The organism is Buttiauxella noackiae ATCC 51607 (genome assembly GCF_001654865.1).
Taxonomy (GTDB): Bacteria; Pseudomonadota; Gammaproteobacteria; order Enterobacterales; family Enterobacteriaceae; genus Buttiauxella; species Buttiauxella noackiae.
This window is the reverse complement of record NZ_LXEO01000002.1, coordinates 1-57,671: the sequence shown is the minus strand read 5'-3', so window position 1 is coordinate 57,671 and position 57,671 is coordinate 1. Positions and strand designations below refer to the sequence as shown.

The window sequence follows — 57,671 nt, the reverse complement described above, 5'->3', positions numbered from 1 at the left end:
CAAGCGTATCAGTTTGCAGCACAGGCAGTGATGGGGTCAGCCAAAATGGTACTGGAAACTGGCCAGCATCCAGGCGAGTTGAAAGATATGGTGTGTTCACCAGGCGGTACAACGATTGAAGCGGTAAAAGTTCTGGAAGAAAAAGGGTTCAGAGCCGCAGTGATGGAAGCTGTAGTGAAATGTATGGCCAAATCCGAGCACTTAGGTAAATCATAATTTTTCTGCCCTCTCCTGTGAATGGGAGAGGGTTTTAAGCCGCAATATCGGCAACCTCTGTGCGGCTACGCCCCAGATTTTTGGCTTTATATAACGCCACATCGGCCGCTTTTAACCATTCGCGATAATTAACCATACTGTTATCAAACTCCGCCACTCCTACACTTATGCATAGCGAAATACGCGGTGCATGAGGTATGCGAAACTCTTCAAGATATTCACGTACTCGCGCCATCGCCTGTATTGCGCTCTCTTGAGATGTGCCCGACATAATTACGCCAAACTCATCCCCCCCGAAGCGCCCGATAACATCGGTAATACGCAAAGTCAGTTGCAAGTGCTCGGTCAGCACCAGAATCGCCTCATCACCCACATCATGCCCGTATGAGTCATTAATTGATTTAAAGTGGTCAATATCAATGAGTAACAAAGTGGCACTACGCTGGTAACGCTGGCAGTTATCATATTCACCATGCAGCAGGTGTTCCCAGTGACGGCGGTTATACACTCCTGTCATACCATCGCGAGTGCTCATATGCATTAAACGCCGCTTGTGTTCGGAGAGTTTTAGAGCCGTTCGATAACTGACCAGACCAAAGTAAGTTGGGTATATAAGCAGGAACGGCAGGCAAATCCATACCTGTGATGGCATGGTTTGTAGATTGAGCGGCATGTGAAACAAACCTAATGTCAGCAGGCAACTCAGAACAATTACCCCCAAACCACCAAGGAACAGTTTCAACCCACCACAGCCGACATTATTCATACACAACATCGCGAGAATTAGCGCTGATGGCAAAGCATTCAATCCCATCACCGCAATCCAAACACCGCCCATCAAAGAATCGACCATTAAGTTACGGATTTCAGCCCGGGCGGGATCGGATGCACGATCGGCAGTTTGCCATGCGAAGTGTGGCCAGATAAAACCATAGGCGACCAGAAGCAGCCACCACCATCCTGACACCGGTTGCATAACCAAAACCGAGGAGATACAGAAAAAACCTGTCGCTAATCCTATGATTCGAGGGATGTAAAGTCGTCGGGCAAATCGTCGCGCCGAGCGATGCCGATCTTCATCAAGATACGTTGAGCTATCCATAAATCCCCCAGGAAGCCATCTTCCAGAACGGTGTTCATCTTTCATGATAATTAGGAATATTCTGAAATATTTTCCGTAATTATAGAAAGTTTAATTCGGGGGGAAGTATGATTTTATGAGTGAGTCAGCGAACCGACTCACCCATTTAGGTTATCAGGATTGTTTTTTCAGGCAATTACTCATGAAAGTTTTTCGCGCATCGCCGGATAATGTTTTTTTGCCAGCTTCAGCATTACAGTCTTTCATTTTCTGCTGTTGCGGCGTCAGACTTTTATCTGCTGGCGCTGACTGACTATTTTTCAAGCAATTGCTCATATATGTTTTACGGGCATCTCCTTTCAGAGTTTGTGAGGTCGCTTGTTGGTTACACGACGTCATACGTTGCTGCTGCGGCGTCATCGCTTTATCTGCTGCCGCCGCCGACCCAATAACACCCGCCAGTAACACCATCATTAATACACTTTTCATAGCACCATCCTTTTTATTGTGGTGCATTAATTTTGGCCTGTAGTTGGGAAAATGGCGAACTGGCAGACCCAATATTGCTCGGCCTATTGCTTAAGCGTAGCGGTAAAGCGCCGCAATCGGCACCAGGTTTCAGGGGGGATTAAAATGTTAAGGGAGAGATAATATAGCTGGATGCTAATTCACTTTAATTATTCTAATTAATAATAAGAAAATAATGTGAAATGCCCGCAAGACAAATCAAGTAGTTGGAGGAGTCAATAAGCGCGATAAATATTTCTTAAGCAGAGTGGTATCATCTGCAGTCACTGAATCATCAGGCTGAGTTTCATTTAAAGCATCTTCAATATTTGTGATTATTGCTAATCTTTCGCTGCGCTCCATTCTTTCGAGCATGGCGAAAATCACTATTTCCAGGGCTTCTATCTGTGCAACAAACTCTTTTGACTCTTCTTCTTTTTCAGCGAGTTTAGCCAGTAATTCAGAAATAAGGTTTTTCATAGTTCTAACCACCAGAGATTTGAAACATGACGTTAACATTATGATTTCAGATTGCCTAGAGGGTGAGGTGACTATTTTTATATGACTTGTTAAATATGTGTCGAAGCCCAAAAAATATCATCAGGTAACAATTCCGACATTTAAATTAATGACAGCTACTACGGCAACCTCTTGGTGAACACTTTTTAATCACTCAATAAAAAAATAGCTTCAAAATAAACGGGATATATTATGGCCCAATTTGTTTTCTCTGGGCATCTTGTTGCTTTTTACGCCGTAACATAACCGCCAATTGCCAAACATTCAGCAATACAACCAACGCGGTAGCAAGAAATACCCAACGATATCCCGCCATTGCGGAAACGCCTGCCCCCATGAGCGGCCCAACAACGTTTCCAAGATACATAAACGACTGGTTATAGCCAAAGATCCTTCCTGTAACCTGGTCGCTGGAATACTTAACGAGCAAAGTTTGAACCGCTGGTAACATCGCGCCATCTGCAAAGCCAAGTAAAAAGCGCAATACGGCCAATTGCAGCGGTGATGTTACCCACGACATAGCAAAAAATAATATCACTGCAAAGATTAGCGTTGCCATTAATACTCTGGCGGTACCGATTCTATCGCCCAACTTACCTAATCTGGGGGCGGAAATAAGAGCGGATATCCCAGGGACTGCCGCAATAAAACCACTAATGAATGCAATATTATTACTTTCAGGAGAAAGGTGTTTGATGAAAAGGGCAAGTATTGGCCCGACGGAACCATTACAAAGTTGAATGACCATCGTGGTGACGAACAGACTTATCATTAATTTAGGATAAGGTAATGACGCAAACACAGCTTTGCCCGATAAACGATCGGCCTTGCTAATATTAGGGCGTGCGCCTTCTTTTATCAGAAATAACGTCACTAAAAAACTGACCATCAGCAATGCAGCCGTGACGTAGAAGACCATCCGCAGCCCAAGAGTATCGGCCATATATCCGCCCAGTAGCGGACCAACAATAACACCACTGATTTGTGCGGTGGAAAGTGTACTTAACGCCCAGCCACTGCGCTCTCTTGGAACTTGAGAAGCCACTAGCGCCATCGCGTTGGGAATATAACCGGAGGTTAACCCCATCACAGCGCGCAAAATAAAGAGTTGCCAAACATTAGTGGCAAATGCCTGTAGCAAAATAGCGACCGCCATACCCAAAGAAGCACGCAGCAGCATTAATTTTCGGCCTTTGCGGTCAGCAAGGCTTCCCCACATCGGAGAAACAATGGCAGACACCAGAAACGTCACACTAAAGGTCAGACCCGACCACATTGATAATGCTTCGTGAGAAGTCACACCAAGTTGTTCAACATATAGCGGTAAAAACGGCAGTATTTGGCTAATGGCAAGTCCGGTAAAAAAACAGCCGAACCATACCGAGATAATGTTGACCTTCCAGGATTCCATACCGTGTACGCTTTAATAGTGGGATAAAAAGATCGGTAGAATAATGTGAAGTTTATCATACAAATTAATTTTATCGACAAAGCCCGTAGCCACGCATCCCCATATGAAAATGATTGGCATGAGCAGCGTTATATTCAGGCCCCAACGCATTACCATAAAATGAACAACCGTTTTCGAATACCCGATGAAGATATTCACTTCCCTTCCCTGTACTGCGCCAGTCTTTCAGGACACTGATTTGTTGCTGATTGGCAAAGCTAAAACCACTAATATCCAGCGCATCTGCTGTAGCATGCTCACTGCGTCTGGCCCCTTCGCGATTGTAGATATTTCGACACGCAAAACTCCCCAGATGGTTAATCCGCGTAAGCTTGCTGCCCATTTCAGATTGCGCTAGTGGAACCGCGCGTTGGTGAATAAACATCGTGCTACTTAGGGCAAGTGAGCAACTTGCCAGAAAGCTGCTGCTTAGCGCTACGCTACCAAAATCCAGCACCCGTACTGCGCCAGTTAATGGGCAATTACCCTGGGTATCAGCAGACTTGCGGAAGTTTATTTGTCCACGCGCCCGTGCCTGCTGCAGCAACGCAAAACAAGCTTGCGGGTCGTTTACCATCTGGCGCAATTTGTAGCGCGTAATCGGCGTTGGTGGATCATCAATCGATAGTGGCGCAAACGGATTGTACTGCGCAGGCAGGCGCTGATAGAGCCAGAACCCCACTACGGCCATAATGGCTATGACCATCACAATTTTCACTCCTTTCACCATCCCTTCACCTGATTTTGTTTACGGAATAATCATTATAGAAGTCGGTCGGTTTTAAGCGGCAGGAAGCGCATGAATCCTTGTAATGAGCGTGGTATGTTGTCCGCCTTTGTACCGTTTAAGGATGGATTTTGGCATGGCAAAATTGCGGGTTGGTATCGTGTTTGGGGGCAAGTCAGCTGAGCACGAAGTATCATTACAGTCGGCGAAAAATATTGTCGACGCCATTGATAAATCAAAGTTTGAAGTCGTATTACTGGGCATTGATAAACAAGGGCAGTGGCATATCAATGATGCGTCCAACTACCTGTTAAATGCAGAAAACCCGGCATTAATCGCGCTGAATCGTTCAGGGACAAATGTAGCCGTGGTGCCAGGTCAAACAGAAAACCAACTGATTGAATCTTCCTCCGCCGCATTTTTAGCGCCCGTAGATGTCATTTTCCCGATTGTTCATGGCACGTTGGGCGAAGATGGCTCTTTGCAAGGGATGCTGCGCATGGCTAATTTACCATTCGTTGGTTCAGGTGTGCTGGGTTCAGCCGTAAGCATGGACAAAGATGTAACTAAGCGCCTGTTACGTGATGTGGGGCTAAATGTTGCTCCATTTATTACCCTCACCCGTTCAAACCGAAACAAAATCAGCTTTGCCGAAATCGAAGCAAAACTTGGCCTGCCATTGTTCATTAAACCTGCCAACCAGGGTTCTTCCGTGGGTGTCAGCAAAGTAAATACCGCCGAACAATATGAAACAGCAGTCACCTTAGCCTTCGAGTTTGACCATAAAGTTGTGGTGGAAACCGGCATTAAAGGCCGTGAGATTGAATGTGCTGTGTTGGGTAACGATGAGCCACAAGCGAGTACCTGTGGTGAAGTGGTGGTAAGCAGTGATTTCTACTCTTACGACACTAAGTACATTGATGATAAAGGCGCGCAAGTTGTTGTTCCTGCTTCAATCCCGGCAGAAATTAACGACAAAATCCGTGAGATTGCAGTGCGTGCTTATCAGACCCTGGAATGCAGCGGAATGGCGCGAGTTGACGTATTCCTGACAGCTGATAATGAAGTCATTATCAATGAGATCAACACACTGCCAGGTTTTACCAATATCAGCATGTATCCAAAACTCTGGCAGGCAAGCGGTTTAGATTATCAGACACTGATTACCCGTTTAATTGAACTGGCTCTTGAGCGCCACCAGCAAGATTGCGCTCTGAAGAGTTCGATTACCGCCTAAGCCTTACTCTTTCGCCGTCTCCGTATCCTCAAGTTCTGGACGACGGCGAATAATAAACCCGGCCAGCCAGAAACATATTACCCAGGTCACAAGCCCAACAGCATAGTTTTGCCAGCCTTCGGTTTTAAACCCCAGCAAGCCAATCACACCATTCAAAATAAAGATCAAACCAATCGCTACAGCGTAATAGTGCCAGTCACGGCGCATTTTCAAAGAGAGTGTTTTCGCAGACATGATGCAATCCGTCAGGGCAAAAAGAGAACTTATTGTGGCATAGCTAACAGCTATATACCCAAAATAATTCGAGTTGCGGGAAGGCGGCAACGCAGGGAATCCCCTGGATCTTACTTCAGTAAGTGACAGGGGTGAGCGAGGAAAGCCAACGCACATGCAACTTGAAGTATGAAGGGTATAAACCGCACGTTAATGCGGGCTAAACAGAGGATTGTTACGTAAATTTCACCTAAGTTACAAATATGTGATCTCAAACATACATTCACAAACCAGGAGCATTCCGCCCGTTAAATTACCAACAATCTGATATTGACAACCCATATGACCTGCCAAACTCAACGCAATTGAAGTCTCAGGCCACAGCCTGAATCGTTTTACTGTTGCATGGGAGGTCGTGATGGCTGATATGAGTTTGTCGAAACAGGTTGTTCCTGTAATAACCACGATTTCAACAACGAAAACAGAGGGATCTACCCAGAGTAATTTGGCTTACGCTGTGTTCGTTTTATTCTGCTTTTGGGTCGGTACGCAGATACTGAGTTTGATGGTTCACTCTCCAGGAGTGCTTGAACATCTCGCTCAGGGTAATGATGCGTCGCGTCCGCACATTGAAATGGGATTCGCAGTAAGCACCGTATTTGGTCTGGTTCCATTCCTCGCGGGATGTGCGGTAATCGGTTTGATTAGCCTTGCGCTAAAATTCTACCAGCGCCACCATTTTTAATGGTGTCTTATTCAATGCGCAGTTGAAAACTTAGTTTGTTGGGCGGGTGAGCAAAGTATCACCCGCGTAGACAGTCTGACTTACAATTTCATACACGCAGCACGCCGCTCATCAACCCGCTTTGCAAACCATGCTGTCGTCAAATTACGAGTAATCTTTGGACTCTCAAGTGTAATACCCGGCAACATTTCACGCGGCAATTTCTTGCCCGCTTTTTTCTCTGCTATTGTATACACCTGCTGATACAAGTCCGTTTTCTCAAAATCGATACTGTCACCTTTCTCCAGCGCACGATGAATCTGGCTTTCACTCATATCGAGTTTGCCCGCCAGTTTCCTTACTGCCAACTCAGTGCTACCCGCTTTATCGGTGTTGTAGAGAATTAAATCGCCATCCAGCGCCAGTTTCATACCGGTAGCCTTACTGACTGCACTCTGAAATGCCGCATTGCGACTGGCGTACCATCCCGCGTTGAAGTCGGCAAAACGGTATAGAGGTTGAGTATAATTCGCCGGGTAATTCAGCAAATGATAGGTACCGAACCATAATCCACCACGCCGAGTGAACACTTCCTGACGCACTGTACCTTCCATATTCCACGGGTAACCTGAAGTGTGCTGCTCAGCAAAAGCGATGCTGACTTGCATTGGCCCGCCAGTATGTACCGGATTCAGATTACCGAAAAGCTTCTGCCCCATAGGTACCATGTCGATAAAATCATCAAATATCGCACTTAATTGCCCTTCGGTTTTCACATTATCCAGGCGCTCGCTGTAGCTTTTCCCATTAGGCGATTTAATTAATAATGCGGTGTGGACCAGAAAAACGGGGATATGCATTTTTTCAGCGCGGCGGTCGATCTCCTTCCAGGCGATTTTGCTCAGATTCGGCACCGCAGGGTCAGCAACCAAATTGGACTCCTGCTGTGCCACTGCCAGTACCGAGCAAATATTATTTTCGTCAGGTGCAATATTCTGACTCTTGAATGTGACCGCTAAATCTTTCGCCCAACTGTTGCGGTCTTTCACGCTGGCAGGGATTTTTTGCTTCACTACACTTTCAACATCAACAGGTTTTTGGGTTTCCGAAACAGAGGGCGTGCTTTTAGTCGCACACCCTGCCAGGACAAAAATAGCACCGAGGCTGAGTGCAAAAAGCCCATGCTGTCTGCTTAAAGTGACTATGGTCATAACGTTCCGTTGTAATTGTTATCTAAGGCAGGATGAAACAATAGCAGTTCTGCAATCTGCCGTTTATCAGAGATTGACTGATAAATGCCGGGACCATCGGCTCGCTGACATAAAGTGCGATCTTCTTGACATAAACTTGACACTTGGCTGCCTGGTCAGTAATTTCAGATGTAATTACTGACCAGGCAAATATCATGAAGAACAATCCGGGTATTATCGACAACAAATTCCATCTCGGTTTGCTTATCCACCTTGCGAACCAGTTCAAAGACCAGCTTATCAGCCAATATTTCTCTGGTATGGATATTACCGCTGCACAATTTAAGGTGCTGATTAATATTTATAAAGGTGTCACAAGCCCGGTCGAAATCAGCAAAAATCTGGTGATGGATGCTGGCGCAATGAGCCGTATGGTTGAACGTATGGTCAAACGCGAACTGATCATTCGCTCCCCAAATCCACACGATAAGCGCCAGGTCATTCTGGCTCTTACAGATAAAGGCCAGATGATTTGCGACCGTTTTCAAAACGAAGCACTCGCCTCAATCATCAGCGACCTTACCGCACGCCTGACGCAGGATGAATCCCAACAGCTGGTGACGTTAATTACCAAGATGCTGCCCGATGACATTACAGCGCCGCACCGATAACACCGAATAAAGGCCAAAAGATGGAAACCACTCCAGAAGAACACGTTCAGCGCTCCAGTAAACGCAAACGTAACTTTATTATTCTTATCCTGATTATCGTCTTGGCAGCCGCGGGCTGTCTGGCATGGTATCTCTTATATGCTCGTTATTACGAGTCTACCGATGACGCCTATGTAAATGGCAACCAGGTGGCGTTAACGCCACAGATTGGTGGCACAGTCACTCAAGTTACTGCTGACGAAGGAGACTTTGTCGAGAAAGGCCAGCCACTCGTGTTGCTTGACCCAAGCGATACTAAAATTGCACTTCAACAAGCAGAAGCAAACCTTGCCAATACCGTGCGCCAGGTTCGCGGTCTGTACAGCACGGCTGATAACTACCGTGCTCAGGTCGCAGCAAAACAGGTTGCCCTGCAAACTGCACAAAATGACTATGCGCGCCGCCAGAAAATTTTCTCAACCGGTGCAATTGCGGCTGAAGATCTCTCGCATTATCGCGATGCAGTTTCTAGTGCGCAAAGTGATTTGGCTGCCGCACAACAAGCATTACGCACCAACCTTGCGATGGTTGACGACACTGTGATTGATAGCCATCCAGAAATCAAAACCGCAGTGGCGACACTACGCCAGCGCTATCTTGATAATGCACGTACCACCATTGTTGCCCCTGTCAGTGGCTATGTTGCTAAACGCGCGGTGCAGTTAGGGATGAGAGTGACATCCGGTACTACATTACTTGCTATCGTGCCACTGAATGAAGTTTGGGTTGATGCCAACTTTAAAGAAAGCCAGATGAGCACAATGCGTCTTGGGCAAAAAGTGACGCTTAACGCCGACCTCTACGGCGATGATGTTGAGTACCACGGCACTATTGAAAGTCTGGGAATCGGCACCGGCAGCGCGTTCTCGCTATTGCCTGCCCAGAACGCCAGCGGTAACTGGATCAAAATCGTTCAGCGTTTACCAGTGCGCATCACACTTGACCCACACGATATGCAGAAGCACCCGTTACGCGTTGGCTTATCAATGAATGCCCGTGTAGATATTCGCAACAATGAAGATGGCCATCTGCTGCCACAACAAACCGTTAGCACGCCTCGCTTTACCACCGATGTCTATAAAGACTCGCTGGAGGCAGCAGATAAACTTGTGGCAAAAATCCTTCATGACAACAGCAATGCGGTAGCCGCAAGCGCCCGTTAAGAGAGACGTTATGCAAGATAAAGCCGCATTTACGCCTCCCAACATGTGGCTGGCGGTGCTCGCACTATCGCTGGCAACCTTTATGCAAGTGCTGGACTCCACCATTGCAAACGTTGCGCTGCCGACCATTGCAGGGAACCTTGGTGTAAGTGCCGATCAGGGGACCTGGGTTATCACCTCGTTTGCGGTGTGTAACGCCATTGCCCTGCCCCTGACTGGCTGGTTCACCCGGCGTTTCGGACAGTTAAAGCTATTTATCGGTTCAGTGGTGATGTTTACCCTCACCTCTTTTCTGTGCGGCTTTGCCCACAGCATGACTGAGTTGATCATCTTCCGCGCCCTGCAAGGTTTTTTCGCAGGCCCAATGTTCCCGATGTGTCAGACACTACTTTTGGTTATCTTCCCTTCGAGCAAACGCAGCATGGCGCTTGCTCTGTTGTCGATGGTAACGGTGGTTGCGCCAATCGTCGGCCCGATTACCGGCGGCTGGATAACCGATAATTACTCGTGGCCGTGGATTTTCTATATCAATGTGCCAATCGGGATTTTTGCTTCCATTGTTGTCTGGACACAACTGCGAAGTCGTGAAGAAACCACGACCCATTCGCCTATCGACTATATCGGTATCGCTCTGCTCGTCCTCGGTGTTGGGCTATTGCAGGTCGTTCTGGATAAGGGAAACGATCTCGACTGGTTCGCCTCACCGCACATTATTATTATGTCAACGATCTCAGCTATCTCGTTGGTGTCGTTTGTTATTTGGGAATTGGGCGAGCGCCATCCTATTGTTAACCTGCGCTTGTTCAAGGATCGTAACTTTGCCATTGGCACGGTTTCGCTGACGCTCGGTTATGCCGCGTTCTTCGCCATCAACATCATTTTGCCCCAGTGGCTGCAAACGCAGATGGGTTATACGGCAATCTGGGCGGGTCTTGCTGCAGCGCCAATGGGTGTGTTACCGCTAATGATGACGCCGATTATCGGGCGCTACGCCAGTAAGTTTGATTTGCGTATCCTGGCCTCGCTGTCATTCCTGACCATGGGGGCTTCGTGCCTTATCCGTGCGCAATTCAATACCGATGTAGATTTCCGTACCATCGCCGAAGTGCAGCTGTTTATGGGGATCGGTGTGGCATTCTTCTTTATGCCAATAACAACCATAGTGCTATCAAACCTTAACGGTGCAGAGGTGGCCGAAGGTTCCGGTCTGGCTACGTTCTTCCGTGTGCTGGGTGGTTCTTTTGCGTCATCACTCACTACGTGGATTTGGTCACGCCGTGAAGTGTTCCATCACGCAAATCTGACCGAGAGCGTGTCGATTTATAATCCTTCAGCGGTTGATTATCTGGATAAGATGGGGGGCGCAACGCAGCAGCATCTGGCGTTTGTAGATAAGACTATCGAGCAGCAGGCCTACATGATGTCGACCATCGACTACTTCTGGATTTTAGGTTGGGGTTTTATGGCACTGATTGTGGTTATTTGGTTTGCACGTCCACCGTTTGTACGCTCGGGCGCACCCGGTGCTCCATCAGCTGGGCATTAAATCAATCTGGCGGGAATACCCGCCAGATCTCTCTTTCTAGACCGATTCACCTGCCGCTTCTACCGGAATATCCTGTAACGTGCGCTCAAAGCTGCGCAGACGTTTATAGATAGACATCAGTTCAACAAGTGTGGTCCACGAGCTAATCAAATACTGGAATGACCCACGAACCTGACCAAACACGTTGGTGATTTGCGTCATCAGTCCAAGCGTAATAGTCCCAGCTACAATCGATGGGAACAGCAAGAACAGACCAAACACATTATCAACCTGCAAGTAGAGAATACGGGCAATGTTGAAGTACATGTAGTGGAAATAGAGGCGGAAATAGTTTCTGCGTACGCCATCAAACAGCTCTTTTACTGTTGGTGGAGAAGCACGAGATGGATCGTCCTCGCCATAGACCAGCTCTTTACGATAAGCCGCTTCAACACGCTGATTTTTGAACTCAAGCCCTGGCAATTTAATACCGACCACAGCCAGCAACCCTGTTCCCAGAAGCGACCAGATAATGGCAGCAATGACCAGGCCGTAAGGAATATGCCCAACAATCGGTAAATCTGGAACGTGAGCTGAAAGAGTGACCAACACGGGCAAGAAGGCAATTAACGTCATAATTGCGTTAATAAAGCTGACGCCCATATCTTCGAGAGTGGAGGCAAAGCGCATGGTATCTTCCTGCACACGCTGTGCGGCACCTTCGATATGGCGCAGCATCTGCCAGTTATCCATGTAGTATTCATTCATCGCGGTACGCCAGCGGAAGACATAGTGGCTGACGAAAAAGTTATTCATCACGCCAACAATCACCGCAATCAGTGCAATACCGAGAAATACGCCAACCTCATGGTAGAACTGCTCAATGGTCACTTTATGGGGGGCACTAAGCGCAGTCTGGATTAAATCGTAGAATGGGGCATACCACGCATTCACCGCTACCCCCACTTCCACCAGGAACCAGGTAACGAAAATAATCAGCGAGGAGCCGAGAATAGACCAATACTGCCAACGGTGCGGGCTGTAGATAAACCAGAATAGTGCAAACATACCCACGCAAAGAGCGTAATAGGCGTAAAACACCAGATAGCCCATCGACCAGAAACGAGCCGCACTGATTGGCACTTCGCCACTTGCGCCGGTGATATGCTCAAGCCAGTTGCCTCCACCAGCCTGCCAGAAAACAACTGCGATCATTGCCCAGATAAAAGCCGACAGGAAAAAAGCTGTCGGGCGTGGGAAAAACGATTTAAACATTACAACACTCCTGAAAACACACTCTTATTGTTGTATACCCAAGCGACGTCAAAATGGAGGTGGGCGGCAATCGAGTGAGTCCCGATGAGCTTACTCAAGTAAGTGATTATTCGGGGATCGAGAACAGCCAACGACCCTGCATATTGAAGGATGACAGGTATAACTTCCCCGGAAAAATAAGGCTCACTAAATGTTGTATCAAGAGATGTAAGGCTGAGTGCCGCTTTACCATTGCTCAAGGATTTCTGCGGTAGATTTTACCCGCAGGGTATTTCCAGGAATCGTAAAGTTACGCCAGACATCGTTGTAATGCTCGATCAACACTTCAGCAAGCGCCGCCGGACGATTTGCTGTGGTATGGGCATCAAGGGCAACAGTCATGGCATAGCCGCGACTGGCTCCATTTTTAATAGTAGCGTCCACGCAATAATCCGTGGCACAACCGCACACCACAAATTCGTTTATCTTGTGGCGTTGAAGCAGCTCATCAAGTTCCGTGCGATAAAAAGCGTCACAGGCTGTTTTGGTCACATACAGCGCATTAGTTGGCTGTATTAGCTCAGGTAACAAACCAAACGCCGCGCTCCCCTGTTCAAAACCAGGTTCTGTATGCTGGATGAAAATAACTATTTCTGCGGCATCGATCAGTTGGTTAATACGAGTCGCGCAAGTTTCACGGTTAAAACGTGGGGTTTCAAATACCCCATTTTGCATATCGATCACCATCAGCACACGTTGGGCAGGCATAATTAAGCTCTCAATGAACAAGGAAGTCATGAGCGTAGCATAAGCCTTGTTTTGCTTTAAACCGTGTAAAGTTTGGGCTCGCCGTCAGGCCGGGTTTTGAACCGGCGATGCAGCCACAGATACTGCTCCGGAGCACGCATAATTTCATGCTCAATCTTACGGTTCATATACGCCGCGGCTGCTTGTTCATCATCGAGCGGGTAATCAATCATTTCAGGCCCAATAACCAGTTGATAACCGGAGCCATCAGATTTGCGGTACAGAACAATCGTAAGAAGCACGGGTTTCGCCAGACGGGCAATAGTGTAAGTCCCGTTAGTCGTTGCGGCCTGCGGCACGGCAAAGAATGGCGCAAATGAACTGCCTTTAGGACCGTAATCCTGGTCAGGTGCAAACCACACGGCTTCACCGGCTTTAAGTGCTTTCACCATACCTTTTAAGTTGCGCCTATCGAGCATCGCTTTATTAGAACGGGAGCGACCACGGGTCTGTACATACTCCATCGCTTTATTATTATGTGGCCGATACATCGCCATCATTGGTCGGCAGAGCCCCATTACACGGCCACCTAATTCCAGCGACATGAAATGCACGCCAATGGCCAGAACGCCTTTTCCTTTTCCGCAAGCTGCGGTGATGTGCTCAAGGCCGCTGACATCAAACCATTTGCGAACCCGCTCATCAGACCAAAACCAGGCCATTCCCGTTTCAATCAACCCCATCCCCAACGAAGAGAAATTCTGCTTAACGAGTTCTTCGATTTGCGCGTCGCTATAATGTGGGAAACAAAGTTTGAGATTCTGGCGAGCAATAGAAACCCGGCGTTTAAGAAAACGCATTGATGTCCGACCGATTAAGTCGCCCATTTTAAGCAGTACGGAATATGGCAATTGCACCCAAAGCCACAAAATAGCCAGACCAAACCAGGTCAGCCAATAGCGAGGGTGAAGGAGATCTTTTCGGAATGACGGTTTACTAGACATTTTCTGCTTCTTTATGCGTAATTGGTGTGTATCGCATAAGGAGTTAAATCATTAGCGGTACAGCGAGGTGCCATAACTAAGACGCCATCGGGCAGTAATAGTTGCAGCACAGTATTCAATGTTCCGCTGATGATACGCATTTTCTGATCAAGCTATGTATAGGAGTTGTCAGTTTTTTTGCGTATTTCCTACAATTACATCAGCATCAAGCGTTATACGCACTTTTCAGTTCAAAAAACAGTCAATAAAAGTCTGATTTCGTTTTTTTACTACCAGTAATCTCCCTATCACTTAGCCACTTCTGCTGAATAAATTTTCATCTTTTCACCTGTCATATAGTGACATTTGTACCAATACTTATTGGGATTTCCCTACATATCTCAGGAACCAAACCATATGAAAAAACTTACATTAAGCTTAATGTCCGGCATGTTTCTGTTCGTTAGCGCGGGGGCATTTGCCGAAAACCCAGCAACCAGTACCTCAGGTATGCAAGCTGAGAAAGAACAACTCAATAATCCTGGTCATATTATTGATGACTGCCGTGCGCCAGGTAATGTAGATAAAAAAGGCTGCGAACCCGGACATGAAATGCGTAAAGAACATAAAGGAAATGAGAAAATGCTGGAGAAAGGCGGCACAACCGACGATGTAATGCAAAAAGACGTGCAAAAAACTAACTAGTTTCAGATGCACCACAGCGACAAGCAGTGGTGCATTACTGAGCGAAAAACCCATTGAAATGATGCGTTACGCTTTTTCTTATCACATTCCTCATTTTCCGCGTTTGCGCAGCGCCATAGAGTAGTATAAATACGATCAATATCGCTTCTCTTCGTTTATGGGTTACCTGCGTTGAAAATTCGTCTCCCGCGCCTTGCCGCGCTTGTTATTGCTGCGCTGCCAATTTTAAGCTTTGCACAAACATCTCCCGACCCTGTTTTTGCTTCCGAAATTGCAGACCGTTACGCCAACCATATTTATTACGGTAGTGGCGCTACCGGTATGGCAATGGTAGTGATTGATGGTAATCAGCGCGTTTTCAGAAGCTTTGGTGAAACACGGCCCGGAAATAATATCCGTCCGCAGCTTGACTCTGTCATCCGCATAGCCTCGTTGACCAAACTGATGACCAGTGAGATGTTGGTGAAAATGTTGGATCAGGGAAAAGTTCAGCTCAATGATCCGTTAAGTAAATATGCCCCGCCTGGAGCCAGGGTCCCGACCTACAACGGTAACCCTATCACTCTTGTGAATCTGGCTACGCATACCAGTGCTTTACCCCGTGAACAACCTGGTGGTGCAGCTCACCGAACGGTGTTTACCTGGCCTACACGCGATCAGCGCTGGAACTGGCTAGCCACCGCGAGTTTAAAGAGTTCGCCTGGCACTATCGCCGCTTATTCAAACCTTGCTTTTGACTTACTTGCTGATGCGCTTTCTCGTGCAGCAGGCAAACCTTACCCTTCCCTGTTCGAAGAACAAATCACACGACCACTAGGGATGAAGGACACCACGTTCACTCCTTCACCTGACCAGTGCAAACGCCTGATGGTGGCTGAAAAAGGGGCCAGCCCGTGCGATAACACACTCGCGGCAATTGGAAGTGGCGGTGTTTATTCCACACCTGATGACATGATGCGCTGGATGCAGCAATTCCTGAGCTCTGATTTCCATCGCCGTAATACCCAAGCTGACAGAATGCAGACGCTTATTTATCAACGTACTCAGCTCACTAAAGTGATAGGTATGGATGTTCCGGGGAAAGCAGATGCTTTAGGGCTTGGCTGGGTATATATGGCACCTAAAAATGGTAGGCCGGGTATTGTGCAGAAAACCGGTGGCGGCGGTGGTTTTATCACTTATATGGCAATGGTCCCGGAAAGTAATGTGGGCGTTTTTGTCGTTGTTACTCGCTCGCCATTAACTCGTTTCGTGAATATGAGTAATGGTGTGAATGATTTAGTTTCAGAATTAAGTGGGTTTACCCCACAGACCAGCCCTGCCTCTTAGATGGTGAAGCAGGTCGGTGAACCGACCTGCTTTTTTAATAGCTAGTCGGTAAGCGATTGACTGATTTAAGCTTTCCTTTGTCCATCTCAATATAGTTACCTTTGCGTAGAGCAGATAAAATTTCCGCAATAACTGAGCGTGATATTTTAGTTCTTTTTTGTACAAATGTTATGACACCGGTACGCTCACGTAATTCAGGACTCCATGAGTCCATAATGAGCAAGGTTGCTCGAATTTGAGAATACTTTGTTGCGCCAATGAAACGAGCATCGCGGTTCTCAAGGCTATGTAGAAGGAAGGCCGTCCAGTGACAAACCGGTTGCCAGAGTTTATTTTTTTCAATAATTTCAAGAGCAAGGCTTGTAGGAATATTAAATCCCTTACAATCAGTTTGAGTAGTTAATCGATACTTAATCTGAGAGGGTTGCAATATATTAGACAGACCAATACATGTTGGTGCCGATATAACCTCCATCAAAAGGTCATCCACTTCGCGGTGTAGTACAATCGCCCCCTCACTAAAGAACCAAATAAGTTGTTCATTATTTTCATTGAACATATTTAATTCACTGTGTGCTGGCAAATTCAATTTCTTGCCTGCGTCCACCAACCTGCTGCGAATAGCTTCGAGCTGGGTTAATGGTTTCATATACATAATCGATATTCCTTTATCTTAAGAGCCACAAGAAAATGCCTGTCTCTATTCGAGACAGGCATTTATTACTGTTGATTTATTCAGATTAGATATGGTTCATATTATCCCTTGAACCATATCGCTCATTATATTATTACCAGATGTACTTAACACCAACATTTGCTGACCAGTCCTGATCAACATCACCACCACCGAGGTAGTTAGTATCTGCATAAGCTGCGAAGTTTTTGGTGAAGCTGAACTGAGTACCAAGTCCTACACGTACCGCAGAACCTTCCACTCCATTGTCAATATCATCACCATTCACATCAGCACTATTGCCGTTAGAATCATCATAGACATAAGCCAGTTTGAAGTAAGGCGTAAGAGCTTGATCACCGTAGTCGAAGGTGTATCCCGCATCCATACCCAACTCATAACGCATGCTGTCATATGACTGGCTACCCACTTTCATATTATTACTAAGTTGATAGTTGTCGCCATCCTGGAACAAACCAGAAATAGAAGCATAAGGAGTCAGATAGCCTTGCTGATTAATCTGCCAGTCATAGCCGAGTTTCATACCAAAGCCCCAGGCATCAGAAGAAATATCGCCATCAACCGCAGATCCGTTACTCATGCGAGCAGTCAGATCATTGCTGTAATGGCTATAACTCAACGTTGAATCCAGGAAAATATTGTTCTGGAAACGAGCTGAAGAGTAGATGCGAGCAGATTGGCTGTCTTGATCAACATTACCGCTGTTGTCGCTAATGCTACCTTTTGCAAAACCTGCTGCTGCACCGACGGTCCACTTAGCAGAGTTGCCGTCGATCTGCTTATCCAGACCAACCATGATGCCATTTACGTCTTGATCATAGTTCAGGGTACCGTTATCGCCAGAGAAGCCACCGCCGATGTAAGTGACCCATGCACCACCAGTATCACCTTCTGTATGGCGTCCATTTGCCAGGCGAGTTGCCAGAGCGTCTTGTTCCAAATTCCAGATATTGGTGTTTGCAGAAGGAATGCTTAACGCCATATTTGCGTAATCAGTCAAGCGATCCTGCTTCAGAACGACGCTGTCACCTTGCTGTTGAGCTTCGTAGGTATAGGCACCCAGGTCAGCACGGTTTGCAGCAGTAAATCGTGCATTGGTATTTGCATTGTTATCATAAACACGAATGACTTCGTTGTTTTTATAATCTTTAACGGAGCCTTTACCCGTTGCATTATCGATACGAACTTTATAGTTACCCGCTACATCACCGTTAACAGCCAGATGACCATCTGAGTGCAATGCAACGACACCGTAGTCATAATTTGCATGGTTAGCATCGTTAGTAATATAACGAGCATTGTTGAGGTCAGAATTCAGTACATAATTACGGCTGGCAACATTCAGAACACCACCATCTGTCGCTACCATATTATCCGTGTCAACCTGCCCTATACCCAGAGCCAATTCTGCATGGTTATCAATGGTAATTTTGTTAGCGTACAAATTAGCTAACTCTTCAGTTAAAGCGACTTTACTGTAGCTATCAATGTACAGGCTATCTGTCGCAACATTGCCACCATCACCAATGTTCATTGAAGAGCGATTAGTCAGAGTTATGCTATCAGCCAGTAATTTCGAGTCTTCAATATGGACCTGAGATTGATTGTTGACTGTCAACGCATCAATATTGGAGGATTTACGGGTATCCCATTCGGAACCATTATTTAGCGCGACATTGAAAATACCACTTTGATAAACAGCGTTGCCTACAACATGGCCACTTTCGTTATAAGCGCTATCAGCATTTTCAATGCCGTATGTTGAAGCAGGCCAGATACTATTTGCGGTGATATCGTACAATTCGGAAGTCGCTTGTACATTAGAAACCGCTGCGCCAACCCATTTGCTGCCATTAGTCAGGGTCAAATCCAGACGGTCGGTATTATCCCAACCGTTAGAATCAAATGTGCCGTCACCATTTATGTCATAAGCATTAACGTGGGTGATTGTGCCGTTAGCGTTCGTGTTGCTATAGCCACCAAAATTTTCATCGAATGTGCTGTTGAATTTTACGTCGCCAGTGATCGTTGAATGGTCAAAAGTGGCTACCGTTTGCATAGAATTATCAGCCGAGGAACTCGCGGTAACTAGCAATGCTACATCATTTATAGTGGCTGAATTGTCATAATCACTTGCCTTACCCGTGCGACCATAAAAGCCAGTGGTTCCTTGATCGTTCCATGAACCTGAAGTAAGAACTGAGTCTGTCACAGTAATGTTATTATTGAATACTTCAGCACTATTTGAGCCATCAGTATAAGTCACATCAAGATGATCTTCCCACTCATGCCCTTGGATCAGGGTAATACCGGCGACATGAGAGTTATTTTTGATAGCAATATCAGCTTCTTGATTCAAAGTAATTGCTGTTCCCAAGTCAAATGTATTCACACTTGCGGTACTAATCGTGCCATCAGCATTTTGTGTGTAATAGCTGAAATGTTCGAAATTATCATCAATCGTTGAGTTATCAACAGTCAGAGCAAGTCGATCATAAATGTAACCATCAGTAGCGCGGTTGCAATCCTTAGAAAGACATTCTGATGTAACCATGCCATGGATGTTACTATTTTTGATAGTCAGGGAATTCGGATTAGTATTTGTTGTATCGCCGTTATCAAGGTAGTACGTCGAAATAATGCCATTAACTTTGGCATTGTTGATAACAGGATAAACATTGCCGTTGTAGAGGCTATCTGTTCCATAGTTATTCCATCCGGCATATCCCTGATACATCACACCATCATTAGCAGTGTAATAAAAAGTATCGAACTGAGTATTAGAGATATCGGTTGCTACTGCTTGTGTAGCGATAGCCATGGAGCAGGCTAATGCCAGTTGAGAAATTATGAGCTTGTTTTTCGAAGAATGCATTTGCCATCCCTCCTAAGGGATTTAAATTTTCGTTGGTCCATCAATAGTCAATGCAATAAGCGGTAATCACTAAAAGATGTAATGATGTTAGCGGAACGATTATTATGCCCCTGCTGTTAATGGTTCAATTAATTTATTAATTAAGTATGAAAAAGGACAAATATGATAAAAAACGGCGAGCACTTATGATCAATAACTGGTTACATATTAATGACATGCAAAAATAAAAAACAAACCCATATAAAAAATGAATAATTCATGTTTATTAATGCATTATTTAAATGGAGAGGGTTAACATTAGGCTAGCATGATACATAATATAGATAACATGCAAATAGCTGATAGTTAGAATATCCAGAAGTACAGGAGCGAATAGTAGGGATATTGATTAACTTAAGAAAATGATGGGTAACACATATAATCTTATAATTTCCAGATTTATATGCATTACCTTTATATCAATTATTCGCGGATAGTATCGTCGCCGAATCCGATCCATTTATAAGTCGTAAGTGCTTCAAGCCCCATTGGACCACGGGCATGAAGTTTCTGCGTACTTACAGCCACTTCAGCACCTAAGCCAAACTGAGCGCCGTCGGTGAAACGCGTTGAAGCATTCACGTAAACCGCTGAAGAATCGACTTCATTCACAAAGCGATTCGCGTGACTTAATGTGCGCGTCAGAACTGCATCTGAGTGCTGTGTACCATGTTGTCGAATGTGATCGATAGCGTCATCGATATCAGCAACAACTTTCACATTCAGATGCAGTGACAACCATTCATCGTCGTAATCTTCAGCTTTCACTGGCAGCACTTCAGCCGGGCCTTTTTGCAAAAGCAGCAACGATTTTTCATCCGCATGTAACGTAACGCCAGATACTGCCATTTGCTTACTTAAAGCCACCAGGAAAGTTTCGGCAATTTCCTGATGCACCAGCAAAGTTTCCACCGTGTTACAGGTGCTTGGGCGTTGGGTTTTAGCGTTTACGATAATGTTCAGCGCAGGAGTAAATTCAGCACTTGCATCGACAAAAATATGACAAACACCGATACCACCCGTTATCACCGGAATAGTGGATTGCTCGCGGCAAAGTTTGTGCAGGCCAGCACCACCGCGTGGAATTAACATGTCTACATAGCGATCCATACGCAGCAACTCGTTCACCAATTCACGATCCGGGCTTTCAATCGCCTGAACCGCCGCTGCAGGTAAACCGCACTCCATCAGAGCTTGCTGAATAACCTTTACAGTTGCGGCATTGGTACGCCAGGTTTCTTTACCACCGCGTAGAATCGCTGCATTACCTGTTTTTAGGCACAGTGAGGCTACATCAACCGTTACGTTAGGGCGGGCCTCATAAATGACCCCGACTACGCCTAATGGAACGCGGCGACGTTCGAGACGCAGGCCGCTATCGAGTAAGCCTCCATCAATCACCTGTCCAACAGGATCGGCCAGATTACAAACCTGGCGAACATCATCGGCGATGCTTTTCAGGCGCGATGGTGTAAGTTGTAAACGATCGAGCATCGCTTCACTCAAACCATTGGTTTTTGCTTCAGCTAAGTCCTGCTCATTGGCCATTAAAATAGCTTCGGCCTGTGCTTCCAGATAATCTGCAATTCGTTCCAGCGCCCGATTTTTTTCGCGACTGGAGAGGAGAGCCATCTGATAAGAAGCCGCTTTCGCAGCTTTGCCCATTTGTTCCAGCATTGCCAGCTCCTTAATTAACAATCATATCGTCACGATGAACCGCCACTGGGCCATATTCATAGCCGAGGATTTCATCGATCTGTTGAGAGTGATGGCCCGCAATGCGGCGTAATGCATCGCTGTTATAACGGCAAACCCCATGAGCAATGTCACGACCCTCGAGGCTACGAATACGAATAACTTCTCCACGGGAGAAGTTGCCTGCCACATTTTTGATACCCTTCGGCAGTAAAGAGCTACCACGCTCAAGAATCGCGGCCAGTGCCCCATCATCAACCGTGATTTCGCCGGCAGGTGGCGCGCCAAAGATCCAACGCTTACGATTTTCTAATGGTGATTGCTGAGCATGGAAACGCGTGCCAACAGGTGTTCCCGCCATTACATCACCAATAACGCCAGGTTTGCTCCCTGCAGCAATAACAACATCAATACCGGCACGGCAGGCAACATCAGCCGCTTGTAATTTCGTGCCCATACCACCGGTCCCAAGCCCGGAAACACTATCACCGGCGATGGCGCGCAGCGCATCATCAATGCCATGGACCTCTTTAATTAATTCGGCGGCTGGATTATTACGTGGATCAGCAGTAAATAGCCCTTGTTGATCGGTCAGCAGGAGCAACTTATCGGCACCCGCAAGAATAGCGGCCAGCGCAGAAAGGTTATCGTTATCGCCAACTTTAATTTCTGCCGTCGCAACAGCATCATTTTCATTGATTATAGGAACGATATTGTTGTCCAGCAGTGCTCGCAGGGTATCGCGCGCATTCAGGAAACGTTCGCGATCTTCCATATCGGCCCGTGTGAGCAGCATCTGCCCAACATGAATGCCATAAATAGAAAATAGCTGTTCCCAGAGTTGGATCAGCCTGCTTTGCCCTACGGCGGCAAGTAACTGTTTCGACGCAATAGTTGCGGGGAGTTCGGGGTAGCCTAAATGCTCACGTCCTGCGGCTATCGCCCCAGACGTCACAATAACGATACGATGCCCGGAGGCATGAAGTTGTGCGCATTGACGCACTAGCTCAACAATATGAGCCCGGTTCAGGCGGCGTGAGCCACCGGTTAATACGCTCGTGCCTAGTTTTACCACCAGCGTCTGGCTGTCACTCATGATTCTCTGCCGTGTTAGCGAAATTGGAAATTTAAAATGCCAAATGACGTTGTAACAGGAGTCGCGATGAATGCCAACTGCCCCGGCACGGAAAACGGCTAACTTCGCGTAAACGATCGATAACCGTAACGGCAAATTTTGACAATTTTGTGACAAATATAAATTATTACGTTTATTTAAACTTTCTCTCACTACGTCATAAAACTTTCATCTCAAGGCGATAAAACTCTCTGCGTTTTTTAACGGGATATTTTCCGATTAAATTTTAGCGCGTATACATCATTGGGATGAGAAAATGAAGAAAAGCACACTGGCATTAATGGTATTGGGTTTTCTGGCGTCATCAACTTCTTCGCAAGCAGCAGAAATTTATAATAAAGATGGCAATAAACTCGACCTTTACGGAAAAGTAAAAGCAGAACACTATTTAAGTGATAATAACTCTGTAGATGGCGACCAGTCTTATGTCCGTCTGGGGTTTAAAGGCCAGACACAAATTAACGACCAACTGACCGGTTTCGGGCAGTGGGAATATCAAGTTGCCGCTAACAAAGCCGAAGGTGATGTTAATACCACCAAAACTCGTCTGGCATTTGCTGGTTTAAAAGCAGGTGATATTGGTTCATTTGACTATGGTCGTAACTACGGTGTGCTGTACAACATCGCTTCCTATACCGATATGATGCCAGAGTTTGGTGATGATTCTTACACCAAAACCGATAACTTTATGACTGGCCGTGCTAACGGTGTTGCCACCTACCGCAACAACACCTTCTTTGGCTTGGTTGATGGTCTGAAGCTTTCCCTGCAATATCAAGGGAAAAATGAGAATGACGGCCGTGCAACCAGCAAACAAAACGGTGACGGTTTCGGTACTTCACTGTCTTATGACATTGGCGATACTGGCCTGACAGTTGGTGCTGGCTACGCTAACTCCAACCGAACTTTGGCCCAGAAAAATCAGGCTTACGGCAAGGGTGACAATGCCGAAGCCTGGACTACCGGCGTGAAATATGACGCGAATAATGTGTATCTGGCTGCAATGTATGCCGAAACACGTAATATGACGCCAATTTCTGGCACTGCATCAATTAATGGTATAAATAATAGCGTCAGCGGTTTTGCAAATAAAAACCAGGCATTTGAAGTCATTGCACAGTATCAATTTGACTTTGGTCTGCGACCATCTCTGGGTTATGTCCAGTCAAAAGCCAAGGATATTGAAGGGGTCGGCGATGCAGATCTGGTAAAATATATCGATGTTGCGGCCACTTATTACTTTAACAAAAACATGTCTACTTATGTTGATTACAAAATTAACCAACTCAGTGACGACAATACATTAAAACTGAATAGTGATGATGTCGTTGCTGTCGGTATTGTTTATCAATTCTAATTAGCAAAAGAAAACCCCCATCCATGAAGGATGGGGGTTTTTTATTTCAGGCCGAAAGCTTAACGGGTTTTTCCGCAAAGTTTTCTGCGGGTACCAAATCCAGGCTCAGAGTGCTTAATAACTCGCGCAGGCGCTCATGGAAACCACGTAGTGTTTGCTCAAGTCTTTCATCTACTTCTTTGTCTTTTGCCGCTGTTGCAGTCCACTTACCATCTTTGTCGAACAGACCAAAATGGTATGTATAGGTAAATTGCTTTTCCTGCGCTTCCAGCTCCATCCACCAGCCCCAGAATTCACGTTTTTCTGGTGCTGGCTTCACATTAACGCACACAGCCAGGCAATCGAAGAAGAAACGGTTATCTTCACACTGCTCTTCCCGGATATATGGGCCAAGCGAGGCGAATTTTTTAATCAATCTACTTTTCGGGTGTCCACTCGGTAACGTCATTGCGATCTCCTGTTGTGAAGCAACTGTTTTACCAAACCGATGAAATTTAGCAAATCTTTAACGCAATCTCTGCTTGATCCATCCAGTAATTTCTTTCAGCGCTTTGTCAAAGTTGCGATACACCGGGTTAAACGGGATCGCCAGCAACTTACCATCCGCAGATGACGAAGTGATTAAACGGGAGTCTTCTTCCGGGCTGAATGGATCGTTTACCCAGTAACCAGATAGCATTGGCGTTGGGCAGTGACGCCCCAACAGTCCCTGGGTTTTTAGTGAATAGCGATTCAACTCCACACGCAAGGCGCTATCTGATGCATCATTCATCCCAAGACGACTTGCCAGTACATCAATATACATCTCGGGCACCTGTGCCTGCCGTGATGCGTCGCTCAATAAGCTATGAACAACGGGTCCAAGGCATGCCACCGCTTTCAAACGGGGTGCTTCGATATATCCCAACCGTACTGCTACGTTAGCACCAAACCGGAAACCAAACGCTGCTACACGAGTGTGATCGACCCACGGAATATTCGGTAACGCCTTCAGAACATGCTGGTGTAAAAGACTGGAATCCTGAGTCAGTTTCCATTTTGAAGAGAAGCCAATCGATGGCATATCGATGGTCAACATCGCCATACCTTCAGGTGCAAAATACTTATCAAATAAGTTGTAATAATCGCTCTGCAAAGCGTCAAGGCCACCGCAAATCAACACCGTCGGGAATGGCCCCTGCCCTTCTTTTGGAAGGTGTAAGAATCCGGTTATTGTTCCGCCACCAGGGATTGGGAATTCAAGTTCACGCAAGCCGCCGGAAAGACGGGGGGCTGCTTCTTCATACGCGCGATTTGCCAGAACTTGTGCCTGTTCTGCAAGTTGATCACCTTTCAGATGTGGGTAGGCTGCAATGCTATAAAGATTAGCGGCCTGTAACCAATACTTGCCGCTAAGTACCTTGTCTGTTTCCTGGTTAGCTCGCTGTTGCCATTGCATCGCTTGCTTTGACCATTCATAAATCCAGTTCCCACCACGATAGCCAATGACCGTATCAAATAACTCATCATTGGTGCGTTCGGCCTTGCACATGGTAATTCGCGACTGTACTTCGAGGATTTCGAGCGGATCGACACCGCGCCAAACCCAGAGCAGGCGGTTGATCATGCGATACCACTGAGGAGCTGTTGCACCGTCCAGAGCTGACTGGATAACAGGAGCGGCTTGATGCTTAGCACGCCGAACCAGGGTCGAAGTTTCGGGGTGCTTAAATCGTGGTTTAAACAGAGTTTCGCTAAGATTGGCCTGCGACATCGTTTCTGCCTCCATACAAACGTCAGGAATGGGGCTATTGTACTCTGTCAGCATCCAAATAACACAAACGCCCGGCTATGCCGGGCGTAAATCAATGCAAATCTGTAATGATATTTTCCGAAGAGGAAAAATTAACGACCAGCTAATGGTGGAACGAAAACAACGCCCATATCCCACGGCTGTTCAATCCAGGTATCTTGCGGGATATCGATGACATAATCATCAACTAAAGGCTGACCAGCAGGCTTGGCGAAGATAGTGACGAAATGCGCTTTTGGATACATTTCACGGATAGCAACCGCGGTACCGCCAGTATCTACCAGGTCATCGATAACGATGAAACCTTCACCATCACCTTCAGCACGTTTCAGTACGGTCAGCTCACGCTGATTATCGTGGTCATAGCTGGAGATGCATACGGTATCAACATGACGAATCCCCAGTTCACGCGCCAACAGTGCGCCAGGAACCAGGCCGCCACGGCTAACAGCAATAATGCCTTTCCACTGTTCAGCAGGAAGCAGACGGCTTGCCAACTTACGCGCGTGAATCTGCAACATGTCCCAGGTGACGATGTATTTTTCGCTCATGTGAAATTATCCCAGCCAGTTATTAACGGCTTAAAAATGTTCAAAGGGGTTTTGGTTGCGCGAGATTATAGAGATCTGACGCACTAAAAACCAGTACTGTAGGCCTGTCCCGCTCGTTTTTACGTGCTTTAGTTCGTCACAGCCTTAGTTATAGTGGTATTCTCAGGCCAGCGCACAATGCTTACTTGTGTTGTATTTCATTAAGATCAATCCTGCGCTCTGCGAACCAAAATTGTCAGCAGAGTCGATGTCAAGGAGACTTATCGTGTCTGAATTGTCTCAATTATCTCCACAGCCGCTGTGGGATATTTTTGCCAAAATCTGTTCTATTCCGCACCCTTCTTATCATGAAGAACAACTCGCGGAACATATTCTGTCCTGGGCAAAAGAAAAAGGCCTGCATGTTGAGCGCGACCAGGTTGGTAATATCCTGATCCGCAAACCTGCAACAGTTGGTATGGAAAACCGTAAAACGGTTGTCCTGCAAGCTCACCTTGATATGGTGCCGCAGAAAAATAACGACACTGTCCATGATTTCACTAAAGACCCGATTCAGCCATATATCGACGGCGAGTGGGTTAAAGCGCGCGGTACTACGCTGGGTGCAGATAACGGTATCGGTATGGCATCTGCATTGGCAGTGTTGGCTGATGATTCCGTGTCTCATGGCCCGTTAGAAGTACTGCTGACCATGACCGAAGAAGCGGGTATGGACGGTGCTTTTGGCCTGCAAGCGGGCTGGTTGCAAGCTGATATCCTGATCAACACCGACTCAGAAGAAGAAGGTGAGATTTATATGGGTTGTGCTGGCGGGATTGATTTTATCTCCACGCTGCCACTCCAACGTGAAGCGATTCCAGCAGGTTACGAAACCTACAAACTGACCATCAAAGGTCTGAAAGGTGGTCACTCTGGTGCTGAGATCCATTTGGGTCTGGGCAATGCAAATAAATTGCTGGCGCGTTTCCTGTTCGCTCACGCAGCAGAACTGGATGCTCGTCTGATTGATCTGAACGGTGGTACGCTGCGCAACGCAATCCCTCGTGAAGGTTCAGCTATCCTTGCTGTACCTGCCGATAAAGCAGCACAACTCAAGCAACTGGCAGCGCAGTTCCTGTCAATTCTGCAAAATGAGCTGGGTGCCGTTGAGAAAAACACAGCCGTTCTGGTTGAAGCGACCAGCACAGACAAATCCGCGCTGACAGTAAAAAGCCGCGAAGCTTTCATTAACTTGCTCAACGCAATGCCAAACGGCGTTATCCGCAATTCCGATGCTGTAAAAGGTGTAGTGGAAACCTCACTGAACGTGGGTGTGGTCACAATGAAAGATGAGAGCGCAGAAATCATCTGCCTGATTCGTTCATTGATTGATAGCGGCAAAGATTATGTGGTTGGCATGCTTCACGCACTGGGTCAGCTTGCTGGCGCAGAAAGCGTTGCGAAAGGCAGCTACCCAGGCTGGCAGCCAGATGCAAAATCCCCGGTAATGGCTCTGGTTCGTGAAACTTACCAAAAGCTGTTCAACAAGACACCAAACATCATGGTTATCCATGCCGGTCTGGAATGTGGTCTGTTCAAGAAGCCTTACCCTGAGATGGATATGGTGTCTATTGGGCCGACCATTACAGGTCCACACTCGCCTGATGAACAGGTTCATATTGCAAGCGTTGGCCAATACTGGATCCTGCTGACTGAGCTGCTAAAAGCAATTCCAGTTAAGTAAGCCAAATACGTGCACTCAAAAACCCTTTCATTGAAAGGGTTTTTTTTATAATCCCAGAACCAGTTGGCGCTCCAACTGCGGGTCCAGTAACGTGACATGTAGTCCCACCAGCCTTACGCCTCGCCCTCCCCTGCGCTCTTCCCATGTTTTCTTCGCCGTTGCGATTAAATCGGCTTTATTGAGCTGCGGCCACACATGTTCCTGAGTGGTTTGCTGGAAATCATTAAACTTGAGTTTGACTCCCTGACGAGCAATCAATAAATCTGGTTTCACCTTTATCAAACGTCGCTCAAGTTCAGCATAAAGCTGCTCAATGATGGCTTCACACTCCTGCCAATCATGAATGTCTTCAGCCAATGTTTTCTCTACGCCAACAGATTTGCGCTGCCGTTCATTGTTTATCTCCCGCTCGTCAATGCCCTGGCTTCGCTCCCACAGAACGCGCCCAAATTTTCCAAAACGTTTGAGCAACGAAGCTAGATCGGTATTCTGCACATCAGCACAGGTACGTAGCCCCAGACTTTCTAGCTTTCCCGCAGTGACTTTGCCAACGCCTGGAATTTTACCGAGCGGCAAGGTTTGCAAAAATGCAGGAATCTGCTCAGGGGTAATCACATATTGCCCGTTCGGTTTGTTCAGATCTGAGGCGATTTTGGCAAGGAATTTTATCGGGGCTATCCCCGCGGAAGCCGTAAGGTTAAGCTCATCAGAAATGGACTGGCGAATTTCGTGCGCCATGAGCGTTGCAGAGCCGTGGCAGTTCAGGCTATCGGTAACATCCAGATAAGCCTCATCAAGCGAAAGCGGTTCAATAAGATTGGTGTAGCGGCTAAATATCTCACGAATATGATTTGATGCATCTTTATATGCGTCAAAACGCCCCGGCAAAAGTGTCAGGTGAGGACATAATTTGAGTGCCATCGCAGTTGACATTGCGCTGTGCACACCAAATTTTCTTGCCGGGTAATTTGCGGTACTGATAACACCACGGCGTTGTGCGCTGCCGCCAATAGCCAGTGGGACATCCCGTAAAGCGGGGTTATCACGCATCTCTACGGCTGCAAAAAAGCAATCCATATCGACATGAATGATTTTACGCATACTTTTCACATCCATTACATCACTGGATAAGTATACAGTTAAAATATTGAGAGAGGAAAGTCTGTATCTAAGAAAACCTCCCGACAAAACGGGAGGTTTTAAGGAGCTTATATGATGCGGTTTTGCTGAATTTTTGCCAGCCGTTCGGCTTTCGCCATACGCTTTTTACGCGCATCGCAAGGTTCAGGACAGTTGCAGACCTTCTCCATGCCGAGTGCTGCAATGCCACCACAACTACCCTGAAGCGCTTTGCGTTTCACGATAACCCCTAGTGACATACCAAATATCACCAGCAAAAATATAACGAAGGTGGCTAAAAATACCGTCAGCATAATGGCTCCCGTCAGCCGCCAAAGTCATCGAGCATGATATTTTCATCCTCAACACCCAGGTCTTTAAGCATTTTAATCACTGCGGCGTTCATCATCGGCGGCCCACACATATAGAATTCACAGTCTTCTGGTGCCGGGTGGCTGCGAAGATAGTTTTCTAATAATACGTTGTGGATAAAGCCGGTGTAACCCGTCCAGTTATCTTCTGGCTGTGGATCAGAAAGCGCCACATTGAACGTGAAGTTCGGATTTTCCTGCGCCAGTTTTTCAAACTCTTCTTCGTAGAACATTTCACGTAACGAACGTGCGCCGTACCAGAAGCTGATTTTGCGCGTGCTATGAAGGCGTTTGAGCTGGTCAAAGATGTGTGAACGCATTGGCGCCATACCGGCACCACCGCCGATAAACACCATTTCTGCATTCGTATCTTTGGCAAAGAATTCACCGAACGGCCCAGAAATTGTCACTTTATCGCCCGCTTTCAGCGACCAGATATAAGAGGACATAATACCCGGAGGGACATCTGGCACATTTGGTGGCGGCGTAGCGATACGCACGTTCAGCATGATAATGCCTTTCTCATCCGGGTAGTTCGCCATGGAATAGGCGCGAACACAGGGTTCTTTCACCACAGACTTGAAACGGAACAGGTTAAATTTATCCCAGTCGCCACGGTATTCCTGCGGAACATCAAAGTCCTGGTAGTTAACTTCGTGAGGTGGGCTTTCAATCTGGATGTAACCCCCCGCACGAAACGGCACTACGTCACCATCAGGAATACGCAGCTTGAGTTCTTTAATGAACGTCGCTTTGTTATCGTTGGAGATAACTTCGCATTCCCATTTTTTAACGCCAAAGATTTCCTCTGGCAGCTCAATTTTCATATCCTGCTTAACGGCAACCTGACAGGCAAGACGGCAGCCCTCTTTCGCTTCACGTTTGGTGATATGCGAAAGTTCGGTAGGCAGAATATCACCACCGCCTTCTTTAACTGTGACACGGCATTGCCCGCAAGAACCACCACCACCACAAGCCGAGGAGATGAATATCCCTTGGTTTGACAGTGTGTTGAGCAGTTTGTCACCCGCCGGAGCATGGAACTGTTTGTCTGCTTCGTTGTTAATCTCAATCAGCACGTCGCCGGAGTTAACAAGCTTTGACTTGGCAAACAGAATCATCAACGCCAGAGCCAAAACAATAAGCGTGAACATCACCACGCCAAGAATAATTTCCATACCTTCCCGCCCTTATAGCTGCACACCGGAGAATGACATGAAACCTAGTGCCATTAACCCAGTGGTGATAAAGGTGATTCCTAAGCCACGCAATCCTGCGGGCACATTGGCATATTTCATCTTCTCGCGAATACCAGCCATCGCGACGATAGCCAGCATCCAGCCTACACCGGAACCCACGCCATAAACGATGGATTCACCGAAGCTGTAATCACGCTGCACCATAAACGACACGCCACCGAAAATGGCGCAGTTAACGGTGATAAGCGGCAGGAAGATACCCAGCGCGTTATAGAGAGCCGGGAAGAAACGATCGAGGATCATTTCAAGGATTTGCACCAGCGCTGCAATCACACCAATGAAGGTGATGAAATTCAGGAAGCTGAGGTCAACACCTTCAACCAATGCACCGTCGCGAAGCACAAGGTTATAAACCAGGTTATTCGCCGGAACGGCAATCCCTAAAACAACGGTAACCGCGACACCTAAACCAAATGCAGTAGAAACCTTCTTGGAAACCGCCAGGAAGGTACACATGCCAAGGAAGAACGCGAGCGCCATGTTCTCAATAAACACAGCACGCACAAACAGACTAATCATATGTTCCATAGTCAGTTAGTCCTTTTCCTGCTGCGCAGGCTTCAGCGTACGCAGTGCCCAAATCAACAGGCCGATAATAAAGAACGCACTCGGCGCCAGCAGGAACATCCCGTTTGGCTGATACCAGCCACCGTTCTGCACCGTTTCAAGCACCGTGATACCAAATAATTTACCGCTACCGATAAGCTCACGCAGGAAGCCAACTAACAGCAGAATCACGCCATATCCCAGGCCGTTACCGATACCATCCATGAAGCTTGCCAGCGGTGGCGACTTCATGGCGTAGGCTTCGGCACGCCCCATCACAATACAGTTGGTGATGATCAGACCGACGAATACAGATAATTGCTTGGAAATTTCGTAAGCATAAGCACGCAGGATCTGATCCACGACGATAACTAACGAAGCAATGATCGCCATCTGCACGATGATTCGCACACTATTTGGAATCAGGTTACGGATCATCGAGATAAACATGCTGGAGAACGCTGTCACCACAGTTACCGCGATGGTCATTACGAACGCCGTTTCCAGCTTCGTCGTTACAGCCAGCGCCGAACAGACACCGAGTATTTGCAAGGCAATCGGGTTGTTATCCACAAGAGGACTAATCAGTACCCGTTTGACCTCTTTCATGTCTGAAATATCAGCCATTGTTGAGCGCTCCTTCACGTACTTGTTTCAGGAAGGGGCCAAAACCGAGTTCACCCATCCAGAAATCAAAAGTGTGTTGTACACCGTTTGCTGTGAGCGTGGCACCGGATAAACCATCTACCCCGTACTCATCTCCCTGACGCGCACCGCCTTTCACAACACGAATAGCAGGCTTGCCATTGTCATCAAGTAGTTTTTTGCCAATCCACTGGGCTCGCCAGTTCGGGTTTTCAACCTCACCACCCAGACCCGGGGTTTCACCCTGATCGTAGTAAGTGATGCCTTTTACCGTGCGGCCATCGGTTTGCAGAGAAACAAAGGCGTACATCATCGACCACAGACCTTTGCCATACACAGGCAAAACTACTTCCTGAATTTTGTTTTGCTCATCCCGCACCAGGTAAATCTCAACAATATTGCTGCGATTTTTTATCCCGGCACGATCTTCGTCAGAGGTGAGTGCTTTGCTCTGATTGGGATCACGCAATGCTGCAGCCTGGTCGAATTTAGACGAGTCTTTATCCAGTAACTCGCCACTTTTCAAATCCAACAAACGCGGTGTAATGCGTGATTCAAAGATGGCTTTAACATCTTCACCTGTCATTTTTGGTGTTGCTAAACCCGCAACATCAAGAATGTTACGTTGCTTATCGAGCGCTTTTTGCTCCTGCTGACGAGCTTTAAGCCCCACAGCAGAACCAGCTACCACGACGGAGCAAACCAGGCAAAGCACCAGCACCACCAGCAGTGTTCTGCCAATGCTATCGTTACTTTTTACTTCAGCCACGCGACTTCCTCCGCTTGATATTGGCTTGCACCACCAGGTAATCGAACAACGGTGCAAAGAGGTTGGCGAACAGAATCGCCAGCATCATCCCTTCTGGATAGGCCGGGTTTACAACTCGAATTAATACACACATCACGCCGATGAGTGCCCCATACCACCATTTACCTTTGTTAGTAAACGAGGCCGAAACCGGATCGGTCGCCATAAACATCATGCCGAAAGCAAAACCACCCAGCACCAGATGCCAGTACCACGGCATCGCAAATAGCGGGTTGGTTTCAGAACCGATGAAGTTAAACAGCGTTGCTGTGGCAATCATGCCGAGCATAACGCCCGCCACGATGCGCCAGGATGCGACCCGACCAAACAGGATAATCGCACCACCAATCAGGATCATCAGCGTTGAAACTTCACCAATCGAACCGGGAATATTGCCGAGGAAAGCATCCATCCATGTAACAGGTTGGCCTGTGACAACATTGACTAATGCTTCACCGCCGCCATGGGACCATTGCGAAAGCGGAGTTGCCCCAGAGAAACCGTCAGCCGCGGTCCACACCAGGTCGCCCGAGATTTGCGCTGGATAAGCGAAGAACAGGAACGCACGGCCAGCCAGTGCAGGGTTCAGGAAGTTACGGCCTGTCCCACCGAAAATTTCTTTAGCGATAACCACACCGAAACTGATACCGAGTGCGGCTTGCCACAAAGGCATCGTTGGTGGCACCACCAGCGCAAAAAGAATTGAAGTAACAAAGAAGCCTTCGTTAATTTCATGTTTGCGGATGATAGAGAATAGAACTTCCCAGAAGCCACCGACCAAAAACACGGTGATGTAGATTGGCAGGAAGAAAACGGCCCCAAGCGTCATCATGCTGAGCCAGCCAGCATCAGGCGTAAAGTTTACTCCCAGCCACTGCGCGACAACATAATGCCAGTCGGATGAAATCACCTGCTGGAGTTGTTCTGCGCCGTACATCTTGTTCAAGGCAGGAATAGTTTGCAGCCCAACGTTGTACATGCCCCAGAACATTGCCGGGAATACAGCGAACCACACCAGGATCATCATGCGTTTCAGATCGATAGCATCACGAACATGGGAGGCTCCGGGTGTAACGATGCCTGGCGTATAAAACAGTGTCGCCGTCGCTTCAAAGAGCGGGTAGTACTTTTCTAGCTTTCCGCCTTGCGTGAAGTGCGGCTCTAGTTTTTCAAATAAATGCTTCAAGCCCATGACTTATCCTTCCTGCTCGATGCGGGTTAATACCTCACGTAGCACCGGGCCATATTCATATTTCCCCGGGCAAACGTAGGTACAAAGCGCCAAATCTTCTTCATCCAGCTCCAGACACCCCAGCAATTGAGCGCTGTCGGTATCTCCTGCCAGTAAGTCGCGCAATAACATCGTGGCCAGAATATCCAGCGGCATGACACGCTCATAGTTACCAATTGGCACCATTGCGCGTTCGCCACCATTGGTATCGGTAGAGAAGTTAAATAGTTTGCGCTTCAGAAAGTGGCCAACCGTGGTGCGTGTAATCGAATATTTATTGGCACCAGGCATTACCCAACCAAACAGTTCTTTTTCACGCCCTTCTTTCAGAACCGTGACTTGCAGGTGGAAACGACCAAGCCAGGCACGAGGGCCAGCGGCCATGGTTCCACTTAATACAGAACCGGAGACGATGCGGTTTTCGCCTTCTTCCAGCTCACCAGCTGTGAGCACTTCCAGAGATGCCCCCAGACGGGTGCGAATCAGACGTGGTTTTTTAACCTGTGGGCCGGCTAACGCAATAACGCGTTCGGTCCACAATTCGCCTTCAATAAATAATTTGCCGATGGCAATCACATCCTGGTAGTTAAGATGCCATACCGTTTTTTGCAGGCTAACAGGCTCCAGGAAATGAATGTGTGTGCCCACTAACCCAGCAGGGTGAGGACCGGCAAATTCATTAAACGTCACTTGTCCGCAAGCATGGCCACCCAATTTACCGCCACCCGCCTGGCAGACATGGACTTTTCCATCTGTCAGCCGTGACAATAGTGTTAAGCCTGCATCAAACATTTCGCGATGCGCACGAATAATGGGTTGCGGATCGGCCGCCAGCGGATTGGTATCAATGGCGGTCACAAAAATGGCCGCGGGAACGCTCGCAGGTTGTGGTGCTTTACTGAATGGTCGCGTACGAAGTGCAGTCCACAGGCCAGAAGATAGCAGCTGTGCCTGAACAGTTTCGCGCGGCAATTTGCCAAGACTTTCAGGTGCAAAGTGTTCAAAAACGACCTGTTCATCACCCTGAACCTCAATAACCAGAGATTGCAGTACGCGACGTTCACCACGATTAATCGTCGTTACCGTTCCACTCGCAGGAGCGGTAAAGAGCACGCCCGGGTTCTTTTTATCTTCGAAGAGAGGCTGGCCTTTCAATACCTTGTCACCTTCCTGCACAAGCATAGAAGGGCGCATGCCGACATACTCTTCACCGAGCAGGGCCACGAAAGGTATCGCAGGGCCGTCATGGATTTGCTGTTCCGGTAAACCGGCAATAGGCAAATCCAGACCTTTTTTGATTTTTATCATAAGGTTATCACGTTTAAAATTGGCTTAAACATCGCGACAAAAAAGTGTAGCCGACAACGGATGGGTCGAAATGCTATTCAACCGATGCGACACATAAAGCGGTACAAACAGGAAACGCATCCATTCGCTATTACGAGAGGGAGGTATAAGTCGCCCGGGTAACCGGAACAAGTGACTTATGGATAGTTTCCTTTCATATCCGCAGGTCAACATTCGCGAAGGATTTTAGCATCATTAGCCCTCTGAAGGGGCAGAAATCAGCATAGAGATGTGCAGCAATGCGAGCTGTTACGCAAAAAGCAGCTCTTCATGTTTGTGAATGTATTTCATAACGGCTATTTATGTGTAGGATCGCTCTGTTTCAGGCTTGCGAAAATTCAGAACGATGCTAATGTGAGCGCTCCTGATACAGAGTATTCTGATTTTGGGTCTCTTTTTGCCGTCCTGGCATTTGGTATAAGTTTTTCAAGGAATAAAGCAGTATGCGCAAGATCGCACTCATTATTGCGATGCTTCTGATACCGTGCATGTCGTTTGCCAGCTTATTAAGCGGCAATACGTCTAACACGCCTGTCAGTAAAGAATTCAAGCAACAACTTATGGGCTCTCCTGTTTATATTCAGATATTTAAGGAAGAGCGCACGTTAGAGCTATATGTGAAGATGGGCGAACAGTATCAACTGCTCGACAGCTATAGCATCTGTAATTATTCCGGTGGGCTAGGTCCTAAACAACGTCAGGGTGATTTTAAAAGTCCTGAAGGTTTTTATAACGTGACCCGTAGCCAGCTAAAACCTGATAGCCGCTTCTATAAAGCCATTAATATTGGCTTCCCGAACGAGTTTGATCGCTCGCATGGTTATCAAGGTCAATATCTGATGATTCACGGTGCTTGCGTGTCCATTGGCTGCTATGCGATGACCGACACTAACATTGATGAGATTTTCCAGTTTGTTACCGGTGCTTTAGTCTTTGGTCAACCAAGCGTACAGGTCAGCATCTATCCGTTCCGCATGACAGATGCCAACATGCAACGTCACAAGTATTCTTACTACATCGACTTCTGGAAACAGCTGAAGCCAGGTTATGACTACTTTATGGCGAATCATCAGCCGCCAGGCGTTTCCGTTGTTAGCGGCAATTATGTGATCAGTAAGCCGATTGCGCATACAACACAACCGCAGCTGGCATCAAACTACGCGCTCCCCGAGACAAAATAGTTCCGACTCACCTGGTGCAATCTTGTGCCAGGTTTCGTTACCTGTAAGAGGTTGAGTCGCGATGACAGTGACCACATCGTTGAGTGTGGTCTCTTCCTGAAAATCGATCTCCACATCCTGATCCAACAGTTTAGCCACACCAAACGGTGCCCGTCGGGTTATCCAGTATAAATTGGTGGAGCAAAACGCCATCACGTATCGCCCATCCGACAACAACATATTGAACACACCTTTCTCTCGTAACTGTGCGGCAAGAATAGTGATGTAGCGGAACACCGCCTGCATATTGCCAGGGGTGCGTGGATAACGTTGCGTCAATTTATGAAGCAACCAGCAAAACGCCTGCTCGCTATCAGTTTCGCCAATCGGGCGAAATGGCCCGGTATCAAGTGAGCGATGACCTTTGAGCTGCCCATTGTGAGCGTAGGTCCAGTTACGGCCCCATAACTCGCGCGTAAAAGGGTGGGTATTTTCAAGCGCCACTTTTCCGCGGTTAGCCTGGCGAATGTGCGCGACCACTGAACAAGATTTGATAGGGTAATCCTGCACAAGCTTTGCGATAGGTGAATTAAAACTCGGTTGCGGATCTTTAAATGTGCGACATCCCTTACCTTCATAGAAAGTAATGCCCCAGCCGTCTTTATGCGGCCCCGTTCCACCGCCACGCTGCACCAAACCGGTAAAGCTAAAGCAAATATCCGTAGGTACATTGGCGCTCATCCCGAGCAATTCGCACATAGTCTTCTCCCACTGCTATTCTCCTCTTCACAGTTTTGTAGGGTGGAAGCGAGGTGCAATCCACCACCTGCGTTATGGCGGCGGCGGATGGCACAGGCTTATTCGCTCTACAAAAAACAAAGAGGATTAACGTTAAGCTTTAACCATCTCTTTTTCGATCAACTGAATCAGGATATGAATCACTTTAATGTGAATTTCCTGAATGCGGTCAGCGTAACCAAAGTGTGGAACACGAATTTCGACATCCGCAGTCCCATCCATTTTGCCGCCGTCTTTACCCGTCAGGGTAATCACTTTCATGCCTTTCGCACGCGCAGCTTCAATGGCTTTAATTACATTGCCGGAATTACCTGAAGTGGAGATCCCCAGCAGCACATCGCCTTCACGGCCAACAGCTTCAACATAACGAGAGAAGATGTGGTCATAGCCAAAATCGTTGCCCACACAAGAGATGTGGCTGACGTCAGAAATCGCAATCGCCGGGTAGCCCGGACGGTTTTCACGGTAGCGACCTGTCAACTCTTCAGCAAAGTGCATAGCATCACAATGTGAGCCACCATTGCCACATGACAGCACTTTGCCACCTGCTTTAAAGCTATCAGCCAGCAATACTGCCGCGCGCTGAATAGCATGAATGTTAGCGTCATCTTTCAGGAAGTTAGCCAGCGTTTCAGCCGCTTCATTCAATTCATTACGAATAAGATCCTGGTACATGAGGATGTCCTTCAGTATTTTTCGATTGATTAACCCCAGCAGTTTACCGGATAGCGCGAGAAGCGCCATATCCTCCTGCTTTTGCTGTTCCGTGCGGTAACAATGTGAGCTGAGTTGTAATTATTTTGTGAATATATTGCTAAAAAAAACCACATGAACTAAAACCAATACATCCAAGTGGTCAGACCTCCTACAAGCAAGGGAGTTTCCTTTATGTTGATTTTGAGTATTGTCGCAACCATCGTTCTCCTCGGTGTGCTTTTCTATCACCAGGTCAATTTGCTGCTCAGTAGCGCAATTCTACTGGCGTGGACAGCCGCGCTTGGTTTTGCTGGTATCTGGTCTATCTGGGTACTGGTTCCACTGGCGATAATTCTGGTGCCATTCGTCTTTACACCAATGCGTAAATCTCTGATTTCCGCACCCGTGTTCCGCAGCTTCCGCAAAGTAATGCCGCCGATGTCGCGTACTGAGAAAGAAGCTATCGATGCCGGTACAACCTGGTGGGAAGGCGATTTGTTCCGTGGTAAACCAGATTGGGAAAAGCTGCACAACTATCCGCAGCCTAAACTGACAGAAGAAGAACAAGCCTTTATCGACGGCCCGGTTGAAGAAGCCTGCCGCCTGGCAAATGACTTCCAGATCACGCACGAAATGGCAGATTTACCGCCAGAATTGTGGGCTTATTTAAAAGAACACCGCTTCTTTGCGATGATCATTAAGAAAGAGTACGGCGGCCTGGAGTTTTCGGCTTACGCGCAATCTCGCGTACTACAAAAACTGTCTGGGGTTTCCGGAATTCTGGCGATTACCGTTGGCGTGCCTAACTCATTAGGCCCGGGCGAATTGCTGCAACATTACGGTACAGAAGAGCAGAAAGATCATTACCTGCCGCGGCTGGCACGCGGACAAGAGATCCCATGCTTTGCGCTGACAAGCCCGGAAGCGGGTTCCGATGCCGGTGCCATTCCTGATACCGGCGTTGTCTGTATGGGCGAATGGCAAGGCCAGCAAGTTCTCGGCATGCGTCTGACCTGGAACAAGCGCTACATTACGCTCGCTCCCATTGCCACCGTTCTGGGCCTGGCATTCAAACTGTCTGACCCGGACCATTTGCTGGGTGAGGAAGAAGATCTCGGTATTACCTGCGCGCTGATCCCAACTCACACGCCAGGTGTGGAAATTGGCAAACGCCACTTCCCACTTAACGTGCCATTCCAGAATGGGCCAACTCGCGGTAAAGATATTTTCGTGCCGATCGATTACATCATCGGTGGCCCGAAAATGGCCGGCCAGGGCTGGCGTATGCTGGTGGAATGTCTGTCTGTGGGCCGTGGGATCACCCTGCCATCCAACTCAACCGGTGGCCTGAAATCTGTGGCGATGGCGACAGGTGCTTATGCCCATATTCGTCGTCAGTTCAGAATTTCCATCGGTAAAATGGAAGGGATTGAAGAGCCACTGGCGCGTATTGCCGGTAATGCTTATGTGATGGATGCCGCCGCGTCTCTGGTGACCTACGGCATTATGCTCGGTGAAAAACCTGCCGTTCTGTCAGCTATCGTTAAGTACCACTGTACCCACCGCGGCCAGCGCGCCATTCTGGATGCAATGGATATTGTCGGCGGCAAAGGCATTATGCTGGGCAATTCTAACTTTGTGGCACGTGCTTATCAGGGTGCGCCTATCGCAATTACCGTAGAAGGCGCGAATATTCTGACACGCAGCATGATTATCTTCGGCCAGGGTGCCATTCGTTGCCATCCGTATGTGCTCGATGAGATGACTGCGGCGCAGAACAACGATGTTAATGCCTTCGATAAGCTGCTGTTTAAGCATATCGGCCACGTGGGTAGCAATAAAATGCGCAGCCTGTGGCTCGGTTTAACCAATGGCCTGACCAGCGCCACACCGACCAAAGATTCCACCAAACGCTACTACCAGTATATGAACCGACTGAGCGCCAACCTGGCATTGCTGTCAGACGTATCCATGGCGGTTCTGGGTGGCAGCCTCAAACGTCGTGAACGTATCTCAGCTCGTCTGGGCGATATTCTGAGCCAGCTGTACCTCGCTTCATCGGTGCTGAAACGCTATGACGACGAAGGCCGTAACGAAGCTGACCTGCCACTGGTTCACTGGGGTGTTCAGGATGCGTTGTATCAGGCAGAACAAGCGATTGACGATTTACTGCGCAACTTCCCGAATGCGTTTGTGGCAGGCATGTTGCGTGTCGTTATCTTCCCGCTGGGCCGTCGTTACGATGCCCCATCTGACAAGCTGGATCATCAACTGGCGAAGATCATGCAAATTCCATCAGCAACCCGCTCACGCATTGGTCGGGGCCAGTATCTGACACCAAGCGAGTTCAACCCTGCTGGTCTGCTGGAAGAAGCACTGATGGACGTCATGGCCGCTGAGCCAATCCACCTGCGCATCTGTAAAGAAACCGGGCGTAATCTGGCATTTACCCGCCTTGATGAGCAAGCCAAACAGTGGCTGGCTGAAGGGAAGATCAATGCAGGCGAAGCGGCGATCCTCACCAAAGCTGAAGCAAGCCGCCTGCGCAGCATCAACGTCGATGAGTTTGAGCCGGAGGAGCTGGCAACTATGCCGGTAAAGGTGCCGGAAAAGCATCGTAAAATTGAAGCGGCATAAGCCCTCCACCTCTCTACACTAAACCCGCTTCGGCGGGTTTTTTATTCTTAACTCATGCTAAAGTGAATGAAACACTGCTTATCATGAGGCTTCCGATTGTGTCTGGTTTGAAAATTACCGTTCTGCAACAACCGCTGGTCTGGATGGACGGCGCAGCAAACTTGCGCCACTTCGATGTACAGTTGGATGGTATTCATGGCCGCGATCTGATTGTCCTGCCGGAAATGTTCACCACGGGTTTCGCGATGGAAGCAGCTAAACAGTCGCTTGCTGAAGAAGAAGTGATTGACTGGATGCAGTTCAAAGCCCAGCAAACTCAGGCAATGATTGCCGGCAGTGCCGCACTGCAAACCGATCGCGGGCCGGTAAACCGATTCTTGCTGGTACAGCCTGACGGTAAAGTCCATTTCTACGATAAACGCCATCTGTTCCGCATGGCCGATGAGCACCACCATTATCAGGCCGGTAACGAGCGGGTCATCGTCGAATGGCGTGGGTGGCGCATTCTGCCACAGGTTTGTTATGACTTACGCTTCCCGGTTTTTTCACGCAATCGTAATGACTATGACCTGGCGTTATACGTTGCTAACTGGCCTGCCCCGCGTTCCTTGCACTGGCAAAGCCTGCTTGTCGCTCGAGCCATTGAAAACCAGGCATATGTGGCGGGCTGTAACCGTGTTGGTACTGATGGAAATGGCCATCATTACCGGGGTGATAGCAAGATTATTAACCCACAGGGTGAAATTCTGGCAAATGGCGAAGCCCATCAAGCGATGCGCCTCGACGCGGATTTGTCGTTAATTGCTTTGCAGGAATACCGTGAAAAATTCCCGGCATGGCAGGATGCCGATCCCTTTAGTCTGTAATTTCAACTAACTTCCTCGGTAAGTCGACCACGACCAGGGAGAAATTAAAAACGGCAGGTGATAATGCCCGCCGTTTTGCGTAATAACAAAGTCAATTTGCGCCGAGGGATATAACGACTCTCGGTGCGTTTTCGCAAAATACGAACCGATTTCTGCGCTCAAACGGTAGCGCCCTGCCGCTAATTGCTCCGAAGTGAAATCCTTCATCCGCCCATCAGCATCAGTGACTCCCTGTGCAATCCTTTCCCAATTTCCTGCAATTTGATGCTCAAGGTAAATCACCACATCGGCGGCCGGTTTCCCCAACGCCGTATCAAGAATATGCGTGCTCAGTTGGCTCATTGTGCAAACACTCCTTCCAGGCGTAATAATGTGATTTGGCGTAACTGTTCCAGGGCTTCAAGTTCTTCTTCTGCGGGCGTTTGATTCAACCGGCGATGGAGTTCAGCAAGGATTTCATCACCGCTGCGCCCTTTGGCGCGAATCAAAAACACGCGCTCAAAGCAAGCTTCGTATTTAGCGTTGCCCTGCGCCAGCGCGAGGGTTAACGCACGGTTTTGCGTATCCACCGCGGATTGTTCACCTTCAGAAAGCTCTGCTTCTTTACCTTCGCCCTGAGCTTTTTCGCCGATGCGTGGATGAGCCGTAAGCGCCTGATTTAGCTCTGCTCGCCCCCAATCCTGGGCCAGTTGCGTGGCATATTGCTTTAACGCGTCGACCGTCTGGAATGGGCGCGCAGCCACCAAGCTTTCAGCCCAGGCTGAAATCGCGACGCACGGAGCTACTAGATCCAGCGCTTCGTTTTCTGGCGCATTGTTAAATTCAGCCAGCGTGTTTTTCGCAGCCAGCGCGATGACCGTTTGCGCAAAGGCCTGCACCGCCTGCCCCACATCGGCTTCCATTACCGATTCCGCAGGATGATGGCTAATTCCACGCCCGCAGCGCACAAACAGCATCCCGACAGGCCAACGCTCCGCAATGGCAATCGCGTCATGCCCCGCCCCACTCGGCAGCGACAAACTACGCCCCTGAACAGCGGTTACGGCAGAAGTTAAACACTGTTGCAGACGGGCATCGCACGGCGTGGCGGGAATCGAATAGTAGGTTTCCGCACTGAAAGTGACACCACGTTGGGCACCGATTTGATGAGCTTCCGCTAAAAGATTTTCCAGCAACGCTTCAAGATCAGCATCCCTTGGGCTGCGGATATCCAGCGTCAGTTGAATTTCACCGGGAATGACGTTTGCCGCACCAGGCAAACATTGCAGTGAACCAATTGTTGCCACAATGTCCGGGCTGTACATGCGGGTCGTGCTTTCGACGTAAGTCATCCAGGCAGCAGCAGCGGCGAGGGCATCTTTACGAATTGCCATCGGCACCGTACCCGCATGGCCTGCTTCACCGATAAAGCTGCATTTTAAACGGCGAGCTCCATTGATGGCGGTAACCACGCCAATCGCCAGATTCTTCTGTTCAAGCACGGGTCCTTGCTCAATGTGCAATTCAAGGTACGCACTAAACTCTTCCGGACTACGGGCAGCACTACTAATTCGAGAAGGGTCAAAACCGGCATTGACCAATGCTTGCGCAACGCTAACCCCCGCCGCGTCTTCACACGCCAGCCAGTTATCCGGCCACGTTCCGGTCACGCCACGGCTACCCAATAATGTGATGCCAAAACGCGTGCCTTCTTCATCACCAAAACCCACAATTTCAATCGCTTGCTCTAATTGAATTTCGTGTTGATGCAAGAAAGAGACGACTTCCAGCGCGGCTAACACACCAAGCATGCCATCGTAGCGCCCGGCATTGCGCACCGTGTCCAGATGCGAGCCCAGCAAAATGGCCTGTGCGCCTTCTTTTGCACCTTCGTAACGCCCACAAATATTGCCTACCGCATCCTGCCAGGTGGTCATGCCGATTTGTTCCATCCAACCGGCAACCAGATAGTTGGCACGCAGATGTTCGGGGGAAAGATAGACGCGCGTCAGTTGGCCCGGCGTTTCGCTGATTTGCGCCAATTCATCCGCACGCTGCATCACGCGGCGTGCGGCAGCACCGGCCTGCGTTACATTCATGACATGTTTGACCATCAGCGGCTTTCCTGAGAATAGGTATCCCACGCGGCCTGCATCGCCGCGCCTTGCGTCGTTTTAAAGCCCAGACGATTAAGCACCGCTTCCAGCGCGGTGAGCGTTTGCAGCACGCAATCTTTACGCGCGTTATACCCCATAGTGCCGATGCGCCAGATTTTGCCCTGCAACGGGCCAAACGAGGTGCCGATTTCGATATGGAAATCTTCCAGCAGCATTTTGCGCACTTCTTCACCATGAACCGCTGAAGGGATTACGACCCCCAGAACGTTATTCATTTTGTGTTGCAGGTCGCCAAAGGTTTCCAGGCCCATTCCCTGAATCCCCGCTACCAGCGCACGCCCGTGCAGTTCGTGACGAGCGATCCCCACATCCAGACCTTCTTCGAGAATAATGCGCGCGCATTCACGGGCGGCAAACAACATGCTGGTGGCTTCGGTATGGTGGTTCAGACGTTCCGGTCCCCAGTAATCCATCACCATGCCAAGATCGAAATAATTCGAATAGATCATTTCATCATCACCGTCCTGGTGAGCTGCCGTACGGATCCCTTCTTCAACACATTTACGGCGGCGGATCACCTCTTCCATCTGTGCGCTGAGCGTTATCGGCGAACTACCAGATGGACCGCCGAGGCATTTTTGCAGACCCGCAGATACAGCGTCTAACCCCCACGCGTCCGTTTCCAGCACGTTGCCGCCAAAAGACGCGGTAGCATCGGTATAAAACAGCACGCCATGACGATCGCAGATTTCGCCCAGTTCGGCCAACGGCTGCAACATAGTGGTGGACGTGTCGCCCTGAACGGTCAACAGCAAACGCGGTTTAACCGTTTTGATGGCGTCTTCAATTTGATCCGGGGTAAACACTTCGCCCCAGGGAGCCTCAATGGTGTGAACTTCAGCACGGCATCGACGTGCTATTTCACATAACAGATGGCCGAAACGCCCAAAGACCGGCACCAGAACCTTGTCACCCGGACGAATCGCTGACAGCAAAATCGCTTCGATACCAGAACGGGAAGTCCCATCCACCAGCATTGTCCAACGGTTTTGCGTACGGAAAAGCTCGCGATACAGCACCATCACTTCATTCATATAACCAGTCATGATCGGGTCATACTGCCCAATTAGCTGGCTCGCCATTGCCCGCAAGACACGTGGATCGGCATTGATTGGACCCGGCCCCATCAACAAACGGTGTGGCGGATTGATTTGCGCGAAGTGCTGAATATCTGACATGGCATTTCCTTTAGTTCAAAATGAAACAAAAGATTCTTTATAAAAATATTCTGCAACTAATGTGCCATTCATTTTCATTAGTGGCAAAGAGAGAAATGCCGACACTTAGCTTTAAAAATGAGAGTTACCTGAAGTGCTTAATGAACCACAATGATTCCCGGAATCTGTGCAGGAGCACCATTATGGTGCGTTAGCGTTGTTCTAACTCATCAAGCTCCGTATAGAGTTCGGCAATATGATGAATGCGCTGACGACCAGTGGTTAACGCTTCGTGTAACACTGCGTTGGCTAACAGGTTCACCAGACTCATTGCGCTGCTATAGCTATCGAAAGCTGAAACGCTATCCAGCGGTGCGGCAAAGTGCCAACGGCAGTAGGGGGTCAAACCAGAGCCCTGTGCTTCGCTCATTACCAGCAGCGGCACCTGCCGCTTGTGCAAATTAGCCAGCAGTGGCTTGATGATGCGGGGTCTTCTGCGGAATGCGATAGCGATGACACAGTCATGTTCGTTGATATCCACCACTTCTTCTGCCAGCGTCTGTCCTGGTTGCGGCAATAACCAGACATCGCTACGAACTTGTAATAACTGCTGGCGTAAGTGCATTGCCACAGGCCATGAATTTCGTAAGCCAATAATAAAAATACGTTTTGCTGAAGTAAGTGCCGTGACAACATCGAGAAACTGTTGAGTATCCAACAAGCTAACCCAGTGTGTCAGGTTGGCCATTTCCTGTTTGTAATGCCGTGCCAGTAACGTGTTACCTTGTACAGCATCGCGGTTTTCCGTCAGGGGCATTCCGCTCTGACGCAAGGTTCGCAATTCTTCACGCATATCCTTGTATCGGTCATAACCCAGGCGCTTAAAGAGGCGACTCACAGTAGCTTTAGATACGCCTGAAAGACGGGCCAACTCAGCGCTGTTGTAGCTAATCAGATCATCAAAATGGTCGACAATAAAGGCAGCAACACGCTGTTCTTGCGGGGAAAGCTGCTCGTATGTTGCTCTTAAGCGCTCGTCTAATTGTTTCATGATGACCTCTGTAACTATTGTTTCATTCGAGCCTGACACAGTGAAACAAACCTCGTCAACCTGGAACATCTCTTGCTTAAATATATTATCCAGCTTCCGTTCTGAGAGATAAAACGATGATGCAAAGCAATATGGCACCTTCCGGTATGGCCGTTACACCGCACCACTTAGCCAGTGAGACCGCATTATCCGTATTACGCCACGGTGGGGATGCTATCGAAGCAATGGTGGCAGCAGCGGCAACTATTGCCGTTGTTTATCCTCACATGAATGGCATTGGCGGCGATGGTTTTTGGTTGATAGTGCCACCAGAAGGTGAGCCGATTGCGATTGATGCCAGCGGTGCCGCGGGTTCACACGCATCTTTGGAATTTTACGCAGGCGAAGCATCTATCCCTCATCGTGGCCCGAAAGCTGCGCTAACCGTGCCAGGAACGCTTAGCGGCTGGGACGAAGCACTAAAAATCTCCAGGCAGCTTGGCGGCGGGCAACTGCCGCTCTCGCGTTTATTGGCGGATGCAATTCGCTATGGGGCTGATGGTATTCCGGTGACCCAATCGCAGGCGCTTGCGACCCATAGCAAATACGACGAGCTGGTTAATATCTCCGGTTTCGCTGAGACGTTTTTAGATCGTGGTGAAATTCCCCATGCAGGTAGTCGTTTCACCCAACCGCGACTAGCCGAAACGCTGACACGCCTGACCGTTGAAGGGCTTGATAGTTTTTATCGCGGTCCGTTAGCCATCTTAATTGCCAACGAACTTGCTGAATTAGGCATGCCTTTAAACTTACAAGATCTTGCAGCTCACCGGGCCAAACGCCGTATTCCGCTGCATCTGCACCACCAGCATGGTGACATCTACAATATGACGCCCCCCACTCAGGGTCTGGTGTCGCTGGCGATCCTTGGGATCACCGATCATTTAGAAATGGCGCAGGCAAACGAAACCCAAACTGTTCATCGTATCGTTGAGGCCACCAAAAAAGCTTTTACGCTACGCGATAAATACATCACCGATCCACGCCATATCACCACTTCAATTCAAAGCCTGCTGGAGCCAGAGCCGCTCACCGCACTGGCCGCAGAAATTGACGACACAAAGGCCGCTGACTGGGGAACAGGTAAAGGCCCTGGCGATACAGTCTGGATGGGCGTGATTGATAGCAGCGGATTGGCTGTGTCGTTTATTCAAAGTATTTACCACGAGTTTGGCAGCGGCGTGGTACTGCCAAAAAGCGGTGTTCTGTGGCAAAACCGTGGAGCAGCGTTCAGCCTCAAACCCGAAGATTTATTAAGCCTTGCCCCCGGAAAACAACCGTTCCATACCCTGAATCCGGCAGCCGCACGACTTGCCGATGGTAGAACGATGGTTTACGGCTCGATGGGCGGCGACGGGCAACCGCAAACTCAGGCGGCTATTTTTACCCGCCATGTGATCCAGGGGATGCCACTGCAAGAAGCCGTTACCGCTCCACGTTGGTTACTGGGTAGAACCTGGGGGCAAGCCTCAGACAGCCTGAAATTAGAAGCCAGATTTAGCCCTGAAACCTTCGCAGCACTAAGCGAATTGGGTCATGAAGTCGAAGCATTACCTGATTTTAGCGAAGCTGTAGGTCATGCCGGAGCCATTGTGCGCCATACCAACGGCATGCTTGAAGGAGCTTATGATCCACGCAGCAACGGCAGCGCAGCTGGCTTTTAAGGAGGAAAAAATGAAATCAAAAACTATCGAATGGCCCGCTTATATCCAGTTAATGGAGCAACTTCTCAATGTTCCGCTGGATGATGCTCGCCGTAAAGAGCTCGAAGTACATCTCACACGCATGGCCGCACTGGCTGAACCTTTGATGGATTTTCCATTGCCACAACGTCAGGAAGTTGCCGGGGTTTATAAGCTATGAACCTACTTTCCATTCGCGATATTCAGCAAGGACTGGCTGGCGGTGAATTTTCTGCCTGCGAACTGGCTCATCTGACGCTTGCACAAATAGAGCAAGTTGACCCTGAAATTAATGCTTTTACCCACGTCACCTCCCTACGTTTACTGCAAGAGGCACAGGCCATTGACCGAATTCGTTCGTGTGGCGAAACACTGCCACCATTAGCGGGCGTGCCCTTTGCGGTAAAAAATCTCTTTGATATTAAAGGAGTGACAACGCTTGCTGGCGCGGAGCTTTTTAGTACGCAACCACCAGCACTTGAAGATGCGTTTGCCATCAAGCAACTGAGTGCCGCTGGGGCTATGCTCACAGGCGCGCTAAATATGGATGCCTACGCATACGGTTTCACCACCGAAAATAGCCACTACGGAGCTACCCGAAACCCGCATGATTTGGCCCGAATTGCCGGCGGTTCATCAGGTGGTTCAGCAGCAGCCGTTGCCGCCGGAATGGTGAACTTTAGCCTCGGTACGGATACCAACGGTTCGATTCGGGTTCCGGCTTCGCTGTGCGGCGTATTTGGTCTGAAACCTACTTTTGGTCGTCTTTCGCGTAGCGGCAGCCAGCCTTTTGTCGCCAGCCTCGACCATATCGGCCCATTGGCTCGTAACGTGGATGATTTAGCCCGAGTTTATGACGCGCTTCAGGGTATGGATGCAACAGACCATTTCCAGTCAGCCCGTCACGTTGAACCGGTAGCCGATAAACTGGAAAAGCCCGCTAGCTTGCGTAGCGCCGTATTAGGCGGTTTCTTTGAGACCTGGTGCGATGATGAAGCAAAAGCGGCGGTGGCAAGTGTGGCTAAAATACTTGGAACCGACGAATGTATTACATTGCCTGAAGCAGAACTCGCCCGATCGGCCGCATTTTTACTCTCTGCGGCGGAAGGGGGAAACCATTATTTGCCGGCCTTGCGCGAACGGGCAGAACGCTTTGAGCTTAACTCCCGCGAACGCTTGTTAGCGGGCGCCATGACACCATCAGCCTGGTACACTCAGGCGCAGCGCTTCCGAACGTGGTTCCGTGATAACACCCTGCCACTCTTCGAAAAGTATGATCTGCTTATCGCACCAGCAACGCCCTGCAGTGCCACACTGATTGGCCAGCAAATCATGCAAATTAACGGGACTGAGCTTCCCGTGAAAGCCAGCATGGGTATGTTGACACAACCTATTTCATTCCTTGGTTTGCCAGTAGTCACGGTGCCATTAATGACTGCAAGTGGGCATCCCATCGGTGTGCAGCTCATTGCACCGCCATGGCGGGAAGATATCTGCCTGAGAGCTGCCCATCAGCTTGAAATACAGGGTATGCTGGTAGGGAAAACCACCAGGTAAGGTAAATACTATGATGCGTGACAATATTGATCGCCCGGCAATCGTCAATGAGGTGAGTGCCGCTTTTTACCGCTACGAACAGGCGTTGATCAGCAACGATGTTGCGGTTTTAGATGAACTATTTTGGGCAGATCCCCGTACCGTTCGCTATGGTGCGAGTGAAAATCTATACGGTATCGATGAGATAAGAGCTTTCAGAAATGCTCGTTCGTCTCAGGGGCTAGACCGGCTTTTGCAAAATACCACCATCACCACGTACGGCGATGATATGGCTGTTGCCAGCACGGAATTCACCCGTGAAGGAAGCGACAAAATTGGCCGTCAAATGCAAACATGGGTCAAATTTCCGTATGGCTGGCGAATTGTCGCCGCACACGTCAGCGTAATGAGTTAAAGACTGTTGGCGGGGAACAAAATGTCACCCGCCGCCACATCATTTATTCGTAATATGGATGCGTCTTCACCCAATGCTCGGCAATCTCCTGACGACGGCATATCCACACATCATCATGCTGTTGCACATAATCCAGAAAACGCTGTAATGCTCTGAAACGACCCGGCCGCCCCAGTAAACGGCAGTGCATGCCGATAGACATCATTTTCGGTGCCGTTTCCCCTTCTTCGTACAACACATCAAAGCTGTCTTTCAGATAGGTATAAAACTGCTCGGCGGTGTTAAAACCCTGCGCGGTTGCAAAGCGCATATCGTTGGCATCAAGCGTGTAAGGCACAACCAGGTGGGGTTTAGTCGAACCATCACTACAGCTGACTTTGCTCCAGAATGGCAGATCGTCGCCGTAATAATCGCTGTCGTACAGGAAGCTGCCATTTTCTGCCACCAGCCGACGTGTATTCGGGCTGTCGCGGCCGGTATACCAACCGAGCGGTTTGCTGCCGAATAAATCTTCAAGGATTTCGATAGCCTGATGCATATGCTGACGCTCAGTGGCTTCATCCAGATTTTGGTAGTGGATCCAGCGCCATCCGTGGCTTACCACGTCGTAATCAGCTGCTTTTATTGCTTCAACAATTTCAGGGTTACGCGCCAGTGCCATTGCTACGCCAAAGACTGTCATCGTCAGGCCGCGTTTTTGGAACTCGTGATGGATGCGCCAGAACCCGGCTCGAGAACCGTATTCATAGAGGGAATCCATCGACATATGGCGGTCAGGAAAACTGGCGGCACCGATGATATCGGAAAGGAACTGTTCCGAACCGCTGTCGCCATGCAGAACGTGGTTTTCACCACCCTCTTCAAAATTGAGAACGAACTGCACAGCTACCCGGGCGTTATTTGGCCATTGCGCATGTGGAGGCTTACCCGCATAACCTTTCATGTCACGCGGGTAATTTTCAGTGAAGTGATAATTTTTAGTTTTCGGTAATTCATTCATGGTTCGGTTCCTTACGAGCCGAGCCAGAATTTCAACTCAGCATGTCAAAACAGCCTGATAACGGTTTTTTATTCGGATACGCGAGGTCGCCATGCTTGCTGGTTCCAAGCCCAAGAGCGATGAGGGACTCGACCATTTTCACTGCTGCTGTAACGCCATCAATGACGGGAATGCCCAATTCAGCAGTCAATTCCCGTGCAAGATTAGCCATCCCACCACAACCAAGCACAATCGCTCCGCTGTTATCCTCTTTCATGGCTTGTATACAACGCTCGCGTACCTTCATCTGAGCAAGACCCGTGCCATCTTCCAGAGCAAGTACCGGTAAATCGATCGCATGCAGCGCTGCGCAATGGTGCTCGAAGCCATACTGGCGTAATAAATGGCGCGCAATAATCACGGTACGCGGCAAAGTGGTGACGATAGAGAAGCGTGTCGCAACCATTGTTGCGGCGTGCATTGCTGCTTCGGCTATACCAATAACCGGGCCACTGGCGAGTTCACGCGCGGCCAGTAAACCAGGATCGCCAAAACAGGCGATAACGTGACCACTTACCCCTTGCTCTTTACCGAGTTTGATTTGCTCAAGCACACCAATAGCCGCTACCGCTTCATCAAAATGTCCTTCTATAGACTCCACGCCCTGTGATGGGCAAACCGCGATGATTTCGCTGGATGGGGCAGTAACGCTACGTGCCGCTTGCGCAATTGTGTGTGTCATTGCCACGTTCGTGTTCGGGTTGATCACCTGAATCAAATGTTTCTTCATACTCATTCCTTTTGGTTTTCGCCCCAATGGTCAGCACCATTTCCGGGCATAAAAATGATTGCGTGCACTATCTCTGCACATTTCACGCGCTGCGAAATAGCACGCAGCGCCTTAATATACGCCGATATGGCTCTCAAACGCCGCCGTATTCAGCCTGCATTAAAAAATTAAAACCTGGCCCAGTTCCTGCAACAAAGGTTTCAGACAATCCGTCAGCATCTGTTTTTATTAGGGAGCAGATATCATGCCAAGCATTGAACACAACACGACTGCCATGATCGATAGCGCAAACGTAGGGTATAGCCCGCGCCTGTGTAACGATGATCTGGCGCCGACGCGCAATCAGACCTGGTCCTGGTACAATATTTTTTCTTTCTGGATGTCTGATGTGCATAGCATGGGTGGCTATGTGGTGGCTGCCAGCTTCTTCACTCTAGGACTGGCAAGCTGGCAGGTTTTGCTTTGCTTATTGGTGGGGATTTGTATCGTACAGCTGTGCGCGAACCTGGTAGCGAAACCTAGCCAAATGGCAGGCGTGCCTTACGCAGTGATTTGCCGCCAGGCATTTGGCGTGTTCGGTGCCAACATTCCGGCGGTGATACGTGGGTTAATCGCTTTCGCCTGGTACGGTATCCAGACTTATCTGGCCGCAAATGCTTTAATGCTCGTTATGCTGAAATTCTGGCCTTCACTTGCGCCAATGACTACCGGACATTTCCTCGGTCTTTCGCATCTCGGCTGGGTTTGCTTTGGTATTATGTGGGTGCTTCAGGCGATGGTTTTCTGGCACGGCATGAATGCTATCAAACGATTCATTGATATCGCGGGGCCTGCGGTATACATCGTGATGATGGTGCTGGCAGGCTGGATTTTGTATCAAACTGGGTTTGACGGAATTTCGTTTACGCTTGCCAGCAAACAACTTAGCTCTGGCGAGCAGGCGTGGCAGATGCTTACCGCAACGGCGCTGGTCGTTTCATACTTCTCCGGTCCATTGCTGAACTTCGGCGACTTCTCGCGCTACGGCAAAAGCATGAAAGAGATCCGTCGTGGTAACCGCTGGGGGCTGCCGTTTAACTTCCTGCTGTTCTCCATCGTGACCGTAGTGATAGTCTCCGGTACACAATCCCTGTTTGGCAAAATGATCACTGACCCTATCGAAACGGTAAGCCATGTGGGCAACAGCCTCGCGATGGCAATTGGTTTGCTGACCATGATCACCGCCACTATCGGTATTAATATCGTGGCAAACTTTGTCTCACCGGCTTTCGACTTCTCGAACTGCTCGCCGCAGAAAATCAGCTTCCGTACCGGTGGGATGATTGCAGCCGTGGGATCTGTACTGCTGACACCGTGGAACTTGTTCCAGTCTCCAGAGCTTATTCACTACACGCTGGATGTGCTGGGTGCGTTTATTGGGCCACTATTCGGTATCCTGTTGACTGACTTCTATATCATTAAACGCAGCAAAATTTATGTCGACGATCTGTTTGATGACACGCCAAAAGGCCGCTACTGGTACAAAAGTGGTTTCAACCCTAAAGCGATTCTCGCGCTGCTGCCATCAGTTGCCATTGGCTTAATCATCAGCTTTATTCCAGCTCTTCACGAGGTGGCTAACTTTAGCTGGTTTATCGGCGCATTCTTGAGTGCAGGCTGTTACCGCTGGCTGGCACGTGCTGAGAAAGAGAGTGGCGTACTGGGATATAACGGGCAGGTTGTCGTTTCGAAGGATTAAAACGACGAAAGCCTGAATCATTTCTGATTCAGGCTTTCTAATTGTGGCGGAACGGACGGGACTCGAACCCGCGACCCCCTGCGTGACAGGCAGGTATTCTAACCGACTGAACTACCGCTCCGCGTTTTGTTCCCCGTCGGGAACGAGGCAGATAATACGTATAGGGCTCATGAGCGTCAACGTTTTTTCTTATTAAACTAGTCGTTTGCCGTTAATTTCACCCAAACGGTGCTTTTTAATACATTAACGCTGATTTTATATACGCCACAGGCAGCTTCCGCCCTTTTTTTCCACAAGGTCGAGCCGCGATTCATGCGCTTCCAGTTCTGCATCACTGGCACGAATGACGCGTATTCCCGAGCTGCGGCGCACAACACGTTGAATTCCGTTGTCTCCGCTACGCTGCTGCACATCCCCTTCCATTGCAAACTTCAGAGAAGTTTGCCCACCCGTCATCATTAAATAGACGTCGGCCAGAATTTGGGCATCGAGCAAGGCGCCGTGCAACGTTCGCTTGCTGTTATCTATTTCATAACGTGAACAAAGTGCATCGAGGCTATTACGCTTGCCCGGGAACATTTTACGGGCGAGCGCCAGGCTATCGGTAACTTTGCAGAAGGTGTTGGTTTTCGGGATATCGCGATTGAGCTTGCCGAACTCATAGTCCATAAAGCCGATATCGAACGATGCGTTATGGATGACGAGCTCTGCGCCGCGAATATAGTCCATGAACGAATCAGCAACCTGATCAAAGGTTGGCTTGTCTGCCAAAAACTCATCGGCAATTCCATGCACGCCAAAGGCTTCCGGGTCAACCAGACGATCAGGTTTCAGGTATACGTGGAAATTATTACCCGTCAGGCGGCGGTTGATGACTTCAACCGCACCGATTTCAATAATGCGGTGCCCTTCGTAGTGAGCACCGATTTGGTTCATACCGGTGGTTTCTGTATCGAGGACGATCTGTCGTGTAATTGCTGTGCTCATGGCGCTCGTTTATGTCAGACTTGGTTTTTTAATCACAGGAAGTCTACCAGAGATGCGCAAACAGGTAGAAATTTTCACCGATGGCTCTTGCCTCGGTAACCCGGGGCCGGGTGGATATGGTGCTATTTTACGCTACAAACAGCACGAAAAAATTTTTAGCGTTGGCTTTCGCCTGACCACAAACAATCGCATGGAAATGATGGCGGCAATCGTTGCACTTGAGGCGTTGATCGAGCCTTGCGACGTTGTGCTTAGCACCGACAGCCAATATGTTCGCCAGGGAATTACCCAATGGATTCATAACTGGAAAAAACGTGGCTGGAAAACGGCCGATAAAAAACCAGTCAAGAATGTCGATTTATGGAAGCGACTGGATACTGCCTTAAGCGAGCATAAAATCAGTTGGGAATGGGTGAAAGGCCATGCCGGTCACCCTGAAAACGAACGTTGTGATGAGCTCGCCCGCGAAGCGGCTTCTAATCCAACTCTCGAGGACGTGGGTTATCTGTCAGAGACGGCGAAGCCTTAGTTGTTTCACGAAATTGCCGCGTTGCCCCCACAGCTGAGCGGATTTGCGGTTTTGCTTTCCGGCTTTTCATAGGATTGAGCGTAAGGGGCAATGTCCGCTTACGCGCCACAATGACATGCATACATCCCAACGCAGGAAGATGGGTACTGAGCATTTTCCCGCCTTGTTTACTCCAGGGTAAAACCTGGAAACTGCGTTGGTGCATCACTTCAAAATTCAGCAATGCCAGCCAATCAAATATCCTCATCGGTGTGAACATTCGACAATGATACGGCGTGCGTTTACGCAAAAATGGCACTGTCTTACCTAAACCCAGCAGGCTCACAGGATTAAAGCTACTAAGGATTAGCCATCCATCATCAATTAACACCCGATCGGCTTCGCGCAATAATCCATGTGGATCCTGGCACCACGGCAATGTATGAGCCAACATACATGCATCGACTGATTTACCGGCAAAAGGTAAATACAGCGGATCGGCATTCACCTGAAGTCGGTCGCCTTGTAAAGCAACATTCACCTGGTGTGAAATAGCGCAGGCTTCTGTGTCGATTTCAGTGCTTAAGTTGCCGATTTTCAGTAGGTGGAAGCCAAACATCTTAGCAAACCACGGCTGAAGTTGGGATTCCAGCGCCTCACGGTAGTACTCGCCCCATGGCAGTTCTCCCCAATGATGCGGTGAAATGAAATTTTCAGGTATCCTTGCCGGTTTCATCACTACCTTCTTAGCGCAATTCAGAGAGGTCGAATTATGAATCTTAACAGTATTTCCGCATTCCAGGACAACTACATCTGGGTTCTGAATGATGAGCAAGGCAGATGCATCATTGTTGACCCGGGCGAAGCTCAACCTGTACTAAAAGCCCTTGAAGATAATCACTGGCAGCCAGAAGCTATTTTACTGACCCACCATCACAACGACCATGTTGGCGGCGTGAAAGAACTTCTCAAAAAGTATCCAGGCCTTGTGGTATATGGCCCAGAGGAGACACAAGATAAGGGAACGAACCGGGTAGTCAGAGAGGGCGAAACGGTCAATATTTTGAAGTATGAATTTACTGTAATTGCCACACCCGGTCACACTTTAGGACATATCTGTTTCTACAGCGCACCTTATCTTTTTTGCGGTGACACCATGTTTTCTGGCGGCTGCGGACGCCTTTTTGAAGGCACTGCAGAGAATATGTATGATTCTTTTCAAAAACTTAACAAGTTACCTGCAGATACGTTAATTTGCTGCGCACACGAATACACACTCTCGAATATAAAATTTTCCTTATCTATTCTTCCTGACGATGAGAAATTAAACGGATACTGTCGAAAAGTTAATGAGTTACGTGCAAAAAACCAATCAACCTTACCAAGTTCTTTGGAAAATGAACGCAAAATAAATTTATTCTTAAGAACTGATGATATTGATTTAAAAGAAAAAATAAATAAAGAAACAAACTTGCAACAACCACAGCAGATATTCGCCTGGTTACGGACAAAGAAAGATACCTTCTGAATTTTTTGGTTGTGTTGTTTTAAAGTGGAAGGTATTCTTGCTCGTCTTTTAAGCAACCATTTGACACACACATGAAGGCAAAAGCGATATTACTCGCCTCTGTTTTGCTTGTGGGGTGCCAGGCGTCAAGGCATGACGGCAACATCCAACAGCACGCACAGAGTCTGTCGGCAGCTGGTCAAGGTGAAGCAGGAAAGTACACAGGTTCGCGATGGATGGACGATGGGACATATCTCGCGGATAACCAAAACTTGTGGAACTTCATTGGCGACGAGCTAAAGATGGGGGTACCGGAGAATATCCGGATCCGCGAACAGAAACAGAAGTACCTGAAGAATAAGAGCTATCTCCACGATGTAACATTACGGGCAGAGCCGTATATGTACTGGATTGCCGGGCAAGTTAAGAAACGCAACATGCCAATGGAACTAGTACTGCTACCCATAGTGGAGAGCGCTTTTGACCCCCACGCTACCTCTTCTGCGAATGCCGCTGGCATCTGGCAGATTGTACCGAGTACGGGTCGAAATTATGGTTTAAAACAGACCAAAGCATACGATGCACGTCGTGATGTAGTGGCTTCCACCACTGCCGCACTCGATATGATGCAGCGTCTGAACAAGATGTTTGACGGCGACTGGTTATTAACCGTGGCGGCGTACAACAGCGGCGAAGGTCGTGTACTGAAGGCAATGAAAGCGAATAAAGCTCGTGGTTTACCAACGGATTTTTGGTCGCTTTCACTGCCACGGGAAACCAAAATTTACGTACCAAAAATGTTGGCTTTGAGTGATATTCTCAAAAACAGCAAAAAGTACGGCGTACGCTTACCTACTACTGACGAAAGCCGTGCCTTAGCACGTGTAGAAGTTAGTGATCCGGTTGAGCTTACGCAGGTTGCCGAAATGGCAGGTATATCATTAAGCACGCTGAAGACATTCAACGCCGGGGTAAAAACCTCGACCGTTGGCAAGAACCAGCGTTATGTAATGGTACCCAAAAAGCATGCCGATCAGCTAAAAGCCTCTTTGGCTTCTGGTGAAATTGCAGCAGTGCAGCCACGGCTAGTCGCTGATAACCGCAGTACTGCAGGTGGCAGCAAATCTTATCGTGTTCGTTCAGGTGATACCTTATCGAGCATTGCTTCACGCTTAGGTGTAAGTGCAAAAGATTTGCAAAGCTGGAATGGCATACGCGGCGCGAACATTAAAGTCGGCCAAACACTCAACGTCAAAAATGGCGCACAGAGTTTAGCTAAGAACGATAGCATCACTTATAAGGTGCGCAAGGGTGACTCGTTGTCGAGTATCGCGAAACGTCACGGTGTGAACATCAAGGATGTTCTGCGCTGGAACGACGATACAGACAATCTGAAACCTGGAGATCAGTTGACGCTATTTGTTAGCAACAACTCTACACCTGATGCGTAAGCGTTAATCGAATCAAAAGGCACCTTTTTAGGTGCCTTTTTTAATTTGTAT

General features: G+C 48.4%; 56 protein-coding genes, 1 tRNA gene and 1 pseudogene (1 of these 58 running past the window's edge). 21 read left to right on the top strand and 37 right to left on the bottom strand.

Annotated elements, in window-relative coordinates; all coding sequences use genetic code 11:
- Positions 1 to 216 carry the 3' end of a pyrroline-5-carboxylate reductase gene (gene proC / locus M979_RS00310; protein WP_034457886.1) on the top strand. The gene continues 594 nt to the left of window position 1, outside the view, so 216 of the gene's 810 nt are visible here — the last part of the coding sequence; the start codon falls outside the window, past its left edge; it ends in the stop codon at positions 214 to 216.
- 34 nt (positions 217 to 250) lie between these two features.
- On the opposite strand, the gene adrA is transcribed toward proC, so the two are convergent.
- The 5 genes from adrA to M979_RS00285 all read right to left on the bottom strand — a co-directional run bounded on the left by adrA (position 251) and on the right by M979_RS00285 (position 4,503).
- Entirely contained in the window at positions 251 to 1,378 is a 1,128-nt protein-coding gene (adrA, locus tag M979_RS00305) for a diguanylate cyclase AdrA (RefSeq protein ID WP_425338120.1), read from the bottom strand.
- A 93-nt stretch (positions 1,379 to 1,471) separates the two neighbouring features.
- Positions 1,472 to 1,786 carry a PsiF family protein gene (locus M979_RS00300; RefSeq protein WP_034457882.1) on the bottom strand — a complete coding sequence of 105 codons (315 nt, stop codon included), beginning with the start codon at positions 1,784 to 1,786 and terminating at the stop codon, positions 1,472 to 1,474.
- A gap of 237 nt (positions 1,787 to 2,023) precedes the next feature.
- Complete coding sequence (gene iraP / locus M979_RS00295; protein ID WP_064553007.1) at positions 2,024 to 2,284, bottom strand: anti-adapter protein IraP; 261 nt, start codon at positions 2,282 to 2,284, stop codon at positions 2,024 to 2,026.
- A 229-nt stretch (positions 2,285 to 2,513) separates the two neighbouring features.
- A complete protein-coding gene (locus M979_RS00290) occupies positions 2,514 to 3,734 on the bottom strand; it encodes a multidrug efflux MFS transporter (RefSeq protein WP_064553006.1) in 1,221 nt (406 codons plus the stop codon).
- A gap of 70 nt (positions 3,735 to 3,804) precedes the next feature.
- On the bottom strand, positions 3,805 to 4,503 hold the full coding sequence (locus M979_RS00285) for an extensin-like domain-containing protein (protein ID WP_064553004.1): 699 nt from the start codon (positions 4,501 to 4,503) through the stop codon (positions 3,805 to 3,807).
- A 133-nt stretch (positions 4,504 to 4,636) separates the two neighbouring features.
- Here M979_RS00285 and ddlA point away from each other — a divergent pair, with 133 nt between their 5' ends.
- On the top strand, positions 4,637 to 5,737 hold the full coding sequence (gene ddlA / locus M979_RS00280) for a D-alanine--D-alanine ligase (RefSeq protein WP_064553002.1): 1,101 nt from the start codon (positions 4,637 to 4,639) through the stop codon (positions 5,735 to 5,737).
- 3 nt (positions 5,738 to 5,740) lie between these two features.
- Here the strand turns inward: ddlA and M979_RS00275 are convergent, their stop codons facing one another.
- Complete coding sequence (locus M979_RS00275) at positions 5,741 to 5,971, bottom strand: DUF2754 family protein (RefSeq protein ID WP_064553000.1); 231 nt, start codon at positions 5,969 to 5,971, stop codon at positions 5,741 to 5,743.
- A 397-nt stretch (positions 5,972 to 6,368) separates the two neighbouring features.
- Here M979_RS00275 and M979_RS00270 point away from each other — a divergent pair, with 397 nt between their 5' ends.
- The gene (locus M979_RS00270) at positions 6,369 to 6,695 is read left to right on the top strand and encodes a DUF2755 family protein (protein WP_064552998.1); all 327 of its coding nucleotides are present in this window, start codon (positions 6,369 to 6,371) and stop codon (positions 6,693 to 6,695) included.
- An 80-nt stretch (positions 6,696 to 6,775) separates the two neighbouring features.
- Here M979_RS00270 and M979_RS00265 read toward each other — a convergent pair whose 3' ends face one another.
- Entirely contained in the window at positions 6,776 to 7,885 is a 1,110-nt protein-coding gene (locus tag M979_RS00265) for a DUF1615 domain-containing protein (RefSeq protein WP_064552996.1), read from the bottom strand.
- Positions 7,886 to 8,079: 194 nt separating this feature from the next.
- Here M979_RS00265 and M979_RS00260 point away from each other — a divergent pair, with 194 nt between their 5' ends.
- Genes M979_RS00260 through M979_RS00250 form a run of 3 tightly spaced genes read left to right on the top strand, consistent with a single transcriptional unit; the run spans position 8,080 to position 11,283 of the window.
- The gene (locus M979_RS00260) at positions 8,080 to 8,535 is read left to right on the top strand and encodes a MarR family transcriptional regulator (RefSeq protein WP_064552994.1); all 456 of its coding nucleotides are present in this window, start codon (positions 8,080 to 8,082) and stop codon (positions 8,533 to 8,535) included.
- Between the two features lie 20 nt (positions 8,536 to 8,555).
- Complete coding sequence (locus M979_RS00255; RefSeq protein WP_064552992.1) at positions 8,556 to 9,737, top strand: HlyD/EmrA/EmrK family protein; 1,182 nt, start codon at positions 8,556 to 8,558, stop codon at positions 9,735 to 9,737.
- 10 nt (positions 9,738 to 9,747) lie between these two features.
- On the top strand, positions 9,748 to 11,283 hold the full coding sequence (locus M979_RS00250) for a DHA2 family efflux MFS transporter permease subunit (RefSeq protein ID WP_064552991.1): 1,536 nt from the start codon (positions 9,748 to 9,750) through the stop codon (positions 11,281 to 11,283).
- Between the two features lie 36 nt (positions 11,284 to 11,319).
- Here M979_RS00250 and sbmA read toward each other — a convergent pair whose 3' ends face one another.
- From sbmA to lpxP, 3 genes are all read right to left on the bottom strand, one after another.
- A complete protein-coding gene (gene sbmA / locus M979_RS00245; RefSeq protein ID WP_034457863.1) occupies positions 11,320 to 12,537 on the bottom strand; it encodes a peptide antibiotic transporter SbmA in 1,218 nt (405 codons plus the stop codon).
- Positions 12,538 to 12,762: 225 nt separating this feature from the next.
- A complete protein-coding gene (locus M979_RS00240; RefSeq protein ID WP_034459973.1) occupies positions 12,763 to 13,284 on the bottom strand; it encodes an isochorismatase family protein in 522 nt (173 codons plus the stop codon).
- A gap of 56 nt (positions 13,285 to 13,340) precedes the next feature.
- Positions 13,341 to 14,267, bottom strand: coding sequence for a kdo(2)-lipid IV(A) palmitoleoyltransferase (gene lpxP / locus M979_RS00235; RefSeq protein WP_064552989.1), 927 nt, complete (start codon positions 14,265 to 14,267; stop codon positions 13,341 to 13,343).
- Positions 14,268 to 14,663: 396 nt separating this feature from the next.
- On the opposite strand from lpxP, the gene M979_RS00230 reads away from it, so the two are divergent.
- The gene (locus tag M979_RS00230) at positions 14,664 to 14,951 is read left to right on the top strand and encodes a hypothetical protein (RefSeq protein ID WP_064552987.1); all 288 of its coding nucleotides are present in this window, start codon (positions 14,664 to 14,666) and stop codon (positions 14,949 to 14,951) included.
- A 177-nt stretch (positions 14,952 to 15,128) separates the two neighbouring features.
- Entirely contained in the window at positions 15,129 to 16,280 is a 1,152-nt protein-coding gene (gene ampH / locus M979_RS00225; RefSeq protein WP_064553169.1) for a D-alanyl-D-alanine-carboxypeptidase/endopeptidase AmpH, read from the top strand.
- Between the two features lie 34 nt (positions 16,281 to 16,314).
- Here ampH and M979_RS00220 read toward each other — a convergent pair whose 3' ends face one another.
- The 4 genes from M979_RS00220 to proB form a co-directional block, all read right to left on the bottom strand.
- On the bottom strand, positions 16,315 to 16,935 hold the full coding sequence (locus M979_RS00220; protein ID WP_064552984.1) for a helix-turn-helix domain-containing protein: 621 nt from the start codon (positions 16,933 to 16,935) through the stop codon (positions 16,315 to 16,317).
- A 133-nt stretch (positions 16,936 to 17,068) separates the two neighbouring features.
- Complete coding sequence (locus M979_RS00215) at positions 17,069 to 19,849, bottom strand: autotransporter outer membrane beta-barrel domain-containing protein (RefSeq protein WP_064552982.1); 2,781 nt, start codon at positions 19,847 to 19,849, stop codon at positions 17,069 to 17,071.
- Between the two features lie 462 nt (positions 19,850 to 20,311).
- The gene (gene proA, locus M979_RS00210) at positions 20,312 to 21,565 is read right to left on the bottom strand and encodes a glutamate-5-semialdehyde dehydrogenase (protein WP_064552980.1); all 1,254 of its coding nucleotides are present in this window, start codon (positions 21,563 to 21,565) and stop codon (positions 20,312 to 20,314) included.
- Positions 21,566 to 21,575: 10 nt separating this feature from the next.
- Positions 21,576 to 22,679: a glutamate 5-kinase gene (gene proB, locus M979_RS00205; protein WP_034457847.1), complete on the bottom strand. Its 1,104-nt coding sequence runs from the start codon at positions 22,677 to 22,679 to the stop codon at positions 21,576 to 21,578.
- A gap of 295 nt (positions 22,680 to 22,974) precedes the next feature.
- On the opposite strand from proB, the gene ompC reads away from it, so the two are divergent.
- Positions 22,975 to 24,075 (top strand): porin OmpC, encoded by a 1,101-nt coding sequence (gene ompC, locus M979_RS00200; protein ID WP_064552978.1) that lies wholly within the window; start codon positions 22,975 to 22,977, stop codon positions 24,073 to 24,075.
- A 46-nt stretch (positions 24,076 to 24,121) separates the two neighbouring features.
- Here the strand turns inward: ompC and crl are convergent, their stop codons facing one another.
- From crl to gpt, 3 genes are all read right to left on the bottom strand, one after another.
- Positions 24,122 to 24,523, bottom strand: a complete 402-nt coding sequence (gene crl, locus M979_RS00195) for a sigma factor-binding protein Crl (protein WP_064552976.1) — start codon at positions 24,521 to 24,523, stop codon at positions 24,122 to 24,124.
- A gap of 57 nt (positions 24,524 to 24,580) precedes the next feature.
- Complete coding sequence (gene frsA, locus M979_RS00190) at positions 24,581 to 25,828, bottom strand: esterase FrsA (RefSeq protein WP_064552975.1); 1,248 nt, start codon at positions 25,826 to 25,828, stop codon at positions 24,581 to 24,583.
- 131 nt (positions 25,829 to 25,959) lie between these two features.
- A complete protein-coding gene (gpt, locus tag M979_RS00185; RefSeq protein WP_034457839.1) occupies positions 25,960 to 26,418 on the bottom strand; it encodes a xanthine phosphoribosyltransferase in 459 nt (152 codons plus the stop codon).
- Positions 26,419 to 26,683: 265 nt separating this feature from the next.
- Between gpt and pepD the strand changes: the two genes are divergently transcribed.
- Entirely contained in the window at positions 26,684 to 28,141 is a 1,458-nt protein-coding gene (gene pepD / locus M979_RS00180; protein WP_064552973.1) for a beta-Ala-His dipeptidase, read from the top strand.
- A 45-nt stretch (positions 28,142 to 28,186) separates the two neighbouring features.
- Here pepD and dinB read toward each other — a convergent pair whose 3' ends face one another.
- From dinB to M979_RS00140, 8 genes are all read right to left on the bottom strand, one after another.
- Positions 28,187 to 29,242, bottom strand: a complete 1,056-nt coding sequence (gene dinB / locus M979_RS00175; RefSeq protein WP_064552971.1) for a DNA polymerase IV — start codon at positions 29,240 to 29,242, stop codon at positions 28,187 to 28,189.
- Positions 29,243 to 29,349: 107 nt separating this feature from the next.
- Positions 29,350 to 29,574 (bottom strand): (Na+)-NQR maturation NqrM, encoded by a 225-nt coding sequence (gene nqrM / locus M979_RS00170; RefSeq protein WP_034461602.1) that lies wholly within the window; start codon positions 29,572 to 29,574, stop codon positions 29,350 to 29,352.
- An 11-nt stretch (positions 29,575 to 29,585) separates the two neighbouring features.
- Positions 29,586 to 30,809 carry an NADH:ubiquinone reductase (Na(+)-transporting) subunit F gene (gene nqrF / locus M979_RS00165; protein ID WP_064552969.1) on the bottom strand — a complete coding sequence of 408 codons (1,224 nt, stop codon included), beginning with the start codon at positions 30,807 to 30,809 and terminating at the stop codon, positions 29,586 to 29,588.
- A 12-nt stretch (positions 30,810 to 30,821) separates the two neighbouring features.
- Positions 30,822 to 31,418 carry an NADH:ubiquinone reductase (Na(+)-transporting) subunit E gene (gene nqrE / locus M979_RS00160; protein WP_034461600.1) on the bottom strand — a complete coding sequence of 199 codons (597 nt, stop codon included), beginning with the start codon at positions 31,416 to 31,418 and terminating at the stop codon, positions 30,822 to 30,824.
- 6 nt (positions 31,419 to 31,424) lie between these two features.
- Positions 31,425 to 32,063, bottom strand: coding sequence for an NADH:ubiquinone reductase (Na(+)-transporting) subunit D (locus M979_RS00155; RefSeq protein ID WP_083963872.1), 639 nt, complete (start codon positions 32,061 to 32,063; stop codon positions 31,425 to 31,427).
- Positions 32,056 to 32,850: a Na(+)-translocating NADH-quinone reductase subunit C gene (locus M979_RS00150; protein WP_064552967.1), complete on the bottom strand. Its 795-nt coding sequence runs from the start codon at positions 32,848 to 32,850 to the stop codon at positions 32,056 to 32,058. The genes M979_RS00155 and M979_RS00150 overlap by 8 nt, the downstream gene beginning before the upstream one ends.
- Positions 32,843 to 34,081, bottom strand: coding sequence for an NADH:ubiquinone reductase (Na(+)-transporting) subunit B (locus M979_RS00145; RefSeq protein WP_034461596.1), 1,239 nt, complete (start codon positions 34,079 to 34,081; stop codon positions 32,843 to 32,845). The genes M979_RS00150 and M979_RS00145 overlap by 8 nt, the downstream gene beginning before the upstream one ends.
- Positions 34,082 to 34,084: 3 nt before the next feature.
- Positions 34,085 to 35,428 carry a Na(+)-translocating NADH-quinone reductase subunit A gene (locus M979_RS00140; RefSeq protein WP_064552965.1) on the bottom strand — a complete coding sequence of 448 codons (1,344 nt, stop codon included), beginning with the start codon at positions 35,426 to 35,428 and terminating at the stop codon, positions 34,085 to 34,087.
- Positions 35,429 to 35,910: 482 nt separating this feature from the next.
- Here M979_RS00140 and dpaA point away from each other — a divergent pair, with 482 nt between their 5' ends.
- Positions 35,911 to 36,648, top strand: a complete 738-nt coding sequence (dpaA, locus tag M979_RS00135; RefSeq protein WP_034461593.1) for a peptidoglycan meso-diaminopimelic acid protein amidase — start codon at positions 35,911 to 35,913, stop codon at positions 36,646 to 36,648.
- Here dpaA and M979_RS00130 read toward each other — a convergent pair.
- Entirely contained in the window at positions 36,619 to 37,386 is a 768-nt protein-coding gene (locus M979_RS00130) for a class II glutamine amidotransferase (RefSeq protein ID WP_034461591.1), read from the bottom strand. The genes dpaA and M979_RS00130 overlap by 30 nt on opposite strands.
- A 132-nt stretch (positions 37,387 to 37,518) precedes the next feature.
- Positions 37,519 to 38,100 (bottom strand): D-sedoheptulose 7-phosphate isomerase, encoded by a 582-nt coding sequence (lpcA, locus tag M979_RS00125; protein WP_064553165.1) that lies wholly within the window; start codon positions 38,098 to 38,100, stop codon positions 37,519 to 37,521.
- 213 nt (positions 38,101 to 38,313) lie between these two features.
- Between lpcA and fadE the strand changes: the two genes are divergently transcribed.
- Positions 38,314 to 40,758 (top strand): acyl-CoA dehydrogenase FadE, encoded by a 2,445-nt coding sequence (gene fadE / locus M979_RS00120; RefSeq protein ID WP_064552963.1) that lies wholly within the window; start codon positions 38,314 to 38,316, stop codon positions 40,756 to 40,758.
- 98 nt (positions 40,759 to 40,856) lie between these two features.
- Positions 40,857 to 41,624: an amidohydrolase gene (locus M979_RS00115; protein ID WP_064552961.1), complete on the top strand. Its 768-nt coding sequence runs from the start codon at positions 40,857 to 40,859 to the stop codon at positions 41,622 to 41,624.
- 6 nt (positions 41,625 to 41,630) lie between these two features.
- On the opposite strand, the gene uraH is transcribed toward M979_RS00115, so the two are convergent.
- The 5 genes and pseudogenes from uraH to M979_RS00095 all read right to left on the bottom strand — a co-directional run bounded on the left by uraH (position 41,631) and on the right by M979_RS00095 (position 45,988).
- Positions 41,631 to 41,966 (bottom strand): hydroxyisourate hydrolase, encoded by a 336-nt coding sequence (uraH, locus tag M979_RS00110; protein ID WP_064552959.1) that lies wholly within the window; start codon positions 41,964 to 41,966, stop codon positions 41,631 to 41,633.
- Positions 41,963 to 42,454, bottom strand: a complete 492-nt coding sequence (gene uraD / locus M979_RS23680; protein ID WP_280643555.1) for a 2-oxo-4-hydroxy-4-carboxy-5-ureidoimidazoline decarboxylase — start codon at positions 42,452 to 42,454, stop codon at positions 41,963 to 41,965. Before uraD ends, uraH begins: the two co-directional genes overlap by 4 nt.
- A gap of 6 nt (positions 42,455 to 42,460) precedes the next feature.
- Positions 42,461 to 43,717 (bottom strand): annotated as a pseudogene (hpxK, locus tag M979_RS00105) (allantoate amidohydrolase); the annotation flags it as partial.
- A complete protein-coding gene (locus M979_RS00100; RefSeq protein WP_064552957.1) occupies positions 43,717 to 44,958 on the bottom strand; it encodes a pyridoxal-phosphate-dependent aminotransferase family protein in 1,242 nt (413 codons plus the stop codon). The gene M979_RS00100 and the pseudogene hpxK, both read right to left, overlap by 1 nt.
- Positions 44,959 to 45,148: 190 nt before the next feature.
- The gene (locus M979_RS00095) at positions 45,149 to 45,988 is read right to left on the bottom strand and encodes a MurR/RpiR family transcriptional regulator (RefSeq protein ID WP_064552955.1); all 840 of its coding nucleotides are present in this window, start codon (positions 45,986 to 45,988) and stop codon (positions 45,149 to 45,151) included.
- A 116-nt stretch (positions 45,989 to 46,104) separates the two neighbouring features.
- Here M979_RS00095 and M979_RS00090 point away from each other — a divergent pair, with 116 nt between their 5' ends.
- The 4 genes from M979_RS00090 to hpxZ are packed head-to-tail and all read left to right on the top strand — an operon-like array spanning position 46,105 to position 49,660.
- On the top strand, positions 46,105 to 47,691 hold the full coding sequence (locus M979_RS00090; RefSeq protein WP_064552953.1) for a gamma-glutamyltransferase family protein: 1,587 nt from the start codon (positions 46,105 to 46,107) through the stop codon (positions 47,689 to 47,691).
- A 10-nt stretch (positions 47,692 to 47,701) separates the two neighbouring features.
- Positions 47,702 to 47,890, top strand: a complete 189-nt coding sequence (gene hpxX, locus M979_RS00085) for an oxalurate catabolism protein HpxX (protein ID WP_064553163.1) — start codon at positions 47,702 to 47,704, stop codon at positions 47,888 to 47,890.
- Positions 47,887 to 49,266, top strand: a complete 1,380-nt coding sequence (locus M979_RS00080; RefSeq protein ID WP_064552951.1) for an AtzE family amidohydrolase — start codon at positions 47,887 to 47,889, stop codon at positions 49,264 to 49,266. The genes hpxX and M979_RS00080 overlap by 4 nt, the downstream gene beginning before the upstream one ends.
- 10 nt (positions 49,267 to 49,276) lie before the next feature.
- The gene (hpxZ, locus tag M979_RS00075; RefSeq protein WP_064552949.1) at positions 49,277 to 49,660 is read left to right on the top strand and encodes an oxalurate catabolism protein HpxZ; all 384 of its coding nucleotides are present in this window, start codon (positions 49,277 to 49,279) and stop codon (positions 49,658 to 49,660) included.
- Positions 49,661 to 49,703: 43 nt separating this feature from the next.
- Here the strand turns inward: hpxZ and puuE are convergent, their stop codons facing one another.
- Positions 49,704 to 50,660 (bottom strand): allantoinase PuuE, encoded by a 957-nt coding sequence (puuE, locus tag M979_RS00070; RefSeq protein ID WP_064552947.1) that lies wholly within the window; start codon positions 50,658 to 50,660, stop codon positions 49,704 to 49,706.
- A gap of 31 nt (positions 50,661 to 50,691) precedes the next feature.
- A complete protein-coding gene (hpxA, locus tag M979_RS00065; RefSeq protein ID WP_083963871.1) occupies positions 50,692 to 51,429 on the bottom strand; it encodes an allantoin racemase in 738 nt (245 codons plus the stop codon).
- A 244-nt stretch (positions 51,430 to 51,673) separates the two neighbouring features.
- Here hpxA and M979_RS00060 point away from each other — a divergent pair, with 244 nt between their 5' ends.
- A complete protein-coding gene (locus tag M979_RS00060; protein ID WP_064552944.1) occupies positions 51,674 to 53,167 on the top strand; it encodes an NCS1 family nucleobase:cation symporter-1 in 1,494 nt (497 codons plus the stop codon).
- Between the two features lie 44 nt (positions 53,168 to 53,211).
- Here the strand turns inward: M979_RS00060 and M979_RS00055 are convergent.
- A tRNA-Asp gene (locus M979_RS00055) sits at positions 53,212 to 53,288 on the bottom strand.
- 134 nt (positions 53,289 to 53,422) lie between these two features.
- Positions 53,423 to 54,154, bottom strand: coding sequence for a DNA polymerase III subunit epsilon (gene dnaQ / locus M979_RS00050; protein ID WP_034461532.1), 732 nt, complete (start codon positions 54,152 to 54,154; stop codon positions 53,423 to 53,425).
- Positions 54,155 to 54,206: 52 nt separating this feature from the next.
- On the opposite strand from dnaQ, the gene rnhA reads away from it, so the two are divergent.
- Entirely contained in the window at positions 54,207 to 54,683 is a 477-nt protein-coding gene (gene rnhA / locus M979_RS00045) for a ribonuclease HI (RefSeq protein WP_034461531.1), read from the top strand.
- Here the strand turns inward: rnhA and M979_RS00040 are convergent.
- Positions 54,631 to 55,398, bottom strand: a complete 768-nt coding sequence (locus M979_RS00040; protein ID WP_064552942.1) for a methyltransferase domain-containing protein — start codon at positions 55,396 to 55,398, stop codon at positions 54,631 to 54,633. The genes rnhA and M979_RS00040 overlap by 53 nt on opposite strands.
- Before the next feature lie 36 nt (positions 55,399 to 55,434).
- Here M979_RS00040 and gloB point away from each other — a divergent pair, with 36 nt between their 5' ends.
- Together gloB and mltD are read left to right on the top strand one after the other, a co-directional pair.
- Positions 55,435 to 56,190, top strand: coding sequence for a hydroxyacylglutathione hydrolase (gloB, locus tag M979_RS00035; protein ID WP_064552940.1), 756 nt, complete (start codon positions 55,435 to 55,437; stop codon positions 56,188 to 56,190).
- 71 nt (positions 56,191 to 56,261) lie between these two features.
- Positions 56,262 to 57,620: a murein transglycosylase D gene (mltD, locus tag M979_RS00030; RefSeq protein ID WP_064552938.1), complete on the top strand. Its 1,359-nt coding sequence runs from the start codon at positions 56,262 to 56,264 to the stop codon at positions 57,618 to 57,620.
- Positions 57,621 to 57,671: the final 51 nt, after the last annotated feature.

Excerpts from the sequence above, each read along its gene's own strand:
- M979_RS00300 (WP_034457882.1), bottom strand. The coding sequence starts at position 1,786 with ATGAAAAGTGTATTAATGATGGTGTTACTGGCGGGTGTTATTGGGTCG.
- iraP (WP_064553007.1), bottom strand. The coding sequence starts at position 2,284 with ATGAAAAACCTTATTTCTGAATTACTGGCTAAACTCGCTGAAAAAGAA.
- M979_RS00290 (WP_064553006.1), bottom strand. The coding sequence starts at position 3,734 with ATGGAATCCTGGAAGGTCAACATTATCTCGGTATGGTTCGGCTGTTTT.
- M979_RS00285 (WP_064553004.1), bottom strand. The coding sequence starts at position 4,503 with ATGGTGAAAGGAGTGAAAATTGTGATGGTCATAGCCATTATGGCCGTA.
- ddlA (WP_064553002.1), top strand. The coding sequence starts at position 4,637 with ATGGCAAAATTGCGGGTTGGTATCGTGTTTGGGGGCAAGTCAGCTGAG.
- M979_RS00275 (WP_064553000.1), bottom strand. The coding sequence starts at position 5,971 with ATGTCTGCGAAAACACTCTCTTTGAAAATGCGCCGTGACTGGCACTAT.
- M979_RS00270 (WP_064552998.1), top strand. The coding sequence starts at position 6,369 with ATGGCTGATATGAGTTTGTCGAAACAGGTTGTTCCTGTAATAACCACG.
- M979_RS00265 (WP_064552996.1), bottom strand. The coding sequence starts at position 7,885 with ATGACCATAGTCACTTTAAGCAGACAGCATGGGCTTTTTGCACTCAGC.
- M979_RS00260 (WP_064552994.1), top strand. The coding sequence starts at position 8,080 with ATGAAGAACAATCCGGGTATTATCGACAACAAATTCCATCTCGGTTTG.
- M979_RS00255 (WP_064552992.1), top strand. The coding sequence starts at position 8,556 with ATGGAAACCACTCCAGAAGAACACGTTCAGCGCTCCAGTAAACGCAAA.
- M979_RS00250 (WP_064552991.1), top strand. The coding sequence starts at position 9,748 with ATGCAAGATAAAGCCGCATTTACGCCTCCCAACATGTGGCTGGCGGTG.
- sbmA (WP_034457863.1), bottom strand. The coding sequence starts at position 12,537 with ATGTTTAAATCGTTTTTCCCACGCCCGACAGCTTTTTTCCTGTCGGCT.
- M979_RS00240 (WP_034459973.1), bottom strand. The coding sequence starts at position 13,284 with ATGCCTGCCCAACGTGTGCTGATGGTGATCGATATGCAAAATGGGGTA.
- lpxP (WP_064552989.1), bottom strand. The coding sequence starts at position 14,267 with ATGTCTAGTAAACCGTCATTCCGAAAAGATCTCCTTCACCCTCGCTAT.
- M979_RS00230 (WP_064552987.1), top strand. The coding sequence starts at position 14,664 with ATGAAAAAACTTACATTAAGCTTAATGTCCGGCATGTTTCTGTTCGTT.
- M979_RS00220 (WP_064552984.1), bottom strand. The coding sequence starts at position 16,935 with ATGTATATGAAACCATTAACCCAGCTCGAAGCTATTCGCAGCAGGTTG.
- M979_RS00215 (WP_064552982.1), bottom strand. The coding sequence starts at position 19,849 with ATGCATTCTTCGAAAAACAAGCTCATAATTTCTCAACTGGCATTAGCC.
- proA (WP_064552980.1), bottom strand. The coding sequence starts at position 21,565 with ATGCTGGAACAAATGGGCAAAGCTGCGAAAGCGGCTTCTTATCAGATG.
- proB (WP_034457847.1), bottom strand. The coding sequence starts at position 22,679 with ATGAGTGACAGCCAGACGCTGGTGGTAAAACTAGGCACGAGCGTATTA.
- ompC (WP_064552978.1), top strand. The coding sequence starts at position 22,975 with ATGAAGAAAAGCACACTGGCATTAATGGTATTGGGTTTTCTGGCGTCA.
- crl (WP_064552976.1), bottom strand. The coding sequence starts at position 24,523 with ATGACGTTACCGAGTGGACACCCGAAAAGTAGATTGATTAAAAAATTC.
- frsA (WP_064552975.1), bottom strand. The coding sequence starts at position 25,828 with ATGTCGCAGGCCAATCTTAGCGAAACTCTGTTTAAACCACGATTTAAG.
- gpt (WP_034457839.1), bottom strand. The coding sequence starts at position 26,418 with ATGAGCGAAAAATACATCGTCACCTGGGACATGTTGCAGATTCACGCG.
- dinB (WP_064552971.1), bottom strand. The coding sequence starts at position 29,242 with ATGCGTAAAATCATTCATGTCGATATGGATTGCTTTTTTGCAGCCGTA.
- nqrM (WP_034461602.1), bottom strand. The coding sequence starts at position 29,574 with ATGCTGACGGTATTTTTAGCCACCTTCGTTATATTTTTGCTGGTGATA.
- nqrF (WP_064552969.1), bottom strand. The coding sequence starts at position 30,809 with ATGGAAATTATTCTTGGCGTGGTGATGTTCACGCTTATTGTTTTGGCT.
- nqrE (WP_034461600.1), bottom strand. The coding sequence starts at position 31,418 with ATGGAACATATGATTAGTCTGTTTGTGCGTGCTGTGTTTATTGAGAAC.
- M979_RS00155 (WP_083963872.1), bottom strand. The coding sequence starts at position 32,063 with ATGGCTGATATTTCAGACATGAAAGAGGTCAAACGGGTACTGATTAGT.
- M979_RS00145 (WP_034461596.1), bottom strand. The coding sequence starts at position 34,081 with ATGGGCTTGAAGCATTTATTTGAAAAACTAGAGCCGCACTTCACGCAA.
- M979_RS00140 (WP_064552965.1), bottom strand. The coding sequence starts at position 35,428 with ATGATAAAAATCAAAAAAGGTCTGGATTTGCCTATTGCCGGTTTACCG.
- dpaA (WP_034461593.1), top strand. The coding sequence starts at position 35,911 with ATGCGCAAGATCGCACTCATTATTGCGATGCTTCTGATACCGTGCATG.
- M979_RS00130 (WP_034461591.1), bottom strand. The coding sequence starts at position 37,386 with ATGTGCGAATTGCTCGGGATGAGCGCCAATGTACCTACGGATATTTGC.
- lpcA (WP_064553165.1), bottom strand. The coding sequence starts at position 38,100 with ATGTACCAGGATCTTATTCGTAATGAATTGAATGAAGCGGCTGAAACG.
- fadE (WP_064552963.1), top strand. The coding sequence starts at position 38,314 with ATGTTGATTTTGAGTATTGTCGCAACCATCGTTCTCCTCGGTGTGCTT.
- uraH (WP_064552959.1), bottom strand. The coding sequence starts at position 41,966 with ATGAGCCAACTGAGCACGCATATTCTTGATACGGCGTTGGGGAAACCG.
- M979_RS00100 (WP_064552957.1), bottom strand. The coding sequence starts at position 44,958 with ATGTCAGATATTCAGCACTTCGCGCAAATCAATCCGCCACACCGTTTG.
- M979_RS00095 (WP_064552955.1), bottom strand. The coding sequence starts at position 45,988 with ATGAAACAATTAGACGAGCGCTTAAGAGCAACATACGAGCAGCTTTCC.
- M979_RS00090 (WP_064552953.1), top strand. The coding sequence starts at position 46,105 with ATGATGCAAAGCAATATGGCACCTTCCGGTATGGCCGTTACACCGCAC.
- hpxX (WP_064553163.1), top strand. The coding sequence starts at position 47,702 with ATGAAATCAAAAACTATCGAATGGCCCGCTTATATCCAGTTAATGGAG.
- M979_RS00080 (WP_064552951.1), top strand. The coding sequence starts at position 47,887 with ATGAACCTACTTTCCATTCGCGATATTCAGCAAGGACTGGCTGGCGGT.
- hpxZ (WP_064552949.1), top strand. The coding sequence starts at position 49,277 with ATGATGCGTGACAATATTGATCGCCCGGCAATCGTCAATGAGGTGAGT.
- puuE (WP_064552947.1), bottom strand. The coding sequence starts at position 50,660 with ATGAATGAATTACCGAAAACTAAAAATTATCACTTCACTGAAAATTAC.
- hpxA (WP_083963871.1), bottom strand. The coding sequence starts at position 51,429 with ATGAAGAAACATTTGATTCAGGTGATCAACCCGAACACGAACGTGGCA.
- M979_RS00060 (WP_064552944.1), top strand. The coding sequence starts at position 51,674 with ATGCCAAGCATTGAACACAACACGACTGCCATGATCGATAGCGCAAAC.
- dnaQ (WP_034461532.1), bottom strand. The coding sequence starts at position 54,154 with ATGAGCACAGCAATTACACGACAGATCGTCCTCGATACAGAAACCACC.
- rnhA (WP_034461531.1), top strand. The coding sequence starts at position 54,207 with ATGCGCAAACAGGTAGAAATTTTCACCGATGGCTCTTGCCTCGGTAAC.
- M979_RS00040 (WP_064552942.1), bottom strand. The coding sequence starts at position 55,398 with ATGAAACCGGCAAGGATACCTGAAAATTTCATTTCACCGCATCATTGG.
- gloB (WP_064552940.1), top strand. The coding sequence starts at position 55,435 with ATGAATCTTAACAGTATTTCCGCATTCCAGGACAACTACATCTGGGTT.
- mltD (WP_064552938.1), top strand. The coding sequence starts at position 56,262 with ATGAAGGCAAAAGCGATATTACTCGCCTCTGTTTTGCTTGTGGGGTGC.